Genomic DNA, 57,671 nt, shown 5'->3' on the forward strand with positions numbered 1-57,671 from the left:
CTGGTTTCACCACCTGCCCTGGGACCGCCGGATGAAGGACGGCCGGACGCTGTGGGAGGATCTGGTCGCCCATTATGATCGCGGTGTCGCCTATGTCGCAGGGCTGCAGCAGCAATGGGACAGCCTGCGTGGCAAAATCGACGCGGAACGTTGGCAGAAGACGGCGACCTATCTTGCCATCCAGGAGCGCGAAGCGCGCTGGTGGCGCGATGCGAGCCTGGCCTATTGGATGTCGGTCAACCATCGCGCGCTTCCCGCCGGGGTCCGAGCGCCCGAACATGATCTGGCCTGGTACAAGGCGCAGCACTTTCCCTACGCCCCGGGCCATACCCAGTGAGCTGGTTAACGGTCGCGGTTCGTCATAGCCGCGACCATTCGCCTATCCGCATCGGCAAAACCAACCACTCGCCCTTTGGTCGGGCCGATGCCGTTACTGGCCACGCACCGCAAATGTAGGATGGCAGCATCTAGTCCTTTTCTGACGACATGCGCAGGAACAGCAACCGCTTCATTTCAGGACGCCAGGCCTGTGGCAGAACAGCCATAGTTCGTCACAATCACATTGCGGCCTAACCAATTTGAATTGACTCGCCGACCAATAGGGCAGAACGATAGCGCTATCAGTACACGCCGCATCAGACGGTTGGAGGGGATAGAATGGTTAACGGCATTGCCATCGCCGAAGCATCGACAGACCGCGAGGCGCAGGGCTGCCGCCGCGATGCCATGCCGTCATCCCGCTGATCCGACACCCCAAACCCATCGATCGACCATAATGAATCCGCATGTCGCAACGAACGACAGCGGGCCGCAAGAGAGGACCTGACATGAAATCCGTGCCCCCAATCCGTCTCAGCCGCATCGCCCTGCTCTGCGCCACGGCCGTTGGCGCGATGAGCGCGTCGACCGCCTGGGCACAGGCGGCTCCCCAACAGCAGACTCCCGGCACCATCCCGGACAACGCCGCAACGGCCGCGCCGCAAACCGATGCGAATGACGGGACCGCGGATATCGTCGTCACCGGCTATCGCTCCAGCCTGGCCAAATCGACCAACGCCAAGCGCGCCGCGACCGGCTTCACCGACTCGATCTTCGCCGAGGATATCGGCAAGTTCCCCGACACCAATATCGCGGAATCGTTCAACCGCATTTCGGGCGTCACCATTACCCGCGATGTGACCGGGGAAGGCACCAACGTCGCCATTCGCGGCCTGGGATCGAACTTCACCAACGTGACCCTGAACGGCGCGCCGATCGCGGTCGCCTCGTCGGGCGCGACCGATGCGCAGGGCACCGACCGTTCGGTCGACCTCAGTTTCTTCCCGACGGACCTGTTCACCAAGCTGACGGTGAACAAGAGCTATACCGCCGACCTGCTCGAAGGCGGTGCAGCGGGCAATGTCGACCTGCGCTCGGCACGGCCGTTCGACCGCAGCCGGCCGTTCCTCGCCTATAACATCCAGGGGTCGAACCAGACGCCCGACGCCCGGATCGGCGCGCGCGGCTCGCTGATCGGCAGCTGGCGGAACGACACCTTCGGCATTCTTGGCGGCGTATCGGCGCAGCGGCTGTTCACCGAGACGCGCGGGTTCGAGACGATCGGCTACACCAACCCCGCGCTGACCGCCGCGCAGTGCGGCGCGACCAGCGGCTGCAACAGCACCGGCGGCGGCAACTGGACGATCCCGGCGACGGTGCCGGTCGGTGCCGGTGCGGGCCTCGTTCCCGGCACGGTGATCGACCGCAACTTCCTGCTCGCCAACAATCCGGGCGCGACCATCCAGCAGATCGACAACGGGCTGATCCCGCGCCTCGGCCGCGTCGCCGATATCCGGGGCCCGCGCGACCGCATCAACGCGATCGTCAGCGCCGAATACCGCCCGAGCGATGAGCTGCATTTCTACATCGACGGCCTTTACGGCTTCAAGAAGAACGAGCTGATCCGCGAAGACATGGCCTGGATCGTTCGCAACGGTGCGTCGATCCCGACCAACCTGACCTTCGACAAGTCGGATTGCAGCGCGGGTTGCACGGTTACCGGCGGCACCTTCGCCAATGCGCAGTTCTTCGACGAATTCCGCCCCTATACCGAGACGACGCACCTTTGGAGCGTCAATCCCGGCGGCGAATGGCAGATCAGCGACAAGCTGAAGCTGAACTTCCAGGGCAATTACGCCCGGTCGACCTTCCACCGCGAAAGCCCGACCGTCGGCATGACCACGCCGCTGGGCGTCGGCAATACCGTCACCTATTCCAATACCGGCGGCATCCCGACGATCACCAGCGGGCTCGATCTGAACGATCCGAAGAATTTCGGCTGGTATGCGGGCAGCCGCGTCAACCTGCAGGACGAGCGTCGCCTGAACATCAACAAGGGCCTTCGCGGTGATCTGACCTGGGGCGATACCGACCTGAACCTGAAGGTCGGCGGCGCCTTCGACAACACGTCGCGCCAGATCCGCGGGTTCGACAACAGCCAGTATTGGCAGAACGCGGTCTGCGGCAACAATCCCAACGTCTCGGTCCCCTCCCCCAATTCGCAGCCGCCCTGCGAAGGCCTGAACGCGCCCGGCGCCGCGCCCGCAGGCTATCCGACCTATCCGGGCTATGGCACCGGCTTCAGCTCCGGCATGAGCGGCCCGGTCAGCTATGGCGGGTCGCTGGTGCCCAACAGCGCGGCCCCCAGCTATCTGATGCCCGGCCCCGCCGGTTTCGTGACGGTCAACTGGCCCGCCTTCCAGAAGGCTACCAACTACCAATTCTATCATGATAACGCGCCGGAAAATGGTGGCGCCAACACCGGCGCCAGCGCGGGCTTCATCCGCGAGATCGTTAAGTCGGCCTTCGCGACCCTCAACGGTTCGCAAGAGCTGGGCGGCAACACGCTCCGCTTCAATGTCGGCCTGCGGTACGTCAACACGATCCAAACGATCTCGGGCCGTGTCTCGCTGCCCGATCCGCGCAACACCACCGCGAACGGCGGCACGCTGCCCGATGGCAGCCGCTATCCGAGCATCATCAACATCGCCACCACCCGCAACGTCTATTCCGAGTGGCTGCCCGCCGCGACCGTCGCCTACGATATCGGCGACCATGCGGTGGTGCGTGTCGCAGGTTCGCGCACGATGACGCGGCCCGATCCGTCGGCGCAGCTGCCTGGCATCAACTTCGGGGCGCCCTCTGCTGACCAGGCGTCGATCGGCAACCCGGCGCTAGCGCCTTACCTGTCGACCAATCTCGACCTGGGCTTCGAATATTATACGGGCCGGGAGGGCGTCATCAGCTTCAATGCCTTCCGCAAGTCGCTGGAAGGGTTCACCACCACCGCGATCAGCACGGTGCCCTTCTCGAATCTCGCGCAATACGGCATCACCTATGACACGTTGAACCCGACGCAGCAGATCGCGATCAACTCGCGCGGTGGGCCGGGGTCGGCGCAGGTTCAGGTCACGTCGCAGGTCAACGTGCCCAACAAGCTGACCATCAACGGCCTGGAATTCCAGTGGGTCCAGCCGCTCGATTTCCTGACCCGGTCGCTCGGCATCACCGGCTTCGGCTTTAATGCCAACGCCACGATTGTCGACCAGCGCAGCGACGGCCCTGCCATCGCGTTCGGCGTGGCGCCCTTCACCTACAACATCACCGCCTATTACGAGAAGAACGGCGTGATGCTGCGCGTCGCTACCACCTCGCGCCAGGGATCGCAGAATAGCGGCGCGGCGCAGAACGGCATCCCGGCCGCCGCGCTGTTCGGCACCGACTATACGAGCTATGACTTCTCGTCGGCCTTCGACCTCGACAAGATCTTCGGTATCCCCGGTGCACCGCAGCTGACCGTCAACGTCGCCAATTTCACCAATGCGACGCTGCGCTCCTACTTCCAGTTCGAGAACGCGACGTTCACCCAGTACAAGCCGGGCCGCCAGTTCCTGGTCGGCCTGCGCGGCACCTTCTAAGCCTTCGATCCCTCCCCTGTGATCGGACATGGGCCTCGGTGAAAGCCGGGGCCCTTTTTTATCGGTCGGCCCAGCAAGCCCGTTACTCCCGGCGCTTCGGCGCGTTGATGTCTATCAATCAGCGCTTCGCGCTTTCCGGTTTATCGAGTATCCTGCCATAGTGACCGCTCTCGTGACATCGTCGACCCTGGCGCCCTTTCTGAACGGCGGTGGCGATTGCGCCGATCTGATCGCGCGCAAGGACTGGTCGACCAGCCCCCTTGGGCCGATCGACACCTGGCCGATATCCCTGACCATGTCGCTCGCCACGCTGCTGCGCTCGGCCGTACCGCTCCTGCTCCTCTGGGGCGAGGATGGGGTGATGCTCTACAACGATGCCTATGCGGCGTTTGTCGGCGACGGCCATCCGGCCCTGTTGGGAACGAAGGTCCGCGACCGCTGGCCGCAGCAGCGGGCCTTCAACGACCAAATCATGGCGGTCGGCCTGGGTGGTGGCACGTTGCATTTCCCCGACCTGCCGATGACGCTGCGACGCGACGGGCAGGAGATGCGCGGGTGGGTCAACCTCGACACCTCGCCGGTCAGCGATGAGCTTGGCCAGCCTGTAGGCGTACTCTGCGTCATCGCGGAGACGACCAAGCGGGTCGTGGCCGAACGCAGGGCCGCCTTCCTGCTGACCCTGGCCGACAATCTCCGTGCGCTGGAAACACCCGCCGAGATCATGGAACTGGCCGCCGAACGGCTGGGCGAGGAAATGTCGGCCAGCCGGGTCTTTTACGCCGAGATCACGACGCGTGGGTGGATGACCGTGGAGCGCGATTATGCGCGCGGGGTTTCGTCGATCGTCGGTCGGCATTCGCTGGAGAGCTTCGGCCCCGACCTGCTGGCCGCCTATCGCGGCGGCGCGCCGGTGGTCGTGACCAATGTCGGCGCAGACGACCGCCTGAGCGAGGGTGCACGGACGGGCCTTCAGGCGCGCGAGGTCGGCGCATTCGTCGACGTGGTCCTGTTCGAGGAAGAGGAATGGGTCGGCCTGCTCGCGGTCCAGAGCGCCACCCCACGAATCTGGAGCCCTGAGGAAGAGGCGCTCGTCCAGAATGTCGGCGAGCGGGTGAAGGCCGCGATCGAACGATCGCGTGCCGAACTGGCGCTGCTCCGGATGAAGGATACGCTGGAACAGCAGGTCGTCGAACGAACCGTCGAACTGCGCCGCTATCACGAGATCGTCGAGGCGATCGCATCGCCCATTTGTGCCTTCGACACCGATTATCGCCTGATCGCCTTCAACAAGGCGCATGACAACGAATTTCGGCGCATCCATGGCTACCCCTCGCGGATCGGCGACGTCTTCCATGAGCTGTTCGTGCCCGATCAGCGCGAAACGATGCGTGGCCTGATGAGCCGGGCGCTGAGCGGTGAACATTTCACGGTCATTGAGGCATTCGGCAGCCCCGATCGCGACGTCCCCGTGTGGGAGATCACCTATACCCCGCTTCGCGACAGCGCGGGCCGGGTCATTGCTGCCTTCCACCAGGCCTCCGATATCTCCGAGCGCCTGTTGGCGGCAGCGGAGCTGGAGGCCGCCCAGGATGCACTGCGCCAAAGTCAGAAGGTCGAGGCGATGGGCAGCCTGACCGGAGGCGTCGCGCATGACTTCAACAATCTGCTGACCCCGATCATCGGCTCGCTCGACATGCTGATGCGCAAGGGCTCGGGTACCGCGCGCGAGAAGCGACTGATCGACGGTGCGCTGCAATCGGCGGAGCGGGCCAAGACGCTTGTCCAGCGCCTGCTCGCCTTCGCCCGGCGCCAGCCGCTCCAGCCGACCGCCGTCCATCTGGGCCCGCTGGTCGACAGCATGACGGATCTGATCGAATCCACGGTCGGCCCGACCATTACGCTGGCGGTCGAGATCGCCGACGAACTTCCCCCGGCAAGGGCCGACGCCAACCAGCTGGAAATGGCGCTGCTCAACCTAGCGGTGAACGCACGCGATGCCATGCCGAACGGCGGCGCGCTGTCGATCAAGGTCACGCGTTGCGAGGTCGAGGTCGATCAGATGATCGAGGTTCCGGCGGGCGACTATGTCTGCCTGCACGTCGGCGATACCGGCATGGGCATGGACGAGGCGACCCGGCAGCGCGCGATCGAGCCCTTCTTTTCGACCAAGGGCGTCGGAAAGGGAACGGGTTTGGGCCTGTCCATGGTCCACGGCCTTGCCGCGCAGCTTGGCGGCGGCCTGACGATTGCCAGTGAACTGGGGCGCGGATCGGCGATCACGCTATGGCTGCCGCTCAGCGATGTCGAGCTGAGCACCGCGCCCGACGCGAACGCCAGCGCTGCGACGATGGAAGGTGTCGGCACCGTGCTACTCGTCGACGATGAGGATCTGGTGCGGATGAGCACCGCCGACATGCTCGCCGATCTGGGGTACGGCGTGGTGGAGGCGTCATCGGGGGCTCAAGCGCTGGAGCTTGTCCAGGCGGGTCTGCGTCCCGACCTGCTCGTCACCGACCACCTGATGCCCGGGATGAGTGGCGCGCAGCTCACTCGCGAGCTGCATATCAAGCTGCCGCAACTGCGTGCGCTGATCGTATCCGGCTATGCCGAGGTGGAGGGTCTGGATGTCGGGATCGCACGACTGACCAAACCCTTCCGCAGCGATGAACTGGCAGCCAGCCTGGCTGCTATCGGCGCGCAAGCCACCGGGGCAGAGCCGCCAATCGACCAGGCAGCGTGCGAGGAGGGCGACGCCGCTCGGTCGATCCGGGCTCAATAATCGTCGGAATTGTCGAAATCCGAATTGCCGTCATCGAAACGGCCCCCGTCGCCATCGCCGAAATTATTGACGGTGACGTTCTCCGGCTGATCCATGAAGCCCTGCCCGCCACCGAACAGCCCGCCACCGCCACCGCCGCCGCGGTGGCCGAACATGTCGGACAGGCCGGAGAACAACATCTCGCCGCCGACTACCCCCGCTGCCGTGGTGCCCGCGCTGCGCAAGAAACTGCCCAGTCCGCCGCCGCCGGAAAAGACGCCCGGTCGTGCGTCGGGCGGGGGCGGCGAATAGCTTTCCGTCTGGCGGGTACCCCAAGGGCCGCCGTTGCCTTGGGGCAGAAAACTGCTGCCTGACGATGCTGGCGCGGTCTGCTGCTGGCGTTCCAGTTCGGCGATGCGCTGTTGCGCCGCGTGGAGCGACTGGTCGGCGACGATGGCGTGCTGGACCAGAAGATAGGCGGCGTCCGGATTGGATGACAGCGCGCGGGCGATCATTGCATCGGCCTCGGGGTCCTTGGCCCCCGTACGCGCAGTGGACAGTTCATCAAGAAATCGGGTGAGAAGCGTGCGTTCTTCGGGGTTCATGGGTGCGCTCCAATCATGCACCCCGAAGATCAGCCAGTTCCATTCCAAATCAAGATCGCAGCCATGGGATGACTGATTATTCACACAACCGGCATCTATTTTCCAGCCTCGGCGCGGTCCTGCCGTTCCCACCGATGTTCCTTTTTCAACGCCAGTTCGTCACGACCTGCGGTCAGAATAGCCTGCTCGCGCCCTTCCTCGGCAAAGGACACCACAAAATCCTTGGCCGACACGTCGCCATCGATCGTCCGATTGTCAGGAGATGCGACATGACCGACATAGCGCAGGCTGAGGTCGTAATGGCCCGACCAGAAAAATGGCACATCGGCATAGCCTTCGTCCACCTGGCCGATCAGATGCCGCGCGAGCCATTGCCCCATACGCTGGGCCACGACCCAATGCTCCACCCGGATCGAGTGGCCCAGTCGTGGATCGGGCACGTTCGCGATATCGCCGATCGCATGAACAGATGGGTCGGAGGTGCGGAGATACTGATCGACCTCAACGCCGCCGCCGTCTGCTTTGTTGGCCAGCTCGAGTCCGGCCGCCTCCGCCAGTTCCACACGCGGCTTCACGCCGATCCCGGCGACGACGATATCGCCCTTCACCTCGACTCCGTCATCGAGCATCGCGACATGACCGTCCCAACGCGCGATGCGGCGGTTCATGTAAAATTCGACCCCCTTAGCCTCATGCAGGTCGCGGATCATCGCCCCGACTTCGGGTCCGGCAGTCTTCTCGAGCGGGAGGGCATCGTCGGACACGACCGCAACCTGCAATCCCCGCGCGATCAGTGAGGCTGCGACCTCCAGCCCTATGTAGCTTGATCCGACGACGATCGCCCGCTCCGCCTCCGACGCGGCGGCGATCAGGCGATCGGCATCCTCAAGGGTTCGCAAGGCAAACACCTCGGCGCGATCCGAGCCGTAAAAGTCTGGCGACACGACCTCAGCGCCGGTAGCCAGGACCAGCCGATCATAAGGAATGCGGGTACCGTCTTGAAGGACGACCACCTTGCCCTCGCGATCGATCCGCGACACCGAGACACCGGAACGGACGTCCACTTCGCCAAGCATAGGCAAGGCCGTGTCTTCGCGCTCCGCCTTGCCCGCCAGATATTGTTTGGAGCAGAAGGTGCGATCATAGGGTGCGTCGCCCTCCTGATCGATCACCGTGACCGCCGCGCCTGAACCATGACGCGCCAGCATCTCGGCACAGGCATGCCCCGCCGCGCCAGCCCCGATGATGACGATCCGGCCAAGCTCTTCCGTGTCCGCTGCTTCGGGCACGGAACCGGGCTCGGATGGTCGGGCGATCCGCAATTGGCCGCCATCCTCGACCACCTCGAACCGTTGCAACGGCACAAAGGCGGGGGCACCCACCGCCTCGCCCGTCTGGACATCAAAGCGGGCATGATGCCAGGGGCAGCGGATCGTCCCGTCGGCCACGATCCCGTCAGCCAGCGGCGCCTTCAGATGCGTGCACTGTCCGGCAAGCGCGCAGACACGCCCCTCATGTCGGACCAGCACGACATCCTGCCCGTCCAGTACACCGGCGACGATCCGGCCCTCCTGAACCTCGGTGGAGGCGATGCCGTTCGCCAAGTCACGATCCGCCATCGCCTCTTTCCTTCCCTGTTTCGTTCGAAATCAGTCGGCGCGCTGCAACGCGGTCGCGGCCAGATGCTCGCCGACGAACCAGACCTGCGGTTCGTTCGAGCGGATGATATCGCTGACCAACAGGTCGTTGGTGCCGTCGTCGCCAGATTCGTCAGCGGTCTTGGCACCTTCATGGGCCTGTTCGAGCACGATGCGATGCGCCTCCAGCAGACGGGCAAGCATCGTCGGCACATCTTCCCGGCCCTTCGGCGGGCGCGGAATACGCGTCATCTCGGCAACGTCGTGCGGCGTCGCGATGCTGATCCCGCCCAGCGCCTGGATACGTTCAGCCACCATATCGACCAGTTCGGCCTGCTTTTCATAATGCGTGTCGAGCAGCAGATGCAGCTGGTAGAAGGTCGCGCCCGACATCTGCCAGTGATGCTTCTTGTACAGGTCGCGCAGCATCATCGTGTCGGCCAGCACCTGGTTCAGGATCGACACGCTCTGTTTGCGAGCGTTGTCGGAAAGGCCGAGCGGCAGATCCTTCAACGTGCCGAACGCCTGGATTTCGCGATATTCGATCTTGTACTGCGGCTGCGCCTGGTCAGTATCGGCCACGACTTCACTCCAATGATGGATACGGATCATCGCCAAGCGCTTCCCGCCGCTCACGGTTCCATGAATTTTCCGGTGGGCACGACTTGGTGATATTTAAGCACGCTGATCCAAATTAATTTCTGTTTCACGGCATTTGTCAGGAACGGACTGTCGGTTGCGGCGTCCAGCAGGGGCTTTCGAGGAACCCGGCCGCATGACCCAACCGACATTCGTCTTTCTTCACGCCCTCGGCTCCAGCCATCGGGAATGGGAACTGGTGTGCCGTCATCTCGGCGACGCGCCTTGCATCGCGCTCGACTTGCCGGGCTTTGGCGAGCGATCGGATGAAGGCTATGCCGACGTCGCTGCGATGGCGGACGATCTTGCCGATGAGATACGCCGCCGTCGCCTGACGGCCTGCATTCTGGTCGGGCACAGCATGGGCGGGAAGATCGCCACCATCGTCGCAAGCCGTGCCGCGGCGGGCGAAGCCGGGCTGGCCGGGGTCGTCGGCGTGGTGCTCGTGGCCGCGTCGCCCCCTGCGCCCGAGCCCATGGACGAAGATCGTCGCACACAGATGATCGGCTGGTTCGAGGGCGGATCGATCACCCAGACGGATGCCGAGACCTTCGTGAAGGCCAACATCGCCGCGCCGCTGCCCCCCGAGCTGCATGATCGCGCGGTGGCGGATGTGCGGCGGTCCAGCCGCGAGGCTTGGCTCGGCTGGCTGGAACGGGGTAGCTTGGAGGACTGGCGCGCGGCCGTCGGCTGTATCTCCATCCCGGCGCTGATCGTAGCCGGGGCGGAAGACGGCGATCTGGACGAAGATGCCCAGCGCCGCCTCAACAGCCCGCACTATCGCAATGCCGACATACGCGTCGTCGCGAACGCGGCGCACATGATTCCCTATGAGCAACCCGCCGCGCTCGCGCAGCTGATCGCCGATCATGCGGCCTCGGTTTCGGTGTCGATCCTGCCCCCCGGTTTCGCCGCCATCCTCGGCTCGGATCGGGTGAGCAGCCGCACCCGCACCGCGATGCTGGAACGGACCCGGCCGGTCAGCGATGACGGCTTGGGCTGGTCCGACGCGCAACGGGCGATGGCGAAGGCCCTGGTTGCACATATCCTGCCCGAAGACGTCGACCCGTCCGATCTGGCACGGCGTGTCGAGGCGGCGATCATCAAGGGGGCCGGTGATGGCTGGCGCTTCGCCGACCTGCCGCGCGATCCCGAAGCATGGCGGCTGGGATTCGCGACGCTCGACGAGCTTTCCGGCGGCTTCATGTCGCTCGACCCGACGGATCAAGCCACCTGGCTGGAGCGGATCGACGCGGGCGAGACAGACGCGCAGGGCGAAAGCTTTCTGTCTCCCGAGCAAATGGCCCTATGGTTCCAGGACGTCCGTGCAGAGGTCGTTCGCCAATGGGCCGCCCTGCCCTCGACCATGGCCGCAATCGGCTATGACGGCTTTGCGGTCGGCGGCGATGGTCCGCGCAATCAAGGCTATCACCGAACCGGCGCGAACGATGTCGAAGCCTGGCAGACGGTGCAGGAGAAAATTGCATGAGCCGCGCACCCTATGCCCAGAGCGAGATCGTCGACGCGGTCGTCATCGGAACAGGCGCGGGCGGTGCGCCCTTGACCGCACGCCTGGCGGAGGCCGGACTCTCGGTCGTCGCGCTCGAAGCCGGGCGATCCTTCACCCCGAAAGAGCATGTCGCCGATGAACTCGCCGCTGACATCTACTGGATGGAAGAGCGGCTGAGTGGGGGAAGCGACCCGACGGCGTTCGGTTCGAACAATTCGGGAATGGGCGTCGGCGGATCGACGCTCCACTGGGGCGCCTTCTGTCCCCGGCCGGATCCTCGCGATCTTCAGCTGAAGACCATGACCGGGCAAGGCGCCGACTGGCCGATCCCCCATGCCGAACTGATTGCCTATATCGAGCAGGTCGAGCAGTTTACCGGGGTTTCCGGCCCGGCCAACTACCCCTGGGACGACAGCCGACGCTACGTCTATCCCCCGGTACCCCGCAATGCGCCCGCCGAGGTGATGGCGCGGGCGTGCGAGGCGCTGGGCATCACGGCGACCGACGCGCCCGCCGCCCTCGTCTCCCGCGACCGGGAACAACCGCATTGGGGCCTGCGTCAGGCCTGCGTCAGTTGCGGCACCTGCCACCAGGGCTGTCGTAACGCCGCCAAGACCAGCATGGACACGACGTACCTGCCGCAGGCCGTCGCGCTTGGCGCGGAAATCCGCTCGGGTGCGCGCGTCCTGTCCTTCGAGTTCGATCATGCCGGGCGTATCGACGGCGTCGTCTATCGACAGGGCGGGCAGGACCATCGCCAACGATGCCGCGCGGTCTTCCTATGCGCTGGCGGCGTGGAGAGCCCGCGCTTATTGCTGAACTTGGGCCTGGCCAATTCCAGCGGACAGGTCGGTCGCAATTTCATGGCGCATGTCGCGACCCAGGTCTGGGGCCGCTTCGATGACGAGATGCGGATGAACCGCGGCTATCCCTCATCGCTTATCAGCGAAGACATGATGCGGCCCGCCGATGCCGATTGCGTCGGCGGCTATCTGATGCAGAGCCTGGGCGTGCTGCCGGTCAACCTCGCCACCGGGCTTGCGCGCGGGGCGGGCATGTGGGGCACGCGGCTCCAGTCGATCCTGCGCAACTACAACAGCATGGCCGGGATCGGAATCAACGGCGAGTGCCTGCCCCATCCCGACAACCGACTGACCCTATCGGACGAAACCGATGCGTTCGGCCATCGCAAGGCGTTGGTCGAGTTCAGCTATCACGCCAACGAGCAGACCATCGATCAGCATTCCCGGCGGGTCATGACCGCGATCTGGGAGGCGGCAGGCGCGAAGGACATTTTCGCGGTGGATCGCTCGGCCCATACCATCGGCACATGCCGTATGGGAGATAACGGCGACGACGCCGTGGTCGATGCCGATGGACGCAGCTTCGACATCGCCAATTTGTGGATCTGCGACAACTCCGTCTTCCCCAGCGCGCTGGCCGCCAATCCGGCCCTGACGATCATGGCGCTGTCCCTGCGCACGGCCGATCGCTTTCTGGCAGCGGGCCGCTAGAGCATTAGACCTAAGGTAGAACCGCCCCTCCCTTTCGGGGGAGGGGTTAGCCTTGGTTCAAGGCAATGTCATCACGGCTACACGGCCAAGGCATTCGCCTCGACATGGTCGGCGATCGCGCCGGCGGTCGTCCACCAGATGCGCGGATCGTCCGCCTCGCGCAAAGTCGTCAGGACACGGGCCAGCGGCGGGACGCGGTGCGCCTGACCCATGATATAGGGGTGAAGCGCGATCCCCAGCACCGAAGGGCGGCGATCCGCTTCGGAGAGCAATTGCTCGACCGTATCGCGGATCATCGTGGCAAAGCCCTCCGACTCCTGCTTACGCTGGATGACGGCGGGCAGGTCGTTGATCTCCTGCGAATAGGGAATGGACAGCAGATCGCCGTGCCTGGTCGACAGCCGCGTCGGCTGATCGTCATGCGCCCAATCCAGCACGTAGCGATAGCCCGCCGCCTTCAGCAGATCGGGGGTGGCCTTACTTTCCGATATCCAAGGGCCCAGCCAGCCGACGGGCCGATCGCCGAGCGCGGCCAGCTTTTCGGTCACATCGGCGATCAGGCGACGCTCCTGCTCCTGCCCCAGGCTGCCCTGCGCCTTTGCATTGGTGCCGCCATGCGCGGCAATCTCGTCGCCCCGGTCGCGACAGGCCTCGGCCAGTCCCGGGCAGCGGTCCAGCACCGCGGCATTCAGCAGCGCCGTGGTTTTCAGCTCCAGCCGGTCGAACAGTTCGAACAGGCGCCATGCTCCCACCCGGTTGCCATAATCGCGCCAAGCGTAATTCATCACGTCCGGCTGGGTCTGCGACGGTGCGAGTTCGGCCCCCAGCCCGCCGCCGAAATCGAACACCTCGTGATTGACGCCCAGATAGATGGCGACCCTGCGTCCCTCGGGCCAGTCATAGGCCGGGCGGTTGACGATGGGGCGGAAAGGGTAGCGGCCGGGATCGGGAGAAGACATGGCGGGTCAACGTGGCCCCGCGCAAATGGATGCTGCCAATACCCTCCATTTCCACGCTTTTGTAATGTCGGAGTTTTGGGTTAGGGCAAGCGCTTCGATCCGTCCCGGTGACGATTCGAACAACAGGGCCCGACCGATCCCGATGGGGACGGCCGGGCCGACAGGCGGAGGATGGAAGATGATTACCCGACGTTCATTCGTGACCGGTGCGACGACCGCCATGGCCCTACCCGCCATCGCCAGAGCGGCGGCGGCACCGACGATCGTCAACCCGGTGGTTCGGCAGCGCGCCGATGCGCAAGTCTTCCGCCATAGCGACGGCTGGTATTACATGACCGGCTCGGTGCCGGAATATGACCGACTGGTCCTGCGCCGCGCGAAGACCCTGGAGGGCCTTCACACCGCGACCGAGCGGGTTCTTTGGCGGCACCTGCCGAGCGGGCCGATGTCGGGCTTCATCTGGGCACCCGAACTCCATCTCGTCGACGGTCGTTGGGTGATGTATTTCGCGGCCGGGCCGAGCGGTGGTGGCGAGGATGTGTTCCGCATCCGCACCTATGCGGTCGTATGCGACGGGCCGGACCCGATGACCGGCAACTGGTCGGAGCTGGGCCAGCTTCAGACCGAATGGGACACGTTCAATCTCGACTCGACCAGCTTCGTGCACAAGGGCCAGCGCTATCTCGCCTGGGCACAGCGCGAGCCGGGCATCGAGACCAACTCGAACCTCTACCTTGCGCCACTCAAGACCGCGCTGACCCTGGCGGCCAAGCCTGTCCGCCTGTCGGTCCCCACGCTCGAATGGGAAATCCAGGGCTTCAAGGTCAATGAGGCCCCCGCCCTGCTCGCCCGCAACGGCAAGCTCTTCATGACCTATTCCGCCAGCGCGACCGACGCGCGCTATTGCATGGGAATGCTGACCTGCAACGCCGATGCCGACCTGATGAAGGCGTCCAACTGGTCCAAGTCGCCTGTGCCGGTGTTCAAGACATCGGTGGCGCACAAGGTCTTCGGCCCCGGCCATAACAGCTTTACCGTCGACGAGCGTGGGCGTGACGTACTGGTCTATCACGCGCGCGACTATTCCGAGATCAAGGGCGATCCGCTGTTCGACCCCAATCGCGATACCCGAATGCAATATTTCCGTTATCGCCCCGATGGTTCACCGGATTTCGGCGAGCCCGTCGCCAACGGCCCGCTTCGCCGTCTGTAAATTCTAATAACTCAGACAATAAAAGTCGACATGATATGCCCTTCTCATGGGGCATATCATGTCGGCACGCCGTGACGCTCAACCGTGAGGCGCGCAGGTTGATGACAATATGATGAAATCTCAAATACGTGTCTGTATTTGGGGTTGTCACCTGCCCCGAAGCTGATAAATCCCCTGACATTCATGTCCGAGTAAAGAGCGCGAAATACGCCATCGGATGAGAGAAGATTATGATTGGGGGAGGATTTCCATGACATCCAGATTGCTGTTCCTCGCATCCGTTTCGGTCACGTCGCTTCTGACCGCGCCTGCCCATGCGCAGACCGCTCAGGCACAGACCAGCGCCGCGAACGACGCGAGTTCCGGCGGCACCACCGCCCAGGACGCAACGCAGCAGCCGACCCAGGATATCGTCGTCACCGGCGTTCGCGCATCGATCGTCGGCGCGATCAATCGCCGTCGCAACTCGACCCAGATCGTCGACTCCGTCGTCGCAGAGGATGTCGGCAAACTGCCCGACAACAATGTCGTCGAAGCATTGCAGCGCGTGACCGGCGTCCAGGTCACGGATCGTGGCCAGGGCGAGGCGGCGGGCATCCAGATCCGCGGCCTGCCCGATGCGCTGACGACCCTGAACGGGCGCAACATCTTCACGGCCGCCGGTCAGTCCTTCTCGCTACAGGATATCTCCGCCAACCTCATCAAACGGGTTGACGTGTACAAGACGCGCGCCGCCGACCAGATCGAGACCGGGCTGGCCGGGCAGGTCGACGTGGTCACCCGCCGCCCGTTCGACTTCGACGGTTTCGCGATATCGGCGCTGGCGCGTGGCATCTACGATCAGGAAGCCGACACCATCAATCCCAACGCGGCCTTGCTGGTCAGCGATCGCTGGGAGACGGGGATCGGCGATGTCGGCCTGCTGGTGAACGGGAGCTATACCCGGTCGAAATTCCGCACCATGTCGACCACCGCTGGTGCGTTCGTGCCCTTCGCTACGCTGGCGCCGCCTGCGGGTACGGGCCTTGCGGGCTTCCAGCGCATCTTCCCCGCACCGACCGATCCGCGCACGGGAGCGTTCATCAACACGCCTGCGCTCGGCAACTGGCAGGTCGGCACCGAGACGGGCCTGCCTACCACCCCCGGCTCGTCCATTCCGGTCAACGGCATCGACACGCCCTATTGGCTGTCACGCGACGCAGTGTTCAGCTCGGACCTGTATGGCAAGCGCGAGCGCCCCTCGGTCAATGCTGCGCTGCAATGGGCGCCGAACAGCAGCTCGGTCTATACCGCCGAAGTCTATTATTCGGGCTATCGCGGCGACACGTTCAACAGCCTGCAATTCAGCTTCGTCGACTTCTGGGCCAATCCGCAGGCGCCGACACTGTATGACGGCACCAACATCGTGAAGTCCCGCGTCGCCAACAGCGTCTATGGCTTCAACAGCGCGGATTATACGCGTAGCCAGACCGACAGCTTCGTCTACGCCCTGAACGGCAAGTGGGACCTGGGCACGCGCGGCGGGATCGTCGCCGACGTCGCGTATCAGACAAGCCAGAACAAGACCGCCTTCTTCGCGATGCGCACCGATCGTGTCGCCAACCAAATCAGCACGACCTTCAATGCGGGCGGCGGCGTTCCTTCCTATCACTTCGACAATGACGCGCTGCTGACCGATCCGAAGGTCTGGAACGTCGCGCAGCTCTATGACAACGCAAATCGCGACAAGGGTAGCGCGATCACCGGGACGCTGGACGCCTATTATACCTGGGACTCGGGCTTTCTGCGCCAGATCAAGGGTGGCTTCCGCTTCGACGATCGCCGCGCCTCGAGCGATGTCCGCACGGCCGATGCCGCAAGCCTGGGTCGTCCGCTCTCCAGCCTTCCGGCAGGCGCAACCTTCACCAATTCCGGCTTTTTCGAGGGGCGCGGCGACGTGCCGACCAGCTGGGTGTCGGCCAATGGCTATTATAATTACGACCATGCCGATGAGATCCGCTCGCTCTATGGCCTGAAGACCTCGAACCAGCTGTCGCTGACCCGCGTGTTCGACGTGGATGAGATCACGCTGGCCGCCTATCTCCAGGCTGACGGCCAGATCGACATTTTCGGTCGCCCGCTGAAATTGCAGGGGGGCTTCCGCTACGTCACGGTCGATACCCAGGCGACCTTCCGCGATCGGTTCAACAACGGCGCGATCTCGACCGCTTCGCCGGGGTCGGAACGGTTGCTGCCCAGCTTCACCGCGCGCTATGAGATCACGTCGAACTTTCGCGCGCGGTTCAACTATGGCGAGACGCTGCGTCGTCCCAATTTCGGCGACATCAATCCCAATTACTCGCTGACCGGCGACCTGACCAATGTCGGCTATGGCAGCGGTTCGGCGGGCACGGCCAATCTGAAGCCGACCACGTCGAAAAATTACGACGTCGCGCTGGAATGGTATTTTGGCCGCAACAGCGCGATCACCGTCACCGGGTTCCGCCGCGACATCCAAGGGCTGGTCGTGCCGGTCAGCCAGCTGGAATTCATCCCCAACAACGGCATCGTGGCGGGTGCGACCAACAATTTCGTCATCAGCCGCCCAGCCAATGCATCCAATGGCGTGCTCAAGGGACTGGAAGTCGGGCTCACCTATTTCCCGACCTATCTGCCCTCGCTTCTCGACGGCCTGGGCTTCCAGGGCAGCCTGACGCTGCTCGACTCCAGCCAGAACGTTCCCGTCTTCGATATTTCGGGCAAGCAGATCGGCGAGCAGCAGTCGAGCTTCTTCGGCGTGTCCGACTTCTCGTATAACGCCACGCTGGCTTACGATAAGGGCCCGATCGGCGCGCGTCTGTCCTATGTCTATCGCAATCCGTGGCAGGCGCGGTACGAGGCACGGCTGTTCGCCAACCCGCTGGGCGTGTGGCGTCGCGCCGAGGCGAGCCTGGACTTCCAGCTGACCGCGCGCCTGACCGACCGGCTGGGCCTGACCTTCGATGCGGTCAACCTGACGCGGATGAAGCAGCAGGAATATTACCGCTTCGGCAATGTCGGCGACAAGGATCGCTACAATCTGGGCACGGTGCTGATCCCGCGGACCTTCGCGATCGGCGCACGATACAGCTTCAAGTGACATGATGACGGGCGGGCCATGGAGCCCGCCCGCGACCTTTGGGAAGGATTTCGCCCGTGAAACGCATCGTCCCGATCCTCGTGCTTCTCCTCGCCTCGTCCTGCGGCTCGGGCGACGGCGATCTGTCCGCCTCGCCCGCCGTCTCGACCGTGTCGGGGCCGACGCCGACCCCCACCCAGTCGCCGACGCCCTCGCCCAGTGCCACGGCCACCGGCGGCCCGCTCGCCCTGTCGGGAAACATCAGCGCGGTGCACGACCCGGCGATCCTGAAAGATGGCAATACCTACTATCTGTTCACCACCGGCAACGCAGGTGATGTTGAGGGGCTGCTCGGCCTACGCACCTCGACCGATCTCAAGGACTGGACGCTGCACGGCGGCAGCTACACTGCCCTGCCCGCCTGGGCGACGACCGCCGTGCCGGGCGCGACGGGCATGTGGGCGCCCGACATTTCGAAGGTCAACGGCCAGTACCGCCTCTATTATTCGATCTCTACCTTCGGGAAGAACCAGTCGGCAATCGGTCTGGCGACCGCGACCAAGATCGACCCGAACGCCCCGGCGGCCAATTGGGTCGACCAGGGGCCGGTGATCCAGTCACAGAGCAGCGACAATTTCAACGCGATCGATCCGATGGCCTTCGTCGATGCGGATGGCCGCTATTGGATGGTCTTCGGCAGCTACTGGTCGGGGATCAAGCTGATCCGCCTCGACCCGGCGACCGGCCTGCGGCTGGCGGGCGACGCCGCGCCGCGCTCGCTGGCCGAGCGTCCAGCGCCTGACGCGATCGAGGGGCCGTACATCATCCGGCACGGCGATTTTTATTATCTGTTCGCGTCGTTCGACGCCTGCTGCCAAGGGGCCAAGAGCACCTATTACACGGTGGTCGGCCGCTCCTCCGCGCCGGACGGCCCCTATGTCGACCGCGACGGCAAGGCGATGCTGAAAGGCGGTGGGACGGTCGTGCTGACCAACGGCCAGGGCGACGGCAGCCGCTTCGTGGGACGCGGGGGCGTCGCCGTGCTTCAGCAGACGGATGGCGACTATATCGTCTATCACGCCTATGACACGCAGCGGAACGGCATCCCGACGCTCCAGATCCAGCGGCTGGGCTGGACGACGGACGGGTGGCCGGTGGCGCAATAGACCGCAGTCGCTCTATGGGCGGCGTCGGAACTATCTGGAGAGGATCATGCGGCTGTTGGTGACGGGATTGGGCGATATCGCGCACAAGGCCTATCTGCCGGTCCTGTCCGCGCTGCCCGACGTGGAACTGCATCTCGCGACCCGCAACGCGCAGGTCTTGGAACAGGCTGGGCGCAGCTTTCGGGTGGCGGGTCTTCATTCCAGCGTCGACGATGCTCTGAGCGCCGGGCGGTTTGACGCCGCCTTCGTCCATGCCGCGACCGACGCCCATCCCACACTGGTCGAGACCTTTCTCGACCGACATATCCCGACCTTCGTCGACAAACCGCTGGCCGATAATCTAGCCGACGTCGAACGACTGCTTGCTTTGGCGAAGCGGCAGGAAACGCTGTTGACGGTCGGGTTCAATCGCCGTTTCGCCCCAAGCCATGTCGCATTGAAGGGTATCGAGGCCGACCTGATCGTGATGGAGAAGCATCGCCATCGCCAGCCCGACGCACCCCGCCGCGTGATCTTCGATGACTTCATTCATGTCGTCGACACGCTGCTGTTCCTGGCCCCCGGCCCCGTCTTGCGGCACAGCATCGAAACACGCGTCGATCAGGGCCTATTGATCTCGGTCACGCTGACGCTGGCAGGCACGAGCTTTACCGCCATCGGCATGATGCACCGTGACAGCGGCCTGAACGAGGAACGTCTCGACATGATCGGACATGGCCTTCGCCATTCCGTACTGAATATGGCCGAGAACATCCGCAAAGACGGTCGCGAATATCATCAGCGCCGCGGGGACTGGACGACGGTCGGCCAGCAGCGGGGCTTCGAGGCGATGTGCCACGATTTCCTCACGGGAGTGGAGGAAGGTCACGCCACCGACTTTGATGCCATTCTTGCAACGCACCGGCTCTGTGAGGCCATTACGCACCATGCAGAGGCGGTCTGCGAAGAACCCTGACAGCGAAAGGCAGTCAAATTCCATCAAGCCCGCCTGAGCGAGCCTTGCTTTGCGGTACGGCGAAATAGGCGACGGTCGCGACCATTTTGCGCAAGGCGCTGGCATTTGTCGCAGGCGCCCAAACCGCCGATGCCATAAGCGTATCAGTCGCGCTGCACCCAGGCGAGCGTCTGGGCGATCAGCTTCTCAGGCGGCAATCCGGCATCCAGCGTCAACGCACATTCGTCCGCCGCCGGTCGCTCCAGCGTCGCCAGCTGACTGCCGAGCAGGCTGGGCGGCATATAATGGTCCTTGCGCCCACTCATCCGCCTGGCAATTTCCTGGGCATCGGTGTCGAGGAAGACGAAGTATAGCGGCACGCCCGCCGCTGCCCGCAGGCGCTCGCGATACGCCCGGCGGAGCGCGGAACAGGCGGCGACGGCCGTTCCGCCCTCCCTTGCGGTTTCGCCGATCGCCACGCCGAGCCGATCCAGCCAGGGCCAGCGATCCGCATCGGTCAGGGCATGACCACCCCGCATCTTCGCGACATTCGCCGCCGAATGAAACGCATCACCCTCCAGCACCGGGCAATCGAGCTGCGCGCCGAGCCGCCGGGACAGGGTGGTCTTGCCCGTGCCGCTGACGCCCATCAAGACAATGCCACGGGCGCCTCCGCCTGTTCCGTTGCAGCCCACCGCCTTCACCTGCACCCCTTGTCGTTCGCACCGGCACCGAAGGCCGTGTCGAAGCACCGCCTTGCCCTTCCCAATGGCCCTGCTCCCGATCCGTTCCCCCCGCTAAGGGTGCGCCCTCGCTCCGTGAACCTCGCGCACGACTTGCAGGCGGCGTCAGGCGACGGCCTCGACCCCCACCATCTGCGGGCGTAGCGCCGCCACGCGTCGAACCTCGTCGGGATCGGCCAGGGTGCGCGACGGCCGGCCGGTCAGATATCCCTGCACCGCGACGCAGCCCTCACGGGTGACGATGGCAAGCTGGGCAGGCTCCTCGACCCCTTCCGCCAGCACCGGCATGTTCAGCGTCACGCCCAGCGCAGCCACCGACCGCAGGATCGAAACGGCTTGCGCGTCATGCTCGATCTCCGAGACGAACGAGGCATCCAGTTTGATCCGGTCGAACGGGAAGGACCGCAACACCTCCAGCGAGGAATAGCCCACACCGAAATCATCCAGCGCGATGGCGATGCCCATCGCCTTGAGCGCCCTCAACTGCTCCAACGCAAAATCCTTGTCGTGGATGATCGCGCTCTCGGTCAACTCCAGCATCAGCCGCTCGGGCGGCAGGCCGCTTTCCGCCAGAACCGATCGAACGGTTTCGACCAGACCACGGTCGGAAAGATGCATGGGGGACAGGTTCACCGAAACCGGATACGGTTCCGCCCAGCGTGCGGCCTCGCCACAGGCTCGGCGCAGAATCCAGTTGCTGAGCGGTACGATATCCCCGCTCTTTTCGGCCAGCGGGATGAAACGGGCGGGCGGGATCATGCCCCGGACGGGGTCATTCCAGCGGATCAGCGCTTCGTAACCGCAGATTTCGCCCGTCGGCATGGACGCCTGCACCTGATAATGCAGCTCGAACGCCCCGGCCTCCAGCGCGCGGCGAAGATCAGCGACCAGTTCGCGTCGCTCGCGCACGGCGTCGTCCATCTGGGCGTCGTAGAAACAGGGCGCCTTGGAATGGGCCGACTTGGCCCGGTACATGGCCAGGTCCGCCTTGGCGAGAAGCGCATCCGGGTCGAATCCATCCCGCATCGCCAGCGCCACGCCGATGTTCGCGCCGATCGAGGCGGTGAAGCGATCGAACAGGAACGGCGCTTCCGAGGCGGTGGTCAGCCGGTTCAGAAAATCCAGCAACTCGGCCGGGTCGTCATAGGACACGACCGCCGAGAACTCGTCGCCGCCCAAGCGCGCGACGCATTCGCCGGGCCGCAGGATACTCGACAGCCGCGCCGCCAGGGCGGCCAGCAACTGGTCGCCCGCCTGATGGCCATAGGTGTCGTTGACCACCTTGAACCGCGACAGATCCATCATGATGACGGCCATGCGCCGATAGCCGCCACGGATCGCGAAACGCGCCTCCAACTCCTCGATAAAGGCGATCCGGTTGGGCAAGTCGGTGAGGCTGTCGTGCAACGCCATGTGTCGCAGGCGCCGATAGGTTTCGGACTGGGTATGTCCGTCGATCAGCGCGCTGATCGCGGCACAACCGACGATGATGAGCGTCGCGACCGTCGTCGTCGTGGCCAGCGTCACGATGGTCATGCCCGACAGGCCGTGACCGAGCTTCAGGACGGCGATCTTCATCGCCGCCATGCCCGTGAAATGCAGCGCCACGACCGCGACGCTCAACCACGCCACGGCACTGGTCGTCCGCCAGCGGTCACAGGCGTTCAGCACATGAAAGGCGATGGCGGACAAGCCGATCGACAGCAGGATGGAGCCAGCGACGTAGGGCAGTTTCCAGGTCACGATGCCGTCGACGCGGTATGCCGCCATGCCGACATAATGCATGACCGCGATCCCCAGGCCGATCACGCCGCCGCCGACCGCACCCGACCAGCGTCGCCCCCCCGCCGCCAGCGCCATGCCGGGAACGGTGATCCCGATCACCGCGAGCAGCGAAACAAGCGTCAGGACCGGGTCCAGGATGACGGGCGCGGTCGTCCGGAACGCCATCATCGCCACGAAATGCGTGGCCCAGACCATCGTCCCCGCGCCCACCGCTCCCAGGATGATCCAGCCGAAACGGCGATAGCCAAGGGAGGCCTGAACGCGACTGAACAGCTGGACAGTCGCAAGCGAGCCCGTCAGGCAAATGACGAGCGCCAACGCGACCAAGTTAAGGTCATGCTCTAGCGTCAGGCACAGGACGACGTCGATCATGCGCGTCCGCCCATCTGGATCAGGTCCGCCCGTCCCTCCAGCGCCGCCGACGCCTGTCGTGCCAGCGCGGTAAGATAGGCTTTCTGATCGGGCGAAGCGGGATGGCGTTGCCGCGTATCCAGGATGCAGAGAGCACCGACATCGATACCCCCGGTCACCCGGAGCGGCACGCCGATATAGTAGCGAATAAAGGGGGCATCGCTCACCACCGGCAAATGGGCCACACGCGGATCGGCGCGCGGATCGCAAATCTCCAGGATGTCGGGCTGGTCGAGCGCGAAGGTGCAGAAGCTGCTATGCCGCGGGTTGCAGGCGATTTCCGCGCCATGGCTCGCCTTGAACCATTGCGTGTCGCCATGGATCAGCGACAGCAGCGCGATGGGCGCGTCGAAAGATCGCGCCGCCAGCATCACGAACCGATCGAAGCTCGCCTCCCGAGCAGACCCCAGAATGCCCAGCGCATGGACGGCGCTGGACCGTCGCCTTTCCCGAAGCAGGCTTTTCAGCATGATTTTTCTCGTTCCGTGCGCATCTGCCCATTCTGGTCGCATCGGAACCTTAAAACATAATTTATCTGTCCAGATTAATCCGGCGATCACTGGGCGATCGGCAGCGGTCGGGCAAGGCCATTACCAAGAACTGGCGCAAGCGACGGACACCGCCAGAATATCAAGGGCTTGCAATCCCAGTCTTGGGAAGGATCGGCAGGTGCCATCCAAAGCAACGGCTTTGGATTTCCCCGCATCCCGACAGCAAATCCAATATCCTACCACATCATCGCCAATACTCGGCTTTTTAACCAGCTGGTAACGCGGCCGATGATACGCGGCCATCTATCGCAGCGTCAGGTCATGACGAGTGAAGTACCGGCGACGGAGGTCGCTGCTGCGTCAGAGGGGGAATATCTAAGTGGCTTCGATGAATTCGGCATTTGGTAAACTGCGCCTTGGGATTTCGACTGCGGCTCTGCTGACCGCGATCGCCGCTCCTGCCCATGCGCAGGAGGCAGCACCCGCGCAGACGGCAGACGCTACCGACCAGAACGTGGCGACAGCGGCGCCGGTTGGACAGGCGCAGGGCGAGCAGGACGTTCAGATCAAGCGGGCGGCCCCCGCCCCCGCCACGGCGGAAGGTGCCACGGTCGTCGTCACCGGCACGCTGTTCCGCGACTCCAACGCCAGCTCGATCTCGCCGGTCACCGTGGTGAATTCCAACGTGCTCCAGCGCGCCAACATCACGACCGCGCAGGATGCCATCCGCTCGGTGTCCGCCGACAGCGCCGGTTCGATCTCGACCGGCTTCAAGAACGGCTTTTCGGCCGGTGGCGCGGCGGTGTCGCTGCGCGGCCTGGGCGTCTCTTCGACGGTCGTTCTGATCGACGGCTTGCGCTCGGCGAACTTCCCGCTGAACGACGACGGTCACAATGCCTATGTCGACCTGAACTCGATCCCGTTCAGCACCATCGAGCGTGTCGAAGTGCTGAAGGACGGCGCATCGTCAACCTATGGCGCGGACGCGATCGGCGGCGTCGTCAACCTCATCAGCAAGAAGAACGTCCAGGGCATTTTTGGATCGGTCCAGGGCGGCACCACCGAAAAGGCCGACGGTTCGCACTACCGCGCGACGCTGACCGCCGGTTTCGGTGACTATCGCGAGCAGGGCTTCAACTTCTACGTCAACGGTGAATACACCTATGACGGGTACATCACTAATAACTCGCGCGGTTATCCGTTCAACACGCTGGACCTGAGCCCCAGCGGCCTGCTGGACCGCAACCGCAACGATGACTCGCTCCTTTTTGCAAACCCGCAGGCGGTCGTTACCCGCGTTTCGCAAAGCGATCTGAACAACCCGCTGTCTGGACAGGTCGGGACGCCAACCAACCAATACCGCCTGCTCAACTCGAATGCCTGCCCGTTCGGCACCTTCACTGTGACCTCCGGCGGGGCGCAGGGCACCGGCTGCAAGCACAACCTGCCCGACGAATATTCGATCATCCAGCCGCGCCAGCAGCGCTATTCGACGACCGCGCGCCTGAACGTCCGCATCGCCGAGGGCTGGGAAGCCTTCGCCAGCGGCAGCTATTCGCACTCGGAAGTCGACATTCGCGGCACTCCGGCTGGTATCCGCCAGACCCAGCCATTCGGCGCTTCCGCCGCACTGGCATCCAGCAGCCCGGGCATCGTACTGCCGATGTATGTCTGCGCGGCTGGGGTGAACTGCGCCACCGCCGCGGATCGCCGCCTGAACCCGAACAACCCCTATGCGGTGGCGGGCGCCGATCCGACGCAGAACGCCGCGCGCATCTATTATCTGTTCGGCGACATCCCCGCTGGCAGCCACCGCTATGTCGACGTGTTCCGCGCGACGGGCGGCATTTCGGGCGACCTGGGCAACGGCTTCAAGTTCCGCCTGAACGGCGTCTATGCCCGTGACAATTTCGCGGTGACGCAGCGCGGCTTCATCAACATCCAAGGCCTGCTGAACGCGGTCAACACCGGCGCATACAATTTCGTCAATCCCGAGCAGAACACGCAGGCCGTTCGCAACCAGATCTCGCCGGAGCGTACGACCCCGTCCTATTCGACGATCGCAACGATCGGCGGCTCGCTGCTGAAGTCACTGATGGAACTGCCGGGCGGCGACCTGAATGTCGGTGCGGGTTTCCAGATTCGCCGCGAAACGCTGATGAACCGCAATCAGAATTTCGACCTGTCCTATTACGGGCTTAACACCTCGTCGGCCCAGGGTCGCCAGACCGTGACCGCCGGGTTCTTCGAGATCGACGCTCCGTTCGCCCGCGCGTTCGACCTGAACGTCTCGGGCCGTTACGACCATTATTCGCAAGGCTATAGCCACTTCTCGCCGAAGATCGGCGCCAAGTTCACGCCGGTTCGCGAATTCTCGCTACGCGCGACCTATTCGCAGGGCTTCCGCGCGCCGACTTTCGCGGAATATAACCCGGCGAGCAGCTATGCGGGCTTCTCGTCCTACACCCCACCCGACAGCTTTATCGCTGCGCATGCCGGCAACCCGGCTTATACGACGACGTACAGCATCGGAAGCGCGGCGCAGGGCAAGGCGGATATCCTTCCGGAAGTATCGCGGAGCTTTACCGTCGGCACGATCCTTAATCCGGTTCGCTGGCTGAATGTCACGGTCGACTATTACAACATCCGCAAATCGAACCTGATCGTCAGCGGGCCGCTGCGCGCCGAGGCAATCAAGGCCTATTATGGCCAGACCAATGCGGCGGCCGGATGCGCGGCGCTGGCGGCGGTTGGACAGGGCTACAAGTGTAACATCGTCGACGCGCCCGATCCCGTCAATCCGAACGCCCTGCCCCGTCTGCTGGTGTTCGACGTGCCTTACGTCAACGCCAATTACATGGTCAGCTCGGGCATCGACATGCAGGCCAATGCGAACGTCCAGTTGGCCAACGGCGTGAAGTTCATCAGCCGTGTCGACGTGACCCGCGTCCTTCGCCTCGATCTCGTCACCCCGGCGGGCGTGGTACAGAAATATGCGGGTACGCTGGGGCCTTACGAGCTGTCTTCGGGCGGCGGCACCCCGCGCATCCGTGGCAACTGGCAGAACACGATCGAGGTGGGCAACTTCTCGCTGACCAGCACGACCTATTATGTGGGCCGGATCAAGCAGGTGGCAGCCGATCGCATCGATGCCGTGAACGGCGTGATCGACCTGTCGTGCAGGAACACGCTGGTCCCGGTCGTCGATCGCAAGACTGATTTCAACAACCAGTGCTTCGTCCGTCCGTTCATCTATACCGACCTGAACCTGGGCGTGCGGGTCAATGATGACTTCCGGTTCTTCTTCAGCGTCCAGAACGTGACCAATGCCCGCGCTCCGCTGGCGGCGGCAGCCTATACCAGCAATCCGAACTATCTGAGCAGCTGGCATTATGCCGGTCTCGTCGGTCGCAACTTCAGCGCTGGCGCGAACTTCAATTTCTGATCTCGCCTGACCGGGTGATGCGCACCGGGACCGATTTTCCGTCGTCCCGGTGCGTATTGCCACCATATCCCTTGCGGCGTCATAGGCGACCGATGCAGCCGGAGCGTTTCCCCACCATGTATCCGGGTTCGGATGATCCGATCGCTTCGCCGAGCGAATTGTACCGGCAATCGCTGGTCATGCGGGCGATCGGCACGCCCTTCGTCGCCGACCTGCTGGCGGCGGTGGACCGGCAGCTCGACAAGGCGCCGCTCAGCGCCGCGCTGATCCGATCCTGGGGCGATACCGCCGCGTCCTCGGCCATCGCGATGCGGATCAACGCCGCCCTGCACGCGCTGGCACGCCGCGGTGCCGAGCCGCAGCTTGCCGCCCTCTATGCCGGGGAGCATGACCGCTTCGACGACGCGGTCGCACTGGCCCTGGCCGCCCATGACGAGTTCCTGGTCGACTGGTTGCTGCGGGTACCGCAGACCAACGAGATCGGCCGGGCCGCCGCCTTGCATGCCGCCCTGATGGTGTTGGCGAAGGAGTACGGCCACGGTTTCGAGTTGTTCGAGATCGGGGCGAGTGCCGGGCTCAACCTCAATCTGACGCGCTACGCCTATGACCTGGGCGGCGTCCGGACGGGCAAGCCCGACTCGACCGTTCGGATTGCACCTGAATGGAGGGGCTCCCCGCCCCCCGATGCCGTCGTGACGGTAGCCGAAGCGCGCGGCGTCGACCTGCACCCGCTCGACGTCAACGATCCGGCCGCGTGCGAGCGGCTCGCCTCCTTCATCTTCGCCGACCAGCCCGAGCGGGCCGAGCGCCTGGAACGCGCCCTGGAGATCGGTCGCGGGCATCCGCCACGGCTGGAGGTCGGCGATGCGGCAAGCTGGCTCGCGGAACGGCTCACCGACACGCAAGCGGATCATCGCCACCGTGTCGTGCTGCATTCGATGGTCCTGCAATATCTGAGCGCCGAGGATCGCGCGCGTATCGAGGCGAGCGTGCAGAGCGCCGGAGCATCCGCGACCCCCGACCGCCCCTTCGCCACGATCGGTTTCGAATGGGACGATGCACGCGAACGGGTCGAGCTGCGCCTGCGTTCCTGGCCCGATGGCCGCGACCGCGTGATTGCCCGTTGCCATCCCTATGGAGCGTGGATCGCGTGGATCGGCGGATGAGGCAGCAAGGCTGACGATAACAACCGGCCGCTTCACCCATAATTAACTTCGCATCTGTAACGATTATTCGACGAAACCAAAGGCTGACTTAGGATATGGTGAACAGGCATCGGGCGGTGACATCGCCGCCGTATCTTACGGCACCCGCCACTGCTTGGTGCATACCTGACGCCCAGAGCGCCCCTTCGTCCTACGGCCTTCATCACGACAACCCCATCGCCGCTCCCGCATCGTCCCCGTTCCGACCTGTTGAGAGAAACGCATAATGCTTACGAACATGAACATCCCCAAGAAGCTGGGTGTATCGTTCCTGATCGTCAGCCTGTCGGCCGCGGTCATGACGATCGTGTTCTTTGCCAATATCTGGGAAATCCGCAGCGCAACCGCGCGGAACAACCATGCCCAGGAGGTCTATGCGAAGGCGCTGACCCTGGAGACATCGATCCTGCGCGAAAACAGCCAGTTGCGCGGCTTCCTTGTCACCGCAGACAAGAGCTACCTCAAATCCTACGAAGAAGCGCGCAAGGAGTACGACACGACCAGCCGCGAGCTGGCCGCGATGCTGACCGACCAGAACGAACTGGACCTGCTCGCCAAGTCGAATGCCGAGAAGGCCAAGTGGCGGCGGACATGGAGTGACCGGCTGACCGATTGGGTCAAGGACGGGCGCCGCGACGAAGCGCAGCAGGCGGTTCGCGATGCGGGCAAGGCCGTGCTGACCAGCGATATCGTGCTGCCGCTCCGCGCCATCCGCGATCAGGAAACCGCCGCGATCGCCAGCAATGCCGCCTCGCAGGAAAAGGCGATCGGCACCGCGATCATCGCCCTGGTCGTCGGCGGCCTGATGCTGATCGGTGTCGTCATCACGCTCCAGATGGTACTCAGCCGCAGCATCGCCCGGCCGATCACCGCCCTCACCCGGCTGATGGCCGAGCTCGCGCGTGGTCGCAACGACATCGACGTGCCGGGAAGCGAGCGCGGTGACGAACTGGGCGATATGGCGCGTGCCGTCGTCGTCTTCCGCGATGCCGCCAAGGCCAAGGTCAGCGACGACCGCGAGCGCGAGCAGGCGTTGCAGGCGATCGGCTCCGGCCTGCACAGCCTGTCCGAGGCCGACCTGACCGTCCGCCTGACCGACCTGCCCCCGGCGTTCCATCAGCTATCGGCCGACTTCAACCGCGCCGTCCAGAACCTGTCGGGCCTGACCAGCGATGTGCGCGGCAGCGCGGGAAGCATCCGTTCCAATATCGATGAAATCCGCCAGGCCACCGACAATCTCTCGGCCCGCAGCGAGCAGCAGGCCGCCAGTCTGCGAGAAACCGCCACCGCCGTCGGTGAGATCACTCAGGGCGTTCGCGAAGGCGCCATCAGTGCCAGCGAAGCCAATCGCGCAGTGACCGAGGCGCGCGACGAGGCCGAAAAGGGCGGCGAGATCGTCGCCAAGTCGATCACCGCCATGAACGGCATCGACCAGGCCAGCCGTGAGATCGTCGACATCATCACGGTCATCGACGGCATCGCGTTCCAGACCAATCTGCTCGCCCTCAATGCAGGCGTCGAGGCGGCACGGGCGGGCGATGCGGGCAAGGGTTTCGCGGTCGTCGCCTCCGAAGTCCGCGCGCTGGCCCAGCGCTCCGCCGACGCGGCTTCCGACGTCAAGGCGCGCATCCTGTCCGCCATCGAGCATGTCCGCTCGGGCGTGGTGCTGGTCGACGAAACCGGCAATGCGCTGCAACGCATCATCGGCAAGGTCTCCGACGTCAGCACCGTCGTGGACGTGATCGCCCGCTCATCCGAGCAGCAGGCGCACAGCCTGGGTCAGGTCAACATCGCGATCGGCGAGATCGACTCGGTCACCCAGCAGAACGCCGCCATGGTCGAGGAATCGACCGCGGCCGCCAGCCTGCTGGCTCAGGAATGCGGAACGCTGATGGCATCGGTGATGCGCTTCAACGTCGACCTGGCCACCATGCCGATGGCGTCCACGTCGACGGCCCGGTACCGCCCCGACGATTACGGTCACTCCGCCACCATGCGCGCGGCCTGACGCCGCGCCGCACCTTGCGGGAAAATGGGCTGGACGCGCGCCTGGCTGTCCAGCCGGTCGACGCCAGGTCGTCCGAGTAGCGGAGCGGAGCGTTATTCAACGAAGCCCGTCTGACGGTCCATCTGATTTGGCGCCCCCAATCGCCGCGATCGCGGCGGCAGGTTCGAAGCCCAGCGTGATGCGCAGTCCGGGCCGGGTACTGACGATATCCAGCGTCGCATCGAGGCGCGACGCGGCGGATCGCACGATGGCGAGGCCCAGGCCGCTTCCCTCGGTGTCGCGAGCGCTGGAAAGGCGAGTGAAGCGTTCGCCCAGGCGGACGAGTTCGGCATCGGGCAGGCCGGGGCCGTCATCCGCCACCACGATCCCAGGCCCCTTTCCGTCTTCGCATGAGACGGTCAGCGTCACCTGGCCAGCACGACGATTATAGCGGATCGCATTGTCGAGCAGGTTGGACAGGATTTCGAATATCAGCGTGCGGTGGCTGGCAATCGCGATGTCGGTCGGTGCATCGAGATGAATGTCCACGCCTGCGTCGATCGCCTGCGCGATCCGGCGGTTGATGACGGCGACCGCCACCTCGCGCAGGTCGACCCGCTCGCGCGGTGGCGCGACGCCCGCCTCCTCTGCACGGGCCAGCGCCAGCAATTGGGTCACCAGATGTTCCAGCCGGTCGGCGGCGGCCGCGATCTCGCCCAGCGCCTCCGGGCTGCCCCGGCGTGCCAGCGCCACCTGTACCTTCAGTACCGTCAGCGGCGTGCGCATCTGGTGCGAAGCATCCGCCGTGAACCGGCGCATCCCGGCGGTCGCACTGTCCAGCCGGGCAAGCAGATGGTTGAACGCATCCGCCAGCGGGCGAAGCTCGACGGGCAAAGGCCCGGTGTCGAGCGGCGACAGGTCCGGCGTCGCGCGCGTATCCCGCGCCGCCACCGCCCCGCGCAGGCCCGCCAGCGGCCGCAGGCTCCATGCCAGTGCCGGGCGGATCAGCAGCATGGCCACGCCCACCAGCAGCAACTCACCCAGCACCAGCGCGATCACCAGCCGCCGCTGCAGCGCCCGGCGACCGTCCAGCGTCTCGGCCACCTGCACGATCACCGGCGCTTCGATCCTTGGCAGCGTGCGGCGCACCTCGGCGATACGGATATCCTGATCGCGGTAGCGCGCGAAACGGAAGCGAGGCGTGTCGAGCGCCAGTTCGGCGATGTTCGGCGCGGAGAGATCGGCATAGCCGGTCAGCAGGCGCCCGCCCACCGCGATCCGGTAATAGACATTGTCGCGCTCGCTATTCTCCAGCATCCCGAAGGCGGCGGCAGGAAGGTCGAGCGTCACCTCGCCCCGCTCGACCTGCACCGTCTCGGCAATCGCGCCCAGCGCGCCGCCCAGCACGCGATCGTTGGTGCGGCGGACCACATCGGCGATGAGCGTCGCCCCGGCCAGCCCCAGCAACACCGCGATCGCCAGCATCGGCGCCAGCATGGCCGCGAGCAGCCGGGTGCGAAGCGCCAGCGCCTTCCCGCGCCCGAAGTTACTGGGCATCGAGCATGTAGCCGACCCCGCGCACGGTGCGGATGGCCGGACCATCGGGTGCCAGCTTGCCGCGCAACCGCGTGATATTCACTTCGATGGCGTTGGGGCCAACCGGCTCGTCATAGCCGAACACCTCGGACTGGAGCGTCTCTCTCGGCACGATCTGCCCCGCGCGGGTCGCCAGCGCGTCCAAGACCGCCCATTCGCGACGGCGCAAATCGAGTGTCCGCTCGCCGACCCGAGCCGCACCGCGCGAACGGTCGAGGATCAGCGCCCCGACGACCAGCTCGGGCGTGGGATCGCCGCCGCGCCGCCGCCCCAGCGCGCGGATGCGCGCCTCCAGTTCCTCTGGGGCAAAGGGCTTTCGCAGATAATCGTCGGCACCCAGGTCCAGGCCGCGCACCCGGTCGTCCAGCGCATCGCGCGCGGTCAACATCATCACCGGCACCCGGTTGCCCTGCCGCCTGAGCGTCTGGAGCACCGAAAAGCCATCGACCCCCGGCAGCCCGACATCGAGGACGACAAGCGCATAGGCCTCGTCCGCCGCGACCATCAGCGCATCCTCTCCGGTCGCGACATGATCGACCGCATGCCCCGCCGCACGCAGCAACGCGACGATCCCGCGTGCCAGCGCCGCATCATCCTCGACGATCAGAATTCGCACGGCGCGGACCTTCCGTGAAAGGCGGATGACAGCTTGGCGGGATAATCCATGGCATTGAGCTTACCCGAACTCAGAGGCGGGAAGCGAGAGGACCTGAACGATGCGACTGGTAATTCTATCGATGCTGATGCTGGGTGCCGTGGTGCCCGCTCGCGCCGATGCGCAGCGCCCGGCCGGTTATCCCCGCTCCTATGACGCACTGATCGCCGAGGCGCGGGGCGAGCGCGAGGTCCGCGTGTATGGCAATGCCGACACCGCCGCGATGCAGCCGCTGATCGCCGCCTTTCGCCGCACCTATCCCCGCGTCCAGGTGCGCTATCTGGACCTGGAATCGAGCACCATCTACGACCGCGTCGTCGCCGAGGCACGGGGCAGGACACCCGGGGCCGATCTGGTCTGGTCGTCGGCGATGGACCTTCAGGCCAAGCTCATCAACGACGGCTATGCGCAAGCCTATCTCAGCCCCGAAAAGCCCGCGCTCCCCGCCACGGCGGTGTGGAAGAATATGGGCTACGGCGTCACCGCAGAGCCGGTCGCCTTCGTCGTCAACCGCCGCCTGATCCCCGCCGGACAGGTGCCGCGCACGCACGAGGCATTCGAGCGATTGCTGCGCACCCGTCGCGGCGCCCTGATGGGCAAGGTCGCGACCTATGACCCTGCGGGGTCCAATGTGGGCTACCTCTATCTGACCGAGGATCATGCGATCACCCGCGACACCCGCTCGCTGGTGCAGGCGATCGCCGCGACCCGGCCGATGCTGTCGCGCACCACCGAGCCGATGCTGGACGCGGTGTCGGCGGGGCGGATCGCCATCGCTTACAATGTCGTCGGCCCCTATGCGCTGACCCGCGCGATGCGCGACCCGAATATCCGGGTGGTCTTCCCGCGCGACTATACGATCATCGCCTCGCGCGTCGCCTTCATCGCCCGCGATGCCCGTCACCCGGCGGCAGCGCGGCTGTTCCTCGACTTCCTATTGTCGCGAACCGGGCAGACGCTGCTCGCCCGGCAATGGCTGCTGCCGGTTCGCGCCGATGTCCGCGCCCCCCGCCTGTCCGCCGAACAGCAGCGCCCGATCCGCGTCGGACCGCAGCTTCTCGTCAATCTCGACACGATCAAGCGCCGCCGCTTCCTGGCCGACTGGCGCGCCACTCTTGCTCAAGAGGCCCCCAAATGATGACCCCGATCCGAACCGCCACCGCGCTGGTCGCCCTGATGGCGGCCACCCCCGCCCTGGCCCAGACGCCGAGCAACGACGACCTCGCCGCGCTGGTCCGCCAGCAGGCTGCCGAGATCGCGACCCTGCGCGCCCGGCTCGACCGGCTGGAGGGCACGACCGCCACCGCTCCCGCACCAGTCGCCGCCACGGCCCCTGCCCCGACCACCCCGTCCGCCCCGCAACTGGCGCAAAGCGACACGATCGGCCGCGATACCGTCACCCGCCCCTTCGCGCCGCAGCTGGTACCCCCCGGCCCGGCCGAACGCGACGTGGCGCAGGCACGGCAGGCCAATGCGGCGGGCGTGACGACGGAATGGGGCGCGGGCCTCCCAGTCTTCCACTCGGCCGACGGCATCTACACGTTCAAGCCGCGCGGCCGCATCCTGACCGATGTCAGCTCGACCTTCGGATCGGCCTATGACGGGCGCAACATCACGACGACCGGCATGCGCGCGTTGCGTCTGGGTCTGGAAGGCGGAGTTGGCACCCACTTCTTCTACCAGTTCGAAACCGACTTTTCTGAGAACGACGTCGATATCGTCACCGCCTTTATCGGCTGGCGCAACCGCATCCGGCCGGGCCTCGATTACGACCTGCGCGCCGGGCACCTGTTCAACGATCGCGGGTTCGAAGGCTCGACCGGATCAGATTCGACGCCGTTCATGGAGCGCACCGTTGTCTCCACCGCGATCATCCCGCAGCGCGGCTTCTACGGCGTCGGCATCATGCCGCGCCTGTTCTGGAAGACCGGCCATGCGTCGCTGACGCTCACCGGCGACCGGATCGACGGCAACCAGGCGACGAACGACAGCCGCACCGTGCTGGGTCGCGCACACTGGAACCCGGTCAAGAGCGACCATTCGGTCCTGCATCTCGGCATTTGGGGGTTCGACGAGGCGCTGTCGTCGGCGGCGACCACGCTGACCCGCAACACCGTGATCGGCGGCCGCTTCAACGGCGCGCTGCGTGTCTCGACCGGCGCGCTGCTCGGTGGGCGCAGCACCACGGGCTATGGTGCCGAGCTGGGCGGCTATGTCGGCCCGGTCTGGGTGATGGCCGAAGCGGGCGAGCGCCGCGCGCGCCTGACCGGCGGTCGTCCCGATTTCCTCAGCAAGGCGTGGAGCCTGTCAGGCGGCTGGTTCGTCACCGGCGACCTGCCGCCGTACAACCCGCGTCTCGGCAGTTTCGGCCAGCCGCGCGTCCTGAAGCCGATCTTCGAGGGGGGCCCCGGTGCGATCGAGCTGACCGCGCGCTATGAGAACCTCGACTATACCAGCCTCCTGACCGGCGGGCGCGGTTGGGCCGCGACGGCGGGCGTCAACTGGTATCTCAACAGCTTCACCCGGCTCCAGTTCAACTGGGTGCATTGGGACACCGACAATCGCGCAGGGACCTATACCGGCCCCGACAGCGGCGAGACGATCGGCACCCGCATCGCCGTCACCTTCTAAACGCCCCTTTCTCCTATCACGGAGCATCCTTCGATGGATCTTGCCCTGCTTGGCTTCCTGATGGTCGCCACCTTCATGACGCTCATCATGACGAAGCGGATGACCCCGCTCGTCGCGCTGATCGTCGTGCCGACCGCCTTCGCCCTGATCGCCGGTTTCGCATCGGGCATTGGCGACATGATGATCGACGGCATCAAGAACCTCGCGCCGACCGGCGTGATGCTGCTGTTCGCCATCCTGTTCTTCTCGATCATGACCGATACCGGGCTATTCGATCCGCTGGTCAACCGGCTGTTGCGGGTCGTGCACGGCGATCCGATGGCGATCCTGATCGGCACCGTCGTGCTGTGCGCGATCGTCAGCCTGGATGGCGACGGGTCGACGACCTACATCATCACCATCGCCGCGCTGCTGCCGCTCTACAAGCGCTATGACATGAACCGGCTGTACTTGTGCTGCCTGCTCATGAGCACCAGCGGCATCATGAACCTGACCCCCTGGGGCGGCCCGACCGCGCGTGCCGCCAGTGCGCTGAAGCTCGATCCTGCCACGCTGTTCCTGCCGCTGATCCCCGGCATGATCGCCGGGCTCGCCTTCCTCATCGGCCTGGCGATCTGGTTCGGCCGCAAGGAGCGCCGCCGCATCGGCCATGTGAAGGCCAATGAGCCGACCGCCTTCACCGGCATGGCCGTGTCGCAATTCCCGGAGGCCCGCCGCCCGCACCTGCGCTGGTTCAACGGGGCGCTGACCCTGGCGCTGATCGCCGGGCTGGTTTCGGGCATCCTGCCGCTATCGGTGCTGATGATGCTGGCCTTCGCCATCGCCATGATCGTCAACTATCCGCAGGTGGCAGAACAGAAGGAGCGGATTGCCGCCCATGCCGGGAACGTCCTGTCGGTCGTCTCGCTGATCTTCGCCGCCGGTATCTTCACCGGCATCCTGTCGGGCACGGGCATGGTCGAGGCGATGAGCAAGGAAGTCGTCGGGTTCATCCCGCCGGTGCTGGGGCCCTACATGGCGCCGATCACCGCGCTGCTCAGCCTGCCCTTCACCTTCTTCATCTCGAACGACGCCTTCTATTTCGGGATGCTGCCGATCCTGGCCGAGGCGGGCGCGCATTACGGCGTGTCGCCGATGGCGATCGCCCGCGCCTCGCTAATGGGCCAGCCGGTCCATCTGCTCAGCCCACTGGTGCCCTCAACCTATCTGCTGGTCAGCCTGGCGGGCATCGACCTAGCCGATCACCAACGGTTCACGCTGGTCCCCGCCGCCGTGGTGTGCGTGGTCATGACGCTGGTCGGGATGGCGGTGCTCGCCTTCCCGCTGATGGGCTGATCCGATGGACACGCTCTGGCAGCATATCGTCGCCGACTTTTCCGCGATCGGCTCTCCGGCCGCGCTCGCCGCCTTTGCCCAGGTCGTCATGATCGACGTCCTGCTGGCCGCCGACAACGCCATCGTCGTCGGCGCTCTGGCGGCGGGGCTGCCCCCGGCGATGCGGCGCAAGGTGATCCTGGTCGGGGTCATCGCTGCCCTCGTCCTGCGTATCGGTTTCGCACTGGTCGTGACGCAGCTACTCCAGATCGTCGGGCTTGTGTTGGCGGGCGGGCTGTTGCTGGTCTGGGTCGCCTGGAAGATGTGGCGAGAATTGCGCGGCGGTGCGGGCGAAGACGATCCCCTCACCGAACAGGCCCCGCGCCGCTTCTGGGCCGCTGCCTGGGCGGTGGCGGTCGCCGATATCTCGATGAGCCTCGACAATGTCCTGGCGGTCGCGGGCGCGGCGCGCGACCATCCGGGCATCCTAGCCATCGGCCTGATCCTGTCGGTCGCGCTGATGGGCCTTGCCGCCAATGTCCTGGCGCGCGTGATCGAGCGCTATCGCTGGCTCGCTTATGTCGGACTGCTCGTCATCCTGTGGGTCGCGGGCAAGATGATCTGGGAAGGGTTGACCGACCCGGCACGCGGCCTCCTGACCCTGTTCACCTGACCCAACCGCTCACTCCATTCCGGAAGAGACAGACATGATCCGCAACGCGCCGCCCCTCGTCCTGCTGCCCGCCATGGGATGCGACGGACAGCTCTGGGCCAGACAGATCGTCGACCTCAGCGACATCACCCATCCGATGCTGGGGGACCTGACCGTCGACGACACGCTGGAGGCGATGGCGGCGCGTGTGCTCGCCCATGCCCCGCCGCGCTTCGCGGTCGCCGGGGTCAGCCTGGGCGGCTATGTCGCGCTGGAGATCATTCGCCAGGCGCCAGACCGGGTGGAGCGAGTGGCGCTGTTCGGCACCCGCGCCTCGATGCAGATGCGCCCGCGCACCGTCGCCGACCAGGGTCTGCTCGCCACGGCGCCGCACGCCGATCCGACCCTCAGCCCGATCGTCAGTGGCCCCGTCCAGGCGATGGCCGAACGCGTCGGCGCCATCGTCTTCGAACGCCAGCAGCGCGCGCTGCTCGCCCGGCCCGACATCGGCCCCGCCATTGCGGCGGTTCGCGTGCCGACGCTGGTCGCGGTGGGCGAGCACGACCGCATCTGCCTGCCCGCCGATGCACGCCAGCTTGCGGCGCTCATTCCGGCCGCACGCTTCCACGAAATCCGCAACTGTGGCCACTTGGCCCCCATCGAACGCCCCGGTGAAGTGACGATGCTTTTGCGCGACTGGCTGCAAAGCTGAGGAACGCCATTCTCACCTTATAGGCGCGAATGATCATGGATTGGGGTGACGTCGATCCGTGGGGGCTAAGCCGCTTCGGTCGATCGCACACCGATCCATCGAATGCCGGTACTGAGCGCCTTGCTACTTCACCAGCTTCCTTGGCGTGGCGCCGCTAGACATCCCTGCTTTTTTCGCGACTGTCTTGTTCGCGTTCCGATCGTGATGAGCGCCATGGGGAAGAGTATGTGCGCTCGGTTCGTAGCAGGGCGTCGCGTCGGCCATGGGCGCCGCCACGTCGAAGCAATCGTTGCTCATGTCCCGCTGGTTCTGGGCCGCGACCGGGGCGGCCGCCAAGGCAAACGGAAGAAGCATCGTCCGGAAACGGAGGAAACGCATGGGGAACCCTTTGGCATCGAAATTCTGAGGTGCCTCCTCTGTCGCCCCAAAGGCCGTGCCTGCCGACTTAAATGAATTTCACCCGCGGCGATGTGCCTTGGCCGCAACACGCGTGTGGGGCTATGCCGCGAAACATGGCAGCCATTCTGGTCATCGAAGACGACGACGCCACCGCGGTCGCGGTCATGGCCGAACTCGAACGCCACGGACACGTCGCGAGCCGGGCGGCCGATGGCGAAAGCGGACTGGAGCTGGCTACCCGAGAGGCCTTCGACGCGATCACGCTGGACCGGATGCTGCCGGGACTCGACGGCCTGACCCTGGTCGCTCGCCTGCGGGAGCGGCACATCACCATCCCGGTCTTGATGCTAAGCGCCTTGAGCGACGTCGACGAGCGGATCGCCGGGCTGCGCGCGGGCGGTGACGATTATCTGACCAAGCCGTTCGACTTCGCCGAAATGGCGATGCGGGTCGAAGTGCTGCTCCGGCGGCGCGAGCAAGCCGAGGCGGTGGTGCTGCGCGGCGGCGGGATCGAATGCGATCTGGTCCGCCGCACGGTCAGGGTGGACGGCGAGCCTGTTCGCTTGCTGCACATGGAGTTCCGGCTGCTGGAGTTCCTGATGCGCAACCGGGGCGAGGTCATGACGCGGCGGATCATCTTCGAACGCGTCTGGGGCTATTATTTCGATCCGGGGGCCAACCTCATCAGCGTGCATATCGCCCGGCTGCGCAAGAAGATCGATCGCCCCGGTCGCCCTTCTCCCATCCAGACGGTAAAGGGAGAGGGCTATCTCTTCGAAGGCTGAGGAGACGTTGCGCTGGCGCGATATCATCCGGATCAGCACGTTCCGCCTCTCGGCCATGCTGGGGGCGGTGTTCGTCGTGGGACTGATCGCGATGCTGGGCGTCGTCTATCTTGCCACCGCCCGCGACCTGACCGCGCGCAGTGATCGCATCCTGCACGCCGCCGCCCAGCGCCTGTTGCGGGTGCCTGCTGAGCAGCTACCCGATCGCGTGCGATATGAACTGCGGCGCGATCGGGCTGGCTTCAATTATCTGTCGTTGATCGCGGCCGATGGCACCGTGATCGTCGGCAATGTCCGACCGCTGCGCCCACTCTCGCCCGGCCGGCCTGTCGATGTCGAGGACGGGTCACGCGGCCCCTTCCGCCTGGTCGCGCTGCGTACCGGGCAGGGCGAGACGTTGTTGGTCGGACGCGACATCAGCCTGCTGCGCGATCTGCGCCACACCATCCTCGAAACCCTGATCGTCAGCGGTTTGCTGACCCTGTTATGCGTCGCGACAGCGGCGATTGGGTTCAGCCGCGCGCCGTTGCGCCGGGTGCGCGCCCTGCAACGCGCCAGCCGGGAGATTGCGGCGGGCGACTTCTCTGTCCGGATGCCGATCGCGGGGCGGCATGACGAACTCGACCAGTTCGCGGCCACGGTGAATGCGACGGTCGAAGAGGTCGGCCGCGTCGTTGCCCAGGTCAAGGGCGCGACCGATGGCATCGCCCATGATCTGCGGACGCCGCTCACCCGCGTCCGCGCCACGTTGAACGCCCTGCGACATCATCCCCATGACGTGGGCGGGGTGGCGGCGGGCATCCGCCAAGCGACCGGCGACCTCGATCTGGTGCTGGAGCGGTTCGCCGCCCTGCTCCGCATCTCCGAATTGGAGGCGGGGCGCCGCCGCGCGGGGTTCCGCACGATCGATCTGGGCACCCTCGTGAGCCAGGTCGCCGATCTCTACGAGCCATTGGCCGAGGATCGCGACATCACCCTGTCGGTCACCGCAAGATCCTGGTCGGTGGAGGGCGACGACAAGCTGTTGTTCGAGGCGTTGAGCAACCTGCTCGACAATGCGATCAAGTTCGGGCGTCCCGGCGGCCGGGTGGGCATTGCCCTGGTCGACGACGCCCATGGACGCGCCATCGAGGTCCGCGACGACGGCCCCGGCATCGCAGCCGACGAGCGCGATGCCGTTCTGCGCCGATTCCACCGGGGACAAGGGGCGCAGGATACCCCGGGCAGCGGCCTGGGCCTCAGCCTGGTTGTCGCGATCCTGCACCTGCATGGGTTTCGCCTCAGCCTGTCCGATGCCGGGCCAGGACTTTGCGTGCGCATCGCGCTGCCGCGCCCGGTGTGAAATTCATTTAAGTCGCCTGCGCCCGCGATTGGCGCGATGAGCAGCCGTCGGCGACGCGCTGCGGGTTCCCCACCCCCTTGATCCCCGCGCCGTCGCCGACACCGCCCCTCCCTGACGGTCACCGGGACGCCCATGCTTCAGCTCGTCAAGCTCGCCCTCGCCAAGCCCTATACCTTCGTCGTTCTGGCCATTCTGATCGTGTTGGGCGGCGGCATCGCGGCGGTCGAGACGCCGACCGACATCTTTCCGGACATCCGCATCCCCGTGATCGCAGCGGTGTGGACCTATCGCGGCCTGCCGCCGCGCGACATGTCGGGCCGCGTCATCTATTATTACGAGCGTTCGCTGTCCTCGACCGTCGGCGATATCGACCATATCGAAAGCCAGTCGCTGTCGGGCGTCGGCATCGTGAAGATCTTCTTCCGCCCCGGCGTCGACATCCGCACCGCCACCGCCCAGGTCACGTCCGCCTCGCAGACCGTGCTGAAGCAGATGCCGCCGGGCATCACCCCGCCGCTGATCCTGAACTACAACGCCTCGACCGTGCCGATCCTGCAACTGGCATTGTCCGGCAAGGGCTTGTCCGAGCAGAAGATCTACGACCTGGGTCAGAACATGATCCGCCCGGCGCTGGCCTCGGTGCAGGGGGCGGCGATCCCCTCGCCTTATGGCGGCAAGGAGCGCCAGATCCAGATCGACCTCGATCCCGCCGCGCTCCAGGCGCACCGACTGTCGGCGACCGACGTCGCGAACGCGCTGGCGCAGCAGAACCAGATCGTGCCCGCGGGCACCGCCAAGATCGGCCAGTACGAATATAATCTCCGCCTGAACAACAGCCCGGACGCGATCGACGATCTCAACGACCTGCCGATCAAGACGATCGACGGGACGACCGTGCTGATGCGCGACGTGGCGCATGTCCGCGACGGATCGCCGCCGCAGCGCAACGAGGTGCGGGTCGACGGCGCGCGCTCGGTCCTGATGACCGTCCTGAAGAGCGGTTCGGCCTCGACCATCGCGATCGTCGATCAGGTCAAGGCGCTGATGCCCAAGCTGGAGACCACGCTGCCGCCGGGTCTGAGCGTCAAGCCGCTGTCCGACCAGTCGGTGTTCGTGAAGGCGGCGGTGTCGGGCGTGATGCGCGAGGGCGTGATCGCCGCCGCGCTGACCAGCCTGATGATCCTGTTGTTCCTCGGCTCGTGGCGCTCGACGGTCATCATCGCCGCCTCGATCCCGCTCGCCATCCTGGCCGCCATCGCCGGGCTGTCGCTGGCCGGGCAGACGCTCAACATCATGACGCTGGGCGGGCTGGCGCTGGCGGTCGGCATCCTGGTCGACGACGCGACCGTCACGATCGAGAACATCAACTGGCACCTCGGACAGGGCAAGCCGGTGCGCGAGGCGATCCTGGACGGCGCCCGGCAGATCGTCGGCCCCGCCTTCGTCTCGCTGCTGTGCATCTGCATCGCCTTCGTGCCGATGTTCTTCCTGCCGGGCGTCGCGGGCTTCCTGTTCGCGCCCATGGCGATGGCGGTGGTCTTTGCGATGATCGCCTCGTTCGTCCTGTCGCGCACGCTGGTGCCGACCATGGGCAACTATCTGCTGCGCGACCACGCGGGCCCGCACACCGCCGAGGTGATGGTCAGCCACGACGCGCAGGCGGGACGCCCGGAGAGCCGCAATCCGCTGCGCCGGTTCCAGCATGGCTTCGAGCGCCGGTTCGAGGCGGTACGCGGCTATTATACCGGCCTCCTTGCCTTCGCGCTCGCCCGGCGGCGGCCCTTCGTCATCGGCTTCATGGTCCTGGTGCTGATGTCGTTCGCGCTGGTGCCAATGCTGGGCCGCAACTTCTTCCCCGCGGTTGATGCGGGGCAGATCAGCCTCCATGTCCGCGCGCCCGTCGGCACCCGGATCGAGGAGACGGCCGCGCTGTTCGACCATATCGAGAACCGCATCCGCCAGATCGTCCCGGCCGACCAGCTGGACACCATCGTCGACAATATCGGCCTGCCGGTCAGCGGCATCAACCGCGCCTATTCCAACACCGGCGGCGTCGGCCCGCAGGACGGCGACATCCTGGTCACGCTGAAGGAAGACCATCGCCCGACCGCCGAGTTCGTCAAGGCGCTGCGCGAACAGCTGCCGCGCGATTTCCCCGGCTCGTCCTTCGCCTTCCTGCCCGCCGACATCGTCAGCCAAATCCTGAACTTCGGCTCGCCCGCCCCGATCGACGTGCAGGTCGCCGGGCCCGACACGAAGGGTAACGAGGCCTATGCCCGGATGCTCGTCGACCGCCTGTCGAAGGTGCCGGGGCTCGCCGATGTCCGCCTGCAACAGGCCTCCAACTATCCCGAATATGCCGTCGACGTGGACCGCGCGCAGGCCAGCCGGCTGGGCATCACCGAAAACGACGTGACGCGCAGCCTGTCGGTCAATCTGGCGGGCAGCTCGCAGGTCGCGCCGACCTTCTGGCTCAACCCCAAGAACGGCGTGTCCTATCCGATCGTGGTGCAGTCGCCGCAATATCGCGCCAGCACCATCGAACAGCTCGACAATCTGCCGATCACCGGCACGACGCCGGGCAGCTTCCAGACGCTTCAGGCGCTGGGCACGCTGCACCGCGAACCCAGCCCCGCGCTGGTCTCGCATTATGCGGTGCAGCCGGTGTTCGACGTCTATGCGACGCCGCAGGGGCGCGATCTGGGCGCGGTCGCCGCCGACATCAACAAGGTCCTGGCCCAGACCAAGGGCCAGTTGCCCAAGGGCGCCAGCGTCGCGATGCGCGGACAGGTTGAGACGATGAACACCGCCTTCACCGGCCTGATCCTCGGCCTCGCCGGGGCGGTCATCCTGATCTATCTGCTGATCGTCGTGAACTTCCAGAGCTGGATCGATCCGCTGGTGATCGTGTCCGCCCTGCCCGCCGCGCTCGCCGGGATCGTGTGGATGCTGTTCGCGACGCACACGCCGCTCAGCGTGCCCGCGCTGACCGGGGCCATCATGTGCATGGGCGTGGCGACCGCCAACAGCGTGCTGGTGGTCAGCTTCGCCCGAGAGCGGCTGGCGGCGTGCGGCGACGCGATCCAGGCGGCGATGGAGGCGGGCGCGACCCGCTTCCGCCCGGTGCTGATGACCGCCTTGTCGATGATGATCGGCATGGCCCCCATGGCGCTGGGCCTGGGCGAGGGCGGCGAGCAGAATGCACCGCTCGGCCGGGCCGTCATCGGCGGTCTGCTGTGCGCCACCCTCGCCACCCTGGTCTTCGTCCCCGTCGTCTTCGCCATCGCGCACCGCCGCCAGAAGGCGGCCGCGCCCTCCCCCCTTATGCCCATCGGAGAAGCCATCCATGCATGACGCCGCCTCGGCCCCCGACCCGGCCCCAGCTGTGTCGGCCGACACGCCCGCGCCCAAGGGCCTGAAGGCCGCCGGTATCACCGCCGCGATCCTGGCGATCGGTATCGTCGGCGTCGGTGCCCTGTCCCGCAGCCATGACGTCGCGGCGGCGGCCAGCTGGTCCACCGCCAATGCCATCCCGACCGTCCACCTGATCCCCGTCAAGGGCGGCGCGGCGAGCGAGGCGCTGGACCTGCCCGCCACGCTGGAGGCCTGGGAAGCCGCACGACTGTTCCCGCGCGTCGCCGGCTATGTGCGCAGCTGGTCGCAGGACATCGGCGCGCATGTCGCGGCGGGACAGCCGCTGGGCGTGATCGACACGCCCGAACTCGACGAGCAGATCGGCCAGGCGCGCGCCGCACTCGCCAGCGCGCTGGCGCATGAGAAGCTGGCGCGCAGCACCGCCGCCCGCTGGGCCGATCTTCTGACCACCTCGTCGGTGTCCAGGCAGGAGGTCGACGAGAAGAATGGCGACCTCGCGGTCAAGACCGCCGGTGTCGCCGAGGCGCGCGCCGCCCTGTCGCGGCTGGAGGCGATGAAGCGCTATGCCGTCGTCCGCGCGCCCTTTGCCGGGGTCGTGACCGCGCGCAATGCCGAGGTCGGCGATCTGGTCGGGCCCGGTGCCGCCGCGCAGGTCCCGATGTTCGGCGTCGCCGACACGCATCGGATCCGCGTCTATGTCAGCGTCCCGCAGTCGCTGTCGGCGACGATCAGGCCGGGCATGACCGCGACGCTGACCGTCCCCGCCTTTCCCGGACGCCGCTTCACCGCGACGGTGGCGGGCCTGTCGAGCGCGGTCGACCCGCAATCGGGTGCCTTCCGGGTCCAGCTGCTCGCCGACAATCCCGATGGCCTGCTGAAGCCCGGCGGCTATGCCCAGGCGCGGTTCGACCTGCCCGGACAGGCGGGCACGACGCAGGTGCCGTCCAGCGCGATCCTGTTCGGCGCGGGCGGGGCGCAGGTCGCCACGGTCGATCCGCGCGGGCATATCGTGATGCACCAGGTCCATATCGGGCAGGACAATGGCCCGACCGTGCAGGTCCTGTCGGGCATCAGCCCCGGCGAACAGATCGTCGACAACCCGCCCGACTCGCTGGCGCAGGGCGAGCTGGTCCGCGTGGGGCAGAATCGTCATGGCTAAGCCCCTGTCCCGCTGGCTTGCGGGGGCCGCGCTGGTGCTGCTGGGCGGATGTTCGATGGCCCCCGCCTATCATCCGCCGGTGCTGACCGCCCCGGTCGCGTTCAAGGAGATGCCCGGCGCCGGGGACCCGGTGTGGAAGCCGGTCGATCCGGCGAACACCGCGCTGCCCGCCGCCTGGTGGACCGGCTTCAGCGATCCGCTGCTCGACCGGCTGGAGGCGCGGATCGACAGCGACAATCCGACGCTGGCGGGCGCGCTGGCGCGTTACGACATGGCGCGGGCGACCCTGGCGGGGGCGCGTTCGGGGCTGTTCCCGCGCGTCGAGCTGACGCCCGGCCTGATCCGCAACCGGCAATCGGACGAGCGCCCGTTGCGCGGCGGGTCGCAACCCGATTTTTACACCGCCGCGACGCTGGGCGGCGGCATATCCTATGAGGCCGATCTGTGGGGGCGCGTGCGCAACTCGGTCGCCTCGGGCCGCGCGCTCGCCCAGGCCAGTCGCGACGATCTGGCGGCGGTCAAGCTGGCGTTGCAGGGGCAGTTGGCCGCCAATTTCGTCCGCCTGCGCGACCAGGACCAGCAGCTCGCGCTGCTCGCCCAGACGATCGACGCCTTTGCCTGGGCCGATGCCCTGACCCGCAACCGCTTCCGCGGCGGCATCGCGACCGGCATGGATGTCGGCCGCGCGGGCGCGTTGCTGGGGGAAGCGCGGGCGCAATATGCCGCGTTGCAGGCGGACCGGGCGGTCAGCGAACATGCGATCGCCAGCCTGGTCGGGCAAACCGCCTCGACCTTCTCGATCCCCCGCCGCGACACGCCGCTGGCCCTGCCCGCGATCCCGGTCGGCCTCCCCTCGACCCTGCTCGCCCGCCGCCCCGATGTCGCAGCAGCCGAAAGGCGGATGGCGGCGGCCAATGCGCGGATCGGCGTCGCCAAGGCGGCATTCTTCCCGCAGATCACGCTGGGCGGTGCGGGCGGGTTCCAGAGCACGGCGCTGGCGGGCCTCATCGCGGCCCCCAATATCTTCTGGGCGATCGGGCCGGGCGCGATCCTCAACCTGTTCGACGGCGGCAAGCGCCGGGCCGATGTCGCCGCCGCGCGCGCCGACTGGAACGCCGCCGCCGCCGACTATCGCGCCCGCGCCCTGGGCGCGTTCCAGGATGTCGAGGACGCGCTGGCGACGCTGCACTATCTGGATAAGGCCCAATCGGCGCAGGATCAGGCGGTAAAATCCGCCGCCGGGACCAGTGCGATTGCGCTGGACCGCTACATCAAAGGTGCCGCCACCTATCTCGACGTGACAACCGCCCAGGAAAGCCTTCTCCGGGACCAGCAAAGTGCCCTGTCGCTTCGGACGCAACGCCTGACAGCCAGCGTCGCGCTCGCCCGTGCGTTGGGCGGAGGGGATCCCCTCTCTCGGGTCGATGGACGCCGATGATAGCCTGTTGGAAGCCAGACAATGTCTTGACGGCGCCGCGCCCTTTTGCCGTTCTCCGATGTTTGCGGCAGCGGTGTTGGGATGCCGTCGTGCAGGACCGGATGCTGCCCGACCTGAACAGCCTGTCGGTGAAGGTCCGGATCACGCGGCTGACGAGGGGCGCGGACAATTATCTCGCCAACCCGTTCGACATGGGACGACCGGGCCAGCCGGATCGCCGCGATTAGACGGCGGGGCACCGCCAGCGGCGAGGCCCCGCGTCCCCGGCATCAGGTCGAGCGCGACGGGCGTCGACGCTTATCGCGCGGCGGGTGCCGTGCGGGCCATCGGCGGTACCGGGCGGCCGCCGTTCAGGTCCGCGCCGTTATTGGCGTCGGTGGGGGTCGGCTGCATCATGGCGCGCATCTGCCACTGATATTTGTCGATCGCGTGCTGCACTTCCTGCAACAGGTTGGAGGTGGTGGGGTCGCCATCCTCGCTGGCCTTGATGCCCTGGCCGACCTCGTCGCTGACCACGCGGTAGTTGGTCGCGAACCAGCCGATCACCTGGGCATCGTCGATAAAGCCGCCCGGCATTTCCGGCACGCGGCTGGAACGCACGATGGTGTTGGCGCGGCCATCCGCGGAGGCGCCGATCGCCAGCAGCCGTTCAGCCACTTCGTCGGCATATTTGGCGACGCCGTCATGATGGTCCTGCAACAGCTCGTGCAGTGGGTAGAACAGCGTGCCCGACACATTCCAATGCGCCTGCTTGGTCTGGAGCTGAAGTTGCTGGAGTTCGATCAGCGTCTGCTGAAGCGCCATGATCGAGGCACGCTGGGCCTCGCCCTGCGGGCCGCCATGCGGCTGGCTGGACAAGCTGTTTTGCGGAAATCCGTTGCCCGTCTGGGTGTCACCCGTCTGGGCGAAAGCGGGCGCGGCAAAGAGGCACGCGACCAGCGCGAGCGAAGCGTAACGCATCGTTCCTGTTCCTTCGATAAGGGGCTCAGCCGGGGGAATGAACTTCGGCTCAGGCCGTTGATCGGCGGACGGTGAACGCGACCATCGGGATAGGGTTCTATAAATTTATGTTTATTTTGTTGCCCCCGGGCAGATGATCGAAACGGCACTGCCATGGGCCGCAAAGGCGAGGCCGAAGCCGTGGAGATCGGCGATCGCCTTGACCAGCGGCAGGCCCAGTCCCACCCCCGGCTGATCGGCGCGCCCGCGATAGAAGCGTTGCAGCACCAGCGCGCGCTCGGCTGGGGGCACGCCGATGCCGTCATCGGCGACGCTCAATACGATGTCGCGCCCCTGCACCCCCAGGGTGACACGCACCGCGCCGCCGACCGGCCCGAACTTCATCGCATTGTCGATCAGGTTCGACACCGCCTCGATCAACAGGCTGGCATCGCCATCGACCGGCGGCACCGGCTCGGTGGCATAGGACAGGGTGATGCCGCGATCCTCCGCGGTCGGGTGGTGCAGATCGCACGCATCCTCGACCAGCCGGGCCAGATCGACGGGCGCGAAGCGGCTGCGGCGGGCATGATCCTCCAGCTCGCGGATGCGCAGCAGCGCCGCGATGATGCCCAGCAGCTTGTCGACATCGGCCAGCGTCGCCTCGGCGGTGGCGGCAAAGGCATCGCGGTCGCGATCGTCGCGCATCCCCCGCTCGACCCGGGCGCGCAGCCGCGTCAGGGGCGTGCGCAGCTGGTGCGCGATATCATCGCCAATCCCGCGCATGTCGCCGACCAGCAACTGCAGCCGGTCGAGCATCAGGTTGATGTCGGCGCACAGCAGCCCGAAACTGTCGGGATTGCCCGGCACCGGCAGCCGCCCGGACAGGTCGCCCGCCATGATCCGCTCGGTCAGGCGGCGAACCGCATCGACCTGCCGCGCCGCGCGCCGCCCGGCGATCAGCCCGAAGACCAGCGCCATCAGGATTCCCGGAACCAGCCCCACGAGCAGCGATTGGCCGACCAGCCGCATCGACGCCACCGTATCGTCCAGATCGACGCCGATCAGCAGGCGCGTACCGTCAGGCATCGGACAGAGCTGCACCCGCGCCTCGTCGCGGTGCTTGCCCGGCAATTCGGTGGGGACGACGGTGGCGACGAACGACCTGCCGGTCGGCGCGCCCGGCGGCAGCCGCGCAACATTGCCCGCGATCCGTCGTCCGTCCGCATCGAACAGCGCCAGGAACAGGTCGCGGTGCAGATCGCGGTCCAGCTTCTCGCGCAGTTCCTCGGGCCGCTCCTCCGCCGGGGTCAGGCGAAAGAAGGTGCAGTCGTCGCTCAACTGATGCTCGATCTCGCGCCGGTGATTGTCATGCGCCAGCACCCAGAAGACCGCCGCCAGCGCCAGCGATTGCAGGACCAGCATCGCCGCCAGCGCGCTGCCCCAGCGCCAGGTCGCCCGCGCGCGCGGATCAGTGGGGAAGATCGAAGACATAACCCTGCCCCCGCACGTTGCGGATCAGCTGCGCCTCGCCCTCGCCGTCCACCTTGCGGCGAAGCCGACCCATGTGGACGTCGACGACATTGGTATTGGGCTCGAAACTATAGCCCCAGACGTCCTGGAGCAGCATCGAGCGGGTGATGATCCGCCCCGGCCGCCGCACCATATAATCGAGCAGCTTCAGCTCGCGCGGCAACAGCGCCAGATCGCGCCCGGCGCGGGTGGCGCTGCCCGCCAGCAAGTCGAGGTCGAGCGGCCCCGCGATCAGCCTCGTCTCGCGCGTGTCGTTGGGGCGGCGCAGCAGCGCCTCGACCCGCGCGATCAGTTCGACCAAGGCGAACGGCTTGGGCAGATAGTCGTCGCCCCCCGCGCGCAGGCCGCGCACCCGGTCGTCCAGGCTGCCCAGCGCGCTCAGCACCAGTGCGGGCGTATGCTGCCCTCGCGCGCGCAGGTCGGACAGCAGCGCCAGCCCCTCGCCATCGGGCAGCTGCCGGTCGAGGATCAGCAGGTCGAAATCCGCACCGTCGACAAGGGCGGCCGCCGAGCCGAGACTGGCGGCATGGCACACCTCATGCCCGGCGGCGCGCAGCTCCAGCTGGATCTCCTCCGCCGTGCCCGCATCATCCTCGATCACCAATATCCGCGTCATGTCACCGTGATCGCAACAGAGAGCGGACGTCGTCAATGAAATTACGATTTAGTATTGATAGTCATTCCGAACAAAAGGCTGCAAGCAGCCCAAATATCTCCACCAGCATTCCCTAAATCGCTATTTAGTCGACGCGACGCGACGAACTCGTCTAGCGCGACGCTATCGAATACCGCGCAGGGGATGACATGCGGATCACGGCTTTGGCAGGACTAGCGGCGACGGTGATCGCCGCGCCCGCAGCGGCGCAGCAGCAGGCGATGACGCTCGACGCGCTGGTTCAGAACGTCGTCGCAGGCAATCCCGAGCGCCAATTCTACCAGCGCCAGATCGAGACGGCGGGCGTCGAGCGCGAGGCGGCGGGCCGCTGGGCCGACCCGGAAGCGGTGGTCGAGTTCGGCCAGCGCCGCGCACAGGACCCGACCAGCGGCGCGGTCACCGGCGAGGGCATGACCTATGCCGTGTCGGTCGTCCAGCCGATCGAGTTCGGCGGGCGCATCGCATTGCGCCGCGCGATCGCCGACGGGCAGGTCGGGCTGGCGCGGATCGGGTTGCAGCAGTTCGACGCGACGCTGGCCGCCCGCGCCCGCTCGCTGGGCTACGGCCTGTTCGCAGCGGACGAGAAGGCCGCTGCCGCGCGCGAGGTGGCGGGGCGGATGCGCACGCTGGCCCGCGTGATCGTCGCACGCGATCCGGCGGGCCCCTCGCCGCAGCTGGAGGCCGCCTCGCTCCAGGCCAGCGCGATCAGCGCCGAGCGGACGGCGGCGGCGGCAGATGCCGAGGCGAACTCGATCCTCTACGAACTCAATCAGCTGCGCGGCGCCCCCTTTGCCGCGCGCATCCGCATCATGCGGCCCGACATGTCGCTACCCGCCCTGCCCTCAGGGCAAGTGCTAGCCGACCGGGCTAGCGAGAATAATTTCGAGCTGAAGGCCCTTCGCGCGCAATTCGCCCAGCAGGGACTTCGCGTCGATCTGGCGCGTAAAAGCCGCATCCCGACCGTCAGCGTCGGCCCCTATTACGACCGCGCCCGCTCCGACATTCGCGAGACCAATTACGGTGTTCGCATGTCCACCACCATCCCGCTGTGGAACCGCCAGGCGGGCGATGTCGCGATCGAAGAGGGCAAGCAGGCGCAGGCCAATGCGACCCTCATCAACGCCGAACGGCGGATCGCACGCGACGTGTTCGATCAGGCGGCGCAATATGAGGCCAAGCGCGAGGCGCTGGCCAAATGGGACGCCAACTCGCCGCAGCGTTTCGCGCAGGCCGCCGCCGATGCCGACCGCAATTATCGCCTCGGCGCGATCCCGCTGACCACCTATACCCAGATCCAGCAATCCTATGTCGAGGCGGTCAACGCCGTGCTCGACACGCGGCGCGAGGCGCTGGAGGCGCTGCTCCAGCTGCGCGCGCTCAATGGCGGGGCGGCGCTGGCCCGATGAAGCGCTGGCTCGATCTCGTTACCCGCCACCGGCTGGGCGTCGCGCTGGTCGCGGCGCTGATCGCCGCGATCGGGCTGTGGTCCTTCGCCAATCTCCAGATCGACGCCATCCCCGACATCACCGGGGTTCAGGTGCAGATCAACACCACGGTCCCGGCCCTGGCGCCCGAAGAGATCGAGCGACTGGTGACCCTGCCCATCGAGCGCGCGATGGGCGGCCAGCCGGGGCTGGACCAGACGCGCTCGCTGACCAAGACCGGGCTGAGCCAGGTGACCTTGCTCTACAAGGACGGCACCGACCAGCTGAAGGCGCGCCAGCTCGTCACCGAACGGCTGGCGGCGGTCCGCGACCAGCTGCCGCCGGGCAGCACGCCGCAGCTCGCCCCGATCACCACCGGGTTGGGCGAAATCTTCTACTACACGCTCGAATGGCGAAAGCCGCCGCCGGGACTGGACGCGCAGGGCCAGCTGATGGCCCTGTACGAGGCGCAGGAATATACCGTGCGGCCGATGCTCCGTGCCGTGGCGGGGGTCGCCGACGTCAACTCGAACGGCGGGCTGGAGGAGCAATATGTCGTCGAGCCCGATCCCGTCCGGCTGACGATGCACGGCGTCACCGCGGGCGAGCTGGCCGCGGCGGTCGCCAAGAACGTTGAGAATGCGGGCGGCGGCATCATCCGGCGCGGGCCCGAACGCTTCACCGTGCGCACCGATGCCCGCGTGATGACCGCCGAGCAGATCGCCGCCATCCCGGTCAAGTTCGCGGGCGGCGTCCTGCCGCTGCAGGTGCGCGACCTCGCGCGCGTCGTCACCGGCGCCGCCCCGCGTCAGGGAGCCGCAACCCAGAACGGCCGCGAGACGGTGCTGGGCACGGTCATGATGCTGGTCGGGCAGAACAGCCGCGAGACCGCCTTGCGCGTGCAGGAGTCCCTGCCCGGCATTGCCGCCGCGCTGCCCAAGGGCATGGTGATCGACCGGCAATATAGCCGCGCCGATCTGGTCGATCAGACCATCCATACCGTCGAGCGCAATCTGGGCGAAGGCGCGCTGCTGGTCGCGATCGTCCTGCTGTTCGTGATGGGCAACTGGCGCGCCGCGCTGATCGTCGCGCTGGTCATCCCGCTCGCCTTTCTGGTGACGGTCAGCGGGATGCACGCCATCGGCCTGTCGGGCAATCTGATGAGTCTGGGTGCGCTCGACTTCGGCCTGATCGTCGACGGCTCGATCGTGGTGGTCGAGAACAGCCTGCGCCTGCTCGCCCTGCGAAGGGCCGAGAAGGGCGAGGACCTCACCGCCGACGAACGCCGCGACACGGTGGCCCATGCCGCCCGCATGGTCGCACGACCGACCTTCTTCGGCATCGCGATCATCGCGCTCGTCTATGTGCCCGTGCTCAGCCTGGGCGGGGTAGAGGGCAAGCTGTTTCAGCCGATGGCGCAGGCGGTGATGCTGGCGATCGTCGCGGGGCTGCTCTGGACCTTCACCATCGTGCCGATGCTGTCCGCCTGGGCGTTGCGCGCGCCCGCCCGGCCGCATGGCGAGGATGCGCCCAAGGGCTTCGTCGCGGTGGCCGAGCGGGTCTATACCCCGGTGCTGGAACGCTCGCTGCGTCACCCGGCGATCCTCGTCCTCGGGGCGCTACTGCTGCTGGCGGCGGCGTTCCTCGCCTTCAAGTCGCTGGGTTCGCAATTCACGCCGCAGCTGGACGAGGGCGCGATCACCGCGATGGTCTATCGCCCGGTCGGCATGTCGCTGGAACAGAGCCTCGCCATCGAGCAGGCGACCGAGCGCGCGATCCGCCGCACATTCCCGCAGGTCAGCCACACCTTCTCGCGCATCGGCACCAGCGAGGTCGCGACCGACCCGATGCCGCCCAACGAGAACGACCTCTATATCTTCTATAAGCCATTGAAGGACTGGCCGACCGGCGACGGGATGCCGACCACCAAGCAGGAGCTGATCGCCGGGATTGAGAAGGTCGCGCGCCAGGTCTATCGGGGCCAGAATTTCGAATTCGCCCAGCCGATCGAAATGCGCTTCAACGAGATGCTGGAGGGCGTGCGCGCCGACGTCTCGGTCAAGATTTACGGCGACGATTACGACGTGCTGGAAAGCGCCGCGGCCCAAGCCAAGGCGATCCTGGAGAAGCTGCCCGGCACCGAGGGCGTCGAGTTCGAGACGGCCGGACGCCCCAAGAGCATCGTGGTCGAGCTGGACCGTGCCGCGCTGATCCGCCTGAACCTGGGCGCGCAGGCGGTCAACGACGCAATCCGCGACGCGCTGGCGGGGGCCGAGGTCGGGTTCATCCCGCACGGACCCGCACGCCATGCCATCGTGATCCGCATGCCGGACTCGCTGCGCGCCGACCCTGCGGCGATCCTGGCGCTGCCGCTGCGGGTCGGGGACTATGGCATGGTGCCGCTGTCCCGCGTCGCCCGGCTGAAGGAAACCCGCATCGTCGAGCCGATCCTGCACGACGACACCAACCGCCGCGCCGCGCTGATGGTCAATCTGTCGACCAGCGATCTGGCGGGCTATGTCCAGCGCGCCCAGGCCGCGATCGACGGGCAGGTCAAGCTGCCCCCCGGCTATCGCATCGAGTTCGGTGGGCAGTATCACCAGCTGGAGGCCGCCCAGAAGCGCCTGTCGATCGTGGTGCCCGCCGCGCTGATCCTGATCTTCGCTTTGGTCTATGCGGCACTGGGCAGCGTACGCGAGGCGGCGATCGTCTATACCGGCATTCCGTTCGCGGTGACGGGCGGCGTGCTGGCGCTGTGGCTACGCGGCATGCCCTTTTCGATCACGGCGGCGATCGGCTTCATCGCGTTGTCCGGCATCGCGATGCTCAACGGGCTGGTGCTGATCGACCATATCAACGCCCTGCGCGACGGGCGCGAGGGCGATCCCCTGCCCACCGAAGAGGCCGTGCGGCGCGGTGCGCATGACCGCTTGCGCCCCGTCCTGTCGACCGCGCTGGTCGCCTCGGTCGGGTTCATCCCCATGGCGATCGCAACGGGTTCGGGCGCGGAGGTGCAGCGGCCGCTCGCCACCGTGGTCATCGGCGGTATCATCACCTCGACGATCTTGACGCTGGTGCTGCTGCCCAGCCTCTATGCCTGGATCGAACGTCGCCGACCCGCATCCCATCGTGAAGAGGATATCGCATGAGCCAGGTTACCACCCACGCCTCCGGCGAACAGCATCTGGTCCATCGCACCGGCTGGCTGCGTGCTGCCGTGCTTGGCGCGAATGACGGGATCATCTCGGTCTCCAGCCTGATCGTCGGCGTCGCCGCCGCCCCAGGCGCGACCGCATCCAATATCCTGATCGCCGGGACGGCCGCGCTGGTCGGCGGCGCGCTGTCGATGGCGGCGGGCGAATATGTCTCGGTCAGCTCGCAGGCCGACACCGAACAGGCCGATCTGGCGCGCGAACAGCGGGAACTGGTCCGCGCGCCCGAGCAGGAAACGGCCGAGCTGGCGGCGATCTATGTGTCGAGGGGCGTCACGCCCGCCCTGGCGCAGCAGGTGGCCGAAGAGATGATGGCGCATGACGCCCTAGGCGCGCACGCCCGCGACGAGTTGGGGCTCAGCGACGACCTGGCCGCGCGACCGATCCAGGCGGCTCTGTCATCGGCGGCATCGTTCACGGCCGGGGCCGTCATCCCAGTCTTGATCGCCGCCGTCGCGCCACGATCCATGGTGAGCATGGCTGTTTCCATCGCCGCGCTCCTGCTGCTCGCGGTGCTCGGAGCACTGGGCGCAAAAGCCGGTGGGGCCCGCCTGCTTCCGGCCATCGCACGCGTCACCTTCTGGGGTGCGATCGCGATGGGCGTGACAGGGCTGATCGGCCATGCCTTTGGAACAGCGATATAGGGCGCGAATGCGGCCATTCCATCCCTGGCCCTCAGCAGCCTATCACTGGTCGGCCTGAGCGCTGTGCTTCGCCCATTTTACCGGAATGCGAAGATAGGTGACGCCGTTCGCCTCGGCTTCATCAAAATGGCCAGCGCGAATGTTGACCTGGATCGAGGGCAGCAGGAGCCTGGGTACGGATAGCCCGGCATCGCGCTTCTCACGCATGGCGACGAAGTCATCTTCGCTCACGCCATCATGGACGTGGACGCTCGACCGTCGCTGCTCGCCCACGGTCGTCTCCCAGCGATAATCGTCGCGACCCGGTGCCTTATAGTCGTGGCAGAGGAACAGTCGCGTCGCGTCCGGCAACGCCAGCAAGCGGCGGATCGAGCGATAGAGCGTGCGCGCGTTCCCACCGGGGAAGTCGGCGCGGGCAGTGCCATAGTCGGGCATGAACAGGGTATCGCCGACAAAAGCCGCATCGCCGATCCGGTAAGCGACATCGGCCGGGGTGTGACCGGGGACGTGTAGCACCTCCACATCCAGCGTACCGATCGCGAAGCGCTCGCCATCCTCGAACAAACGGTCGAAGTCCGAGCCATCGGTCTTCAGGTCGTCCATTGCGAACACCGGGCGGAAAATCTTCTGCACCTCGCGGATGTGCGCGCCGATGCCGATCCATGCATCAGTGTGCGCTTTGATGAAGGGAGCGGCCGACAGGTGATCGGCATGGGCATGCGTCTCCAGCACCATCCCGATCCGCCAGTCGTGCTCGCAAGCGAACGCCACGATGCGTTCGGCCGAACGGGTGTCCGCGATGCCGCTCGCCATGTCGAAGTCGAGCACCGGGTCGATTACCGCTGCGATCCGTGTCGCGGGATCGCCGACAAGGTAGCTGATCGTGTTCGTCGGCTCGTCGAAGAACGCTTCGATGAAGGGCTGGATCATAATTTCCTCTGTTAGCTATTGCTAATATATTAGAGACCACTACATAAGCAATAGCTAACGGAGTGCGATAATGCTCAAACCACCGATGGACCTGGCGACATTCGAGGCGAAAGCCGGACAGGTCGCCGATACGCTGAAGGCGATCGGCAATGCGCGACGACTGATGCTGCTGTGCGAGCTGGTCGAGCATGGCGAGGTGACCGTCGGCGACCTGGCCCGCGATGTCGGCCTGTCGCAGTCGGCCTGCTCGCAGCACCTGGCCAAGATGCGCGACGAAGGCCTCGTCACCTACCGGCGGGAGAGCCAGACGCTTTGGTACAGCATCGCGGACGCGCGCGTCGAAACGCTGCTCGCCACCCTCTACCAGCTCTATTGCAAGGATTGATGCGATGACGCTCGTGACCCTTTCCCCCGCCGAAACCCGCGCCGCAGTCGATGCCGGGGCGCGCCTGATCGACATTCGCGGGGCCGACGAACATGCGCGCGAGCACATCCCCGACGCGATCAACGTGCCGCTCGACCGGATCGGCGAACTGCCGCGTGACGGAAGCCCGGTCGTCTTCCACTGCAAGTCGGGAATGCGAACCGCCGCCAATGTCGCGCAGCTTGGTGCGGCAGCAGGCAGCGGGCCCGCCTACGTCCTCGGGGGCGGTATCGATGCGTGGCGGCAGGCGGGGCATCCGACCGTCGCCGATCGATCGCAACCGCTGGAAATCATGCGGCAGGTGCAGATCACGGCCGGTTCGCTGGTGTTGACGGGCGTTCTGCTCGGCCTGTTCGTCGCCCCCGGCTTCTTCGGCCTGTCGGCGTTCGTGGGTGCCGGGCTGATTTTCGCAGGTGTCACGGGATGGTGCGGCATGGCGAACCTGCTGCGCGTCATGCCCTGGAACCGGCGCGCGGCTGCGTGAAGCGATCATGGACATCGCCGCCATCCTTGCCACCCTCCTATCCGGGAGCGTGATCGGCCTGATCCTCGGCCTTGTCGGCGGGGGCGGGTCGATCCTTGCCGTACCGCTACTGGTCTATGTGGTGGGCGTCGGCTCGCCCCACGCAGCGATCGGGACGGCCGCCCTCGCCGTGACGGTCAATGCGCTCGCCAGCCTCGTCGGCCATGCCCACGCCGGTCGCGTGAAGTGGCGGTGCGCCAGCGTCTTCGCGGTGTCGGGCATGATCGGCGCGGCGCTGGGTGCCGAACTCGGCAAGGCGTTCGACGGCAAGCGGCTCCTCGTCTCGTTCGGGCTGCTGATGATCGGTGTCGGGCTGTCGATGCTGCGCAAACGCCGCTCGGCCGAAGCGCCGGACGTGCGCCTGACGCGCAACAGCGCGGCGACGCTACTGCCGCGTCTGGTGCCGATCGGGCTGGGCGTCGGGCTGGCCGCCGGCTTTTTCGGGATCGGAGGCGGGTTCCTGATCGTCCCCGGGTTGACTCTTGCAACCGCTGACGTGACCCCCGCCTTTCATCCAGCGGCAACCAGAGACTGACCGTGGTTTTCGCGCATGAGCGCAAGTGAAGCAACGGGCGGGGTTAACCCCGCCCGTTGCTGTTCGAGCCCGGCAGCGAACGCAGCCGGGGTATCGTAGCCGAGCGACGAGTGCGGCCGCTCGGTGTTGTAGTCGTCGACCCAGCGCGCCAGGATCGAGCGGGCCTGACCGATGGTGAAGAACAGCGTCTCGTTGAGCAGCTCGTCGCGCATGCGACCGTTGAAACTCTCGACAAAGCCATTCTGCGTCGGCTTGCCCGGCGCGATGTAATGCCACTCGATGCCGGTATCGCCGGACCAGACGAGCACCGCGTTCGACGTCAGTTCAGTCCCATTGTCGCTGACGATCATCTTCGGCCTGCCGCGCTCGGCGATCAGATCGGCCAGTTCGCGCACGACCCGCCGGCCCGAGATTGACGTGTCCACTACCGCCCGGAGGCATTCGCGCGTGACGTCGTCGACGATGTTGAGCACGCGGAACCGTCGACCGGTAACGAGCTGGTCGTGCACGAAGTCCAGGCTCCAGCGCTGATTGGGGAGCGTTAGCACCGGCGCGGGTGCCCGGCTGCCTGTAGCACGCCTTCGTCCTTTACGACGACGCACCGTCAGGCCCTCCTCGCGGTAGAGCCGCTGGGTCTTCTTGCGGTTGATCGTGATGCCGTCCCGGCAAAGCAGAATGTGCAGACGCCGATAGCCGAACCGCCGGCGCTGCTGCGCCAGCTCACGCAAACGCGACCGCA

The 57,671-nt window shown here is 66.1% G+C and carries 42 protein-coding genes and 2 pseudogenes (2 of these 44 running past the window's edge); 29 read left to right on the top strand and 15 right to left on the bottom strand.

The window, feature by feature from the left end:
* From AC1GI4_RS02670 to AC1GI4_RS02680, 3 genes are all read left to right on the top strand, one after another.
* Window positions 1-337, top strand: the 3' portion of a protein-coding gene (locus tag AC1GI4_RS02670; protein WP_479628438.1) for an alpha-glucuronidase family glycosyl hydrolase. It extends 1,757 nt beyond the left edge of the window; only the last 337 of its 2,094 coding nucleotides appear in the window; the start codon falls outside the window, past its left edge; its stop codon occupies window positions 335-337.
* 490 nt (window positions 338-827) lie between these two features.
* On the top strand, window positions 828-3,956 hold the full coding sequence (locus AC1GI4_RS02675; RefSeq protein WP_479628439.1) for a TonB-dependent receptor: 3,129 nt from the start codon (window positions 828-830) through the stop codon (window positions 3,954-3,956).
* A 160-nt stretch (window positions 3,957-4,116) separates the two neighbouring features.
* A complete protein-coding gene (locus AC1GI4_RS02680) occupies window positions 4,117-6,735 on the top strand; it encodes a GAF domain-containing hybrid sensor histidine kinase/response regulator (protein WP_479628440.1) in 2,619 nt (872 codons plus the stop codon).
* Here AC1GI4_RS02680 and AC1GI4_RS02685 read toward each other — a convergent pair.
* From AC1GI4_RS02685 to AC1GI4_RS02695, 3 genes are all read right to left on the bottom strand, one after another.
* Entirely contained in the window at window positions 6,729-7,319 is a 591-nt protein-coding gene (locus AC1GI4_RS02685; RefSeq protein WP_479628441.1) for a DUF2076 domain-containing protein, read from the bottom strand. The genes AC1GI4_RS02680 and AC1GI4_RS02685 overlap by 7 nt on opposite strands.
* Before the next feature lie 95 nt (window positions 7,320-7,414).
* The gene (locus tag AC1GI4_RS02690) at window positions 7,415-8,938 is read right to left on the bottom strand and encodes an FAD-dependent oxidoreductase (protein ID WP_479628442.1); all 1,524 of its coding nucleotides are present in this window, start codon (window positions 8,936-8,938) and stop codon (window positions 7,415-7,417) included.
* 30 nt (window positions 8,939-8,968) lie between these two features.
* Window positions 8,969-9,538, bottom strand: coding sequence for a Dps family protein (locus AC1GI4_RS02695; protein ID WP_479628443.1), 570 nt, complete (start codon window positions 9,536-9,538; stop codon window positions 8,969-8,971).
* A gap of 193 nt (window positions 9,539-9,731) precedes the next feature.
* Here AC1GI4_RS02695 and AC1GI4_RS02700 point away from each other — a divergent pair, with 193 nt between their 5' ends.
* The gene (locus AC1GI4_RS02700; protein WP_479628444.1) at window positions 9,732-11,084 is read left to right on the top strand and encodes an alpha/beta hydrolase; all 1,353 of its coding nucleotides are present in this window, start codon (window positions 9,732-9,734) and stop codon (window positions 11,082-11,084) included.
* The gene (locus AC1GI4_RS02705; protein ID WP_479628445.1) at window positions 11,081-12,619 is read left to right on the top strand and encodes a GMC family oxidoreductase; all 1,539 of its coding nucleotides are present in this window, start codon (window positions 11,081-11,083) and stop codon (window positions 12,617-12,619) included. The genes AC1GI4_RS02700 and AC1GI4_RS02705 overlap by 4 nt, the downstream gene beginning before the upstream one ends.
* Before the next feature lie 77 nt (window positions 12,620-12,696).
* Here the strand turns inward: AC1GI4_RS02705 and AC1GI4_RS02710 are convergent, their stop codons facing one another.
* A complete protein-coding gene (locus AC1GI4_RS02710; RefSeq protein WP_433910700.1) occupies window positions 12,697-13,578 on the bottom strand; it encodes a polysaccharide deacetylase family protein in 882 nt (293 codons plus the stop codon).
* Window positions 13,579-13,756: 178 nt separating this feature from the next.
* Here AC1GI4_RS02710 and AC1GI4_RS02715 point away from each other — a divergent pair.
* The 4 genes and pseudogenes from AC1GI4_RS02715 to AC1GI4_RS02730 form a co-directional block, all read left to right on the top strand.
* Window positions 13,757-14,779: pseudogene (locus AC1GI4_RS02715) on the top strand (glycoside hydrolase family 43 protein); the annotation flags it as partial.
* A gap of 262 nt (window positions 14,780-15,041) precedes the next feature.
* Window positions 15,042-17,909, top strand: coding sequence for a TonB-dependent receptor (locus tag AC1GI4_RS02720; protein WP_479628446.1), 2,868 nt, complete (start codon window positions 15,042-15,044; stop codon window positions 17,907-17,909).
* A 56-nt stretch (window positions 17,910-17,965) separates the two neighbouring features.
* Window positions 17,966-19,054, top strand: coding sequence for an arabinan endo-1,5-alpha-L-arabinosidase (locus tag AC1GI4_RS02725; RefSeq protein ID WP_479628447.1), 1,089 nt, complete (start codon window positions 17,966-17,968; stop codon window positions 19,052-19,054).
* 46 nt (window positions 19,055-19,100) lie between these two features.
* On the top strand, window positions 19,101-20,009 hold the full coding sequence (locus tag AC1GI4_RS02730; protein ID WP_479628448.1) for a Gfo/Idh/MocA family protein: 909 nt from the start codon (window positions 19,101-19,103) through the stop codon (window positions 20,007-20,009).
* 143 nt (window positions 20,010-20,152) lie between these two features.
* Here the strand turns inward: AC1GI4_RS02730 and AC1GI4_RS02735 are convergent, their stop codons facing one another.
* From AC1GI4_RS02735 to AC1GI4_RS02745, 3 genes are all read right to left on the bottom strand, one after another.
* On the bottom strand, window positions 20,153-20,638 hold the full coding sequence (locus tag AC1GI4_RS02735) for a gluconokinase (protein WP_479628449.1): 486 nt from the start codon (window positions 20,636-20,638) through the stop codon (window positions 20,153-20,155).
* A 198-nt stretch (window positions 20,639-20,836) separates the two neighbouring features.
* Complete coding sequence (locus AC1GI4_RS02740) at window positions 20,837-22,888, bottom strand: putative bifunctional diguanylate cyclase/phosphodiesterase (protein WP_479628450.1); 2,052 nt, start codon at window positions 22,886-22,888, stop codon at window positions 20,837-20,839.
* Entirely contained in the window at window positions 22,885-23,397 is a 513-nt protein-coding gene (locus tag AC1GI4_RS02745; RefSeq protein ID WP_479628451.1) for a GAF domain-containing protein, read from the bottom strand. The genes AC1GI4_RS02740 and AC1GI4_RS02745 overlap by 4 nt, the downstream gene beginning before the upstream one ends.
* Before the next feature lie 409 nt (window positions 23,398-23,806).
* Between AC1GI4_RS02745 and AC1GI4_RS02750 the strand changes: the two genes are divergently transcribed.
* The 3 genes from AC1GI4_RS02750 (at window position 23,807) to AC1GI4_RS02760 (ending at window position 30,076) form a co-directional block, all read left to right on the top strand.
* Window positions 23,807-26,863: a TonB-dependent receptor domain-containing protein gene (locus tag AC1GI4_RS02750; RefSeq protein ID WP_479630336.1), complete on the top strand. Its 3,057-nt coding sequence runs from the start codon at window positions 23,807-23,809 to the stop codon at window positions 26,861-26,863.
* Between the two features lie 92 nt (window positions 26,864-26,955).
* A complete protein-coding gene (locus AC1GI4_RS02755; protein WP_479628452.1) occupies window positions 26,956-28,029 on the top strand; it encodes a DUF2332 domain-containing protein in 1,074 nt (357 codons plus the stop codon).
* Window positions 28,030-28,294: 265 nt separating this feature from the next.
* Window positions 28,295-30,076 (top strand): methyl-accepting chemotaxis protein, encoded by a 1,782-nt coding sequence (locus AC1GI4_RS02760; RefSeq protein WP_479628453.1) that lies wholly within the window; start codon window positions 28,295-28,297, stop codon window positions 30,074-30,076.
* Between the two features lie 96 nt (window positions 30,077-30,172).
* On the opposite strand, the gene AC1GI4_RS02765 is transcribed toward AC1GI4_RS02760, so the two are convergent.
* Together AC1GI4_RS02765 and AC1GI4_RS02770 are read right to left on the bottom strand one after the other, a co-directional pair.
* Window positions 30,173-31,612, bottom strand: coding sequence for a sensor histidine kinase (locus tag AC1GI4_RS02765; RefSeq protein ID WP_479628454.1), 1,440 nt, complete (start codon window positions 31,610-31,612; stop codon window positions 30,173-30,175).
* Window positions 31,602-32,267: a response regulator gene (locus tag AC1GI4_RS02770; protein WP_294270486.1), complete on the bottom strand. Its 666-nt coding sequence runs from the start codon at window positions 32,265-32,267 to the stop codon at window positions 31,602-31,604. Before AC1GI4_RS02770 ends, AC1GI4_RS02765 begins: the two co-directional genes overlap by 11 nt.
* A 100-nt stretch (window positions 32,268-32,367) precedes the next feature.
* Here AC1GI4_RS02770 and AC1GI4_RS02775 point away from each other — a divergent pair, with 100 nt between their 5' ends.
* The 5 genes from AC1GI4_RS02775 to AC1GI4_RS02795 are packed head-to-tail and all read left to right on the top strand — an operon-like array spanning window position 32,368 to window position 37,615.
* A complete protein-coding gene (locus AC1GI4_RS02775) occupies window positions 32,368-33,444 on the top strand; it encodes an ABC transporter substrate-binding protein (RefSeq protein WP_479628455.1) in 1,077 nt (358 codons plus the stop codon).
* Window positions 33,441-34,937 (top strand): OprO/OprP family phosphate-selective porin, encoded by a 1,497-nt coding sequence (locus AC1GI4_RS02780; RefSeq protein ID WP_479628456.1) that lies wholly within the window; start codon window positions 33,441-33,443, stop codon window positions 34,935-34,937. Before AC1GI4_RS02775 ends, AC1GI4_RS02780 begins: the two co-directional genes overlap by 4 nt.
* A gap of 33 nt (window positions 34,938-34,970) precedes the next feature.
* Window positions 34,971-36,272, top strand: coding sequence for a CitMHS family transporter (locus AC1GI4_RS02785; RefSeq protein WP_294270493.1), 1,302 nt, complete (start codon window positions 34,971-34,973; stop codon window positions 36,270-36,272).
* Between the two features lie 4 nt (window positions 36,273-36,276).
* Window positions 36,277-36,924 (top strand): YjbE family putative metal transport protein, encoded by a 648-nt coding sequence (locus AC1GI4_RS02790; protein WP_479628457.1) that lies wholly within the window; start codon window positions 36,277-36,279, stop codon window positions 36,922-36,924.
* A 34-nt stretch (window positions 36,925-36,958) separates the two neighbouring features.
* Entirely contained in the window at window positions 36,959-37,615 is a 657-nt protein-coding gene (locus AC1GI4_RS02795; RefSeq protein ID WP_479628458.1) for an alpha/beta fold hydrolase, read from the top strand.
* 123 nt (window positions 37,616-37,738) lie between these two features.
* Here AC1GI4_RS02795 and AC1GI4_RS02800 read toward each other — a convergent pair whose 3' ends face one another.
* Window positions 37,739-37,993, bottom strand: coding sequence for a hypothetical protein (locus AC1GI4_RS02800; protein ID WP_479628459.1), 255 nt, complete (start codon window positions 37,991-37,993; stop codon window positions 37,739-37,741).
* Between the two features lie 134 nt (window positions 37,994-38,127).
* Between AC1GI4_RS02800 and AC1GI4_RS02805 the strand changes: the two genes are divergently transcribed.
* From AC1GI4_RS02805 to AC1GI4_RS02830, 6 genes are all read left to right on the top strand, one after another.
* Window positions 38,128-38,799 (top strand): response regulator transcription factor, encoded by a 672-nt coding sequence (locus AC1GI4_RS02805; protein WP_479628460.1) that lies wholly within the window; start codon window positions 38,128-38,130, stop codon window positions 38,797-38,799.
* Window positions 38,800-38,806: 7 nt separating this feature from the next.
* Window positions 38,807-40,141: a sensor histidine kinase gene (locus AC1GI4_RS02810; protein ID WP_479628461.1), complete on the top strand. Its 1,335-nt coding sequence runs from the start codon at window positions 38,807-38,809 to the stop codon at window positions 40,139-40,141.
* A gap of 132 nt (window positions 40,142-40,273) precedes the next feature.
* Window positions 40,274-43,495, top strand: a complete 3,222-nt coding sequence (locus AC1GI4_RS02815) for an efflux RND transporter permease subunit (RefSeq protein WP_479628462.1) — start codon at window positions 40,274-40,276, stop codon at window positions 43,493-43,495.
* On the top strand, window positions 43,488-44,675 hold the full coding sequence (locus AC1GI4_RS02820) for an efflux RND transporter periplasmic adaptor subunit (RefSeq protein WP_479628463.1): 1,188 nt from the start codon (window positions 43,488-43,490) through the stop codon (window positions 44,673-44,675). The genes AC1GI4_RS02815 and AC1GI4_RS02820 overlap by 8 nt, the downstream gene beginning before the upstream one ends.
* Window positions 44,668-46,113 (top strand): efflux transporter outer membrane subunit, encoded by a 1,446-nt coding sequence (locus AC1GI4_RS02825; protein WP_479628464.1) that lies wholly within the window; start codon window positions 44,668-44,670, stop codon window positions 46,111-46,113. Before AC1GI4_RS02820 ends, AC1GI4_RS02825 begins: the two co-directional genes overlap by 8 nt.
* Window positions 46,114-46,175: 62 nt before the next feature.
* Window positions 46,176-46,340, top strand: a complete 165-nt coding sequence (locus tag AC1GI4_RS02830) for a response regulator (RefSeq protein WP_479628465.1) — start codon at window positions 46,176-46,178, stop codon at window positions 46,338-46,340.
* A gap of 70 nt (window positions 46,341-46,410) precedes the next feature.
* On the opposite strand, the gene AC1GI4_RS02835 is transcribed toward AC1GI4_RS02830, so the two are convergent.
* The 3 genes from AC1GI4_RS02835 to AC1GI4_RS02845 all read right to left on the bottom strand — a co-directional run bounded on the left by AC1GI4_RS02835 (window position 46,411) and on the right by AC1GI4_RS02845 (window position 49,201).
* A complete protein-coding gene (locus AC1GI4_RS02835; protein ID WP_479628466.1) occupies window positions 46,411-47,073 on the bottom strand; it encodes a Dps family protein in 663 nt (220 codons plus the stop codon).
* 111 nt (window positions 47,074-47,184) lie between these two features.
* The gene (locus AC1GI4_RS02840; RefSeq protein WP_479628467.1) at window positions 47,185-48,546 is read right to left on the bottom strand and encodes a sensor histidine kinase; all 1,362 of its coding nucleotides are present in this window, start codon (window positions 48,544-48,546) and stop codon (window positions 47,185-47,187) included.
* Window positions 48,524-49,201: a response regulator transcription factor gene (locus AC1GI4_RS02845; protein ID WP_479628468.1), complete on the bottom strand. Its 678-nt coding sequence runs from the start codon at window positions 49,199-49,201 to the stop codon at window positions 48,524-48,526. The genes AC1GI4_RS02840 and AC1GI4_RS02845 overlap by 23 nt, the downstream gene beginning before the upstream one ends.
* Window positions 49,202-49,389: 188 nt before the next feature.
* Here AC1GI4_RS02845 and AC1GI4_RS02850 point away from each other — a divergent pair, with 188 nt between their 5' ends.
* The 3 genes from AC1GI4_RS02850 to AC1GI4_RS02860 are packed head-to-tail and all read left to right on the top strand — an operon-like array spanning window position 49,390 to window position 54,520.
* Complete coding sequence (locus AC1GI4_RS02850; RefSeq protein ID WP_479628469.1) at window positions 49,390-50,646, top strand: TolC family protein; 1,257 nt, start codon at window positions 49,390-49,392, stop codon at window positions 50,644-50,646.
* Window positions 50,643-53,813: an efflux RND transporter permease subunit gene (locus AC1GI4_RS02855; protein WP_479628470.1), complete on the top strand. Its 3,171-nt coding sequence runs from the start codon at window positions 50,643-50,645 to the stop codon at window positions 53,811-53,813. The genes AC1GI4_RS02850 and AC1GI4_RS02855 overlap by 4 nt, the downstream gene beginning before the upstream one ends.
* On the top strand, window positions 53,810-54,520 hold the full coding sequence (locus AC1GI4_RS02860) for a VIT1/CCC1 transporter family protein (protein ID WP_479628471.1): 711 nt from the start codon (window positions 53,810-53,812) through the stop codon (window positions 54,518-54,520). Before AC1GI4_RS02855 ends, AC1GI4_RS02860 begins: the two co-directional genes overlap by 4 nt.
* A 42-nt stretch (window positions 54,521-54,562) precedes the next feature.
* Here AC1GI4_RS02860 and AC1GI4_RS02865 read toward each other — a convergent pair whose 3' ends face one another.
* Window positions 54,563-55,450: an MBL fold metallo-hydrolase gene (locus tag AC1GI4_RS02865; RefSeq protein WP_479628472.1), complete on the bottom strand. Its 888-nt coding sequence runs from the start codon at window positions 55,448-55,450 to the stop codon at window positions 54,563-54,565.
* A 70-nt stretch (window positions 55,451-55,520) separates the two neighbouring features.
* Here AC1GI4_RS02865 and AC1GI4_RS02870 point away from each other — a divergent pair, with 70 nt between their 5' ends.
* The 3 genes and pseudogenes from AC1GI4_RS02870 to AC1GI4_RS02880 form a co-directional block, all read left to right on the top strand.
* The gene (locus AC1GI4_RS02870) at window positions 55,521-55,835 is read left to right on the top strand and encodes an ArsR/SmtB family transcription factor (protein ID WP_479628473.1); all 315 of its coding nucleotides are present in this window, start codon (window positions 55,521-55,523) and stop codon (window positions 55,833-55,835) included.
* Between the two features lie 4 nt (window positions 55,836-55,839).
* A complete protein-coding gene (locus AC1GI4_RS02875; protein ID WP_479628474.1) occupies window positions 55,840-56,358 on the top strand; it encodes a rhodanese family protein in 519 nt (172 codons plus the stop codon).
* A gap of 7 nt (window positions 56,359-56,365) precedes the next feature.
* A pseudogene (locus tag AC1GI4_RS02880) lies at window positions 56,366-56,890 on the top strand (sulfite exporter TauE/SafE family protein); the annotation flags it as partial.
* 17 nt (window positions 56,891-56,907) lie between these two features.
* Here AC1GI4_RS02880 and AC1GI4_RS02885 read toward each other — a convergent pair.
* The gene (locus AC1GI4_RS02885) for an IS3 family transposase (RefSeq protein ID WP_479628475.1) occupies window positions 56,908-57,671 on the bottom strand (it continues 402 nt past the right edge of the window). Within the gene, window positions 56,908-57,671 belong to an annotated coding region that runs on past the window's edge; the region does not span the whole gene.

It is taken from the genome of Sphingomonas sp. 77B (genome assembly GCF_056497825.1).

Bases quoted from the DNA above. Each gene is read 5' to 3' on its own strand.
- AC1GI4_RS02675 (WP_479628439.1), top strand. From the start codon at position 828: ATGAAATCCGTGCCCCCAATCCGTCTCAGCCGCATCGCCCTGCTCTGC.
- AC1GI4_RS02685 (WP_479628441.1), bottom strand. From the start codon at position 7,319: ATGAACCCCGAAGAACGCACGCTTCTCACCCGATTTCTTGATGAACTG.
- AC1GI4_RS02690 (WP_479628442.1), bottom strand. From the start codon at position 8,938: ATGGCGGATCGTGACTTGGCGAACGGCATCGCCTCCACCGAGGTTCAG.
- AC1GI4_RS02700 (WP_479628444.1), top strand. From the start codon at position 9,732: ATGACCCAACCGACATTCGTCTTTCTTCACGCCCTCGGCTCCAGCCAT.
- AC1GI4_RS02705 (WP_479628445.1), top strand. From the start codon at position 11,081: ATGAGCCGCGCACCCTATGCCCAGAGCGAGATCGTCGACGCGGTCGTC.
- AC1GI4_RS02710 (WP_433910700.1), bottom strand. From the start codon at position 13,578: ATGTCTTCTCCCGATCCCGGCCGCTACCCTTTCCGCCCCATCGTCAAC.
- AC1GI4_RS02720 (WP_479628446.1), top strand. From the start codon at position 15,042: ATGACATCCAGATTGCTGTTCCTCGCATCCGTTTCGGTCACGTCGCTT.
- AC1GI4_RS02730 (WP_479628448.1), top strand. From the start codon at position 19,101: ATGCGGCTGTTGGTGACGGGATTGGGCGATATCGCGCACAAGGCCTAT.
- AC1GI4_RS02735 (WP_479628449.1), bottom strand. From the start codon at position 20,638: ATGGGCGTCAGCGGCACGGGCAAGACCACCCTGTCCCGGCGGCTCGGC.
- AC1GI4_RS02740 (WP_479628450.1), bottom strand. From the start codon at position 22,888: ATGATCGACGTCGTCCTGTGCCTGACGCTAGAGCATGACCTTAACTTG.
- AC1GI4_RS02745 (WP_479628451.1), bottom strand. From the start codon at position 23,397: ATGCTGAAAAGCCTGCTTCGGGAAAGGCGACGGTCCAGCGCCGTCCAT.
- AC1GI4_RS02750 (WP_479630336.1), top strand. From the start codon at position 23,807: ATGAATTCGGCATTTGGTAAACTGCGCCTTGGGATTTCGACTGCGGCT.
- AC1GI4_RS02755 (WP_479628452.1), top strand. From the start codon at position 26,956: ATGCAGCCGGAGCGTTTCCCCACCATGTATCCGGGTTCGGATGATCCG.
- AC1GI4_RS02760 (WP_479628453.1), top strand. From the start codon at position 28,295: ATGCTTACGAACATGAACATCCCCAAGAAGCTGGGTGTATCGTTCCTG.
- AC1GI4_RS02765 (WP_479628454.1), bottom strand. From the start codon at position 31,612: ATGCCCAGTAACTTCGGGCGCGGGAAGGCGCTGGCGCTTCGCACCCGG.
- AC1GI4_RS02775 (WP_479628455.1), top strand. From the start codon at position 32,368: ATGCGACTGGTAATTCTATCGATGCTGATGCTGGGTGCCGTGGTGCCC.
- AC1GI4_RS02780 (WP_479628456.1), top strand. From the start codon at position 33,441: ATGATGACCCCGATCCGAACCGCCACCGCGCTGGTCGCCCTGATGGCG.
- AC1GI4_RS02785 (WP_294270493.1), top strand. From the start codon at position 34,971: ATGGATCTTGCCCTGCTTGGCTTCCTGATGGTCGCCACCTTCATGACG.
- AC1GI4_RS02790 (WP_479628457.1), top strand. From the start codon at position 36,277: ATGGACACGCTCTGGCAGCATATCGTCGCCGACTTTTCCGCGATCGGC.
- AC1GI4_RS02795 (WP_479628458.1), top strand. From the start codon at position 36,959: ATGATCCGCAACGCGCCGCCCCTCGTCCTGCTGCCCGCCATGGGATGC.
- AC1GI4_RS02800 (WP_479628459.1), bottom strand. From the start codon at position 37,993: ATGCGTTTCCTCCGTTTCCGGACGATGCTTCTTCCGTTTGCCTTGGCG.
- AC1GI4_RS02805 (WP_479628460.1), top strand. From the start codon at position 38,128: ATGGCAGCCATTCTGGTCATCGAAGACGACGACGCCACCGCGGTCGCG.
- AC1GI4_RS02815 (WP_479628462.1), top strand. From the start codon at position 40,274: ATGCTTCAGCTCGTCAAGCTCGCCCTCGCCAAGCCCTATACCTTCGTC.
- AC1GI4_RS02820 (WP_479628463.1), top strand. From the start codon at position 43,488: ATGCATGACGCCGCCTCGGCCCCCGACCCGGCCCCAGCTGTGTCGGCC.
- AC1GI4_RS02825 (WP_479628464.1), top strand. From the start codon at position 44,668: ATGGCTAAGCCCCTGTCCCGCTGGCTTGCGGGGGCCGCGCTGGTGCTG.
- AC1GI4_RS02835 (WP_479628466.1), bottom strand. From the start codon at position 47,073: ATGCGTTACGCTTCGCTCGCGCTGGTCGCGTGCCTCTTTGCCGCGCCC.
- AC1GI4_RS02840 (WP_479628467.1), bottom strand. From the start codon at position 48,546: ATGTCTTCGATCTTCCCCACTGATCCGCGCGCGCGGGCGACCTGGCGC.
- AC1GI4_RS02845 (WP_479628468.1), bottom strand. From the start codon at position 49,201: ATGACGCGGATATTGGTGATCGAGGATGATGCGGGCACGGCGGAGGAG.
- AC1GI4_RS02850 (WP_479628469.1), top strand. From the start codon at position 49,390: ATGCGGATCACGGCTTTGGCAGGACTAGCGGCGACGGTGATCGCCGCG.
- AC1GI4_RS02855 (WP_479628470.1), top strand. From the start codon at position 50,643: ATGAAGCGCTGGCTCGATCTCGTTACCCGCCACCGGCTGGGCGTCGCG.
- AC1GI4_RS02860 (WP_479628471.1), top strand. From the start codon at position 53,810: ATGAGCCAGGTTACCACCCACGCCTCCGGCGAACAGCATCTGGTCCAT.
- AC1GI4_RS02865 (WP_479628472.1), bottom strand. From the start codon at position 55,450: ATGATCCAGCCCTTCATCGAAGCGTTCTTCGACGAGCCGACGAACACG.
- AC1GI4_RS02870 (WP_479628473.1), top strand. From the start codon at position 55,521: ATGCTCAAACCACCGATGGACCTGGCGACATTCGAGGCGAAAGCCGGA.
- AC1GI4_RS02875 (WP_479628474.1), top strand. From the start codon at position 55,840: ATGACGCTCGTGACCCTTTCCCCCGCCGAAACCCGCGCCGCAGTCGAT.